Below are 57671 nucleotides of genomic sequence, written 5' to 3'. Positions count from 1 at the left end.
CCAGCGACGGGGACCACCGGCGCGTTCTCGCCGTTCTCACTTATCTGAACTCGTGACACATCGATGATCCACCGGCGATGATCTGGGTGATCCGTCCGAAGCGGAACGGAACCCCAGGCCCACGACGAAAGGACGAGCACCGGGGAGGCTCGTCCGGTGACCCGGGGGGCCGGGAAATATGGCAGGGCGTGACGCATTCGTGCGCCGGAAACGCGTCCACCATATGACCGGTCCGAGGAAGGCGACCCTTACAGAAGTAGGGTGGTGCCTGGACCGCCGGCGGGCCGGCCGGTCCCGAGCCGCCGCCCCGAGGGAGGTCCAGTTCAGTGACCAGCCAGGTCAGTAGCCCAGCCGGAAAGTCCGATGAGGCCAGTGAGGCTGTCGTAGGGGAGCAACGCGCCCCGCACATTGATCGCACGGGCGCCACCGAGAAGGAAATCCGCCGCCTGGACCGGGTGATCATCCGTTTCGCGGGTGACTCGGGTGACGGCATGCAGCTGACGGGGGACCGGTTCACGTCGGAGACGGCGTCCTTCGGGAACGACCTGTCGACGCTGCCCAACTTCCCGGCCGAGATCCGGGCACCCGCCGGCACCCTGCCGGGTGTGTCGTCGTTCCAGCTGCATTTCGCGGACCACGACATCCTGACACCGGGCGACGCGCCGAATGTGCTGGTCGCGATGAATCCGGCCGCGCTGAAGGCGAATATCGCCGACGTTCCGCGCGGGGCCGACATCATCGTGAACACGGATGAGTTCACCAAGCGCCCCATGGCGAAGGTCGGATATGCCGATTCCCCTCTCGAGGACGGATCGCTCGAGGCGTACAACGTGCATCCGGTGCCTTTGACGACCTTGACGATCGAGGCCCTGAAGGAGTTCGGACTTTCCCGTAAGGAGGCCGAGCGCTCGAAGAACATGTTCGCGCTCGGGCTGTTGTCCTGGATGTACAACCGTCCGACCGAGGGGACGGAGACATTCCTCCGGTCGAAGTTCGCCAGGAAGCCGGACATCGCCGAGGCCAATGTGGCGGCGTTCCGCGCGGGCTGGAATTTCGGTGAGACGACCGAGGATTTCGCCGTCTCCTACGAGGTGGCGCCCGCGAGCAAGGCCTTCCCCACGGGCACGTACCGCAACATCTCGGGGAACCTGGCCCTGTCGTACGGGCTGATCGCGGCGGGCCGCCAGGCGGATCTGCCGGTGTATCTGGGCTCGTACCCGATCACTCCCGCCTCCGACATCCTGCACGAGCTCAGCAAGCACAAGAACTTCGGCGTGCGGACGTTCCAGGCGGAGGACGAGATCGCCGGGATCGGGGCGGCCCTGGGGGCGGCGTTCGGTGGTGCGCTCGGTGTGACCACGACGTCCGGACCGGGTGTGGCGCTGAAGTCGGAGACGATCGGCCTGGCGGTGTCGCTGGAGCTGCCGCTGCTGATCATCGACATCCAGCGCGGCGGCCCGTCGACGGGCCTTCCGACCAAGACGGAGCAGGCCGATCTGCTCCAGGCGATGTACGGGCGCAACGGTGAGGCACCGGTCCCGGTCGTGGCGCCGAGGACCCCGGCGGACTGCTTCGACGCGGCGCTGGACGCAGCCCGGATCGCGCTGACCTACCGGACACCGGTCTTCCTGCTGTCCGACGGGTACCTCGCGAACGGATCCGAGCCGTGGCGGATCCCGGAGACCGACAGCCTCCCGGACCTGCGGACCCGGTTCGCGACGGGCCCCAACCACGAACTCGCGGACGGCACGGAGGTGTTCTGGCCGTACAAGCGGGACCCCGAGACGCTGGCCCGCCCGTGGGCGGTGCCGGGGACCCCGGGCCTGGAGCACCGCATCGGCGGGATCGAGAAGCAGGACGGCTCGGGGAACATCTCCTACGACCCGGCCAACCACGACTTCATGGTCCGCACCCGTCAGGCGAAGGTCGACGGCATCGTGGTCCCCGACCTGGAGGTCGACGACCCGGCCGGCGCGAACACCCTGGTCCTGGGCTGGGGTTCGACGTACGGGCCGATCACCGCGGCGGTACGGAGGCTCCGCGCGGCGGGCGAGACGATCGCGCAGGCCCATCTGCGCCACCTCAACCCCTTCCCCCGGAATCTCGGCGAGGTGCTGAGGCGTTACGACAGGGTCGTCGTCCCCGAGATGAACCTCGGTCAGCTCGCGCTGCTCATCCGTGCGAAGTACCTGGTCGACGCGCAGTCCTTCAACCAGGTCAACGGAATGCCCTTCAAGGCCGAGCAGCTCGCCACCGCCCTCAAGGAGGCCATTGATGCCTGACGCCAACGAGCTCCTCCAGCTGGTCCCCAAGGCCGAGGGCAAGCAGTCCATGAAGGACTTCAAGTCCGACCAGGAGGTGCGCTGGTGCCCGGGGTGCGGGGACTACGCGGTCCTCGCGGCCGTGCAGGGCTTCATGCCCGATCTGGGGCTGGCCAAGGAGAACATCACGTTCGTCTCAGGCATCGGCTGCTCGTCCCGCTTCCCGTACTACATGAACACCTACGGGATGCACTCCATCCACGGCCGCGCCCCCTCCATCGCGACGGGCCTGGCCACCTCCCGCCGGGACCTGTCCGTCTGGGTCGTCACCGGCGACGGCGACGCGCTGTCCATCGGCGGGAACCACCTGATCCACGCCCTGCGCCGCAACGTCAACCTCAAGATCCTGCTCTTCAACAACCGGATCTACGGGCTCACCAAGGGGCAGTACAGCCCCACGTCCGAGGTCGGCAAGATCACCAAGTCGACGCCGATGGGCTCGCTCGACGCCCCCTTCAACCCCGTCTCCCTCGCCCTGGGGGCCGAGGCCACCTTCGTCGCGCGCACCGTCGACTCCGACCGCAAGCACCTCACGAGCGTGCTGCGGGCCGCCGCCGACCACCCGGGCACCGCGCTGGTGGAGATCTACCAGAACTGCAACATCTTCAACGACGGTGCCTTCGAGGTCCTCAAGGACAAGGAGCGTGCCGAGGAGGCGGTCATCCGCCTCGAACACGGCAAGCAGATCCGCTTCGGAAGTGGGGGAGGCTCCAAGGGCGTCGTCCGGGACCCCGTCACGGGCGACCTGGCCGTCGTCGCGGTCACCGAGGAGAACCAGTCGCGGATCCTGGTCCACGACGCCCACAACCCCAGTCCCACGACCGCGTTCGCGCTGTCCCGGCTGGCCGACGCCGACACCCTGCACCACACCCCGATCGGTGTGCTGCGCAGCGTGGAGCGTCCGGTCTACGACGCCCTCATGTCGGACCAGCTCGATGCCGCGATCGAGCAGCACGGCAAGGGTGACCTGAGCACCCTGCTGGCCGGCGGCGACACCTGGACCGTCGTCGGCTGATCCGCCGTCACCCCTGTTCGACGAGGCCCGGAGCCGACCCGCTCCGGGCCTCGTCGTACGTCGAGCGGGCGCCCTCCACCGCGTCCAGGCTGCGCTCCGCCCACCGGGCGAGGCCCGAGACCTGCTCGGCGGCCTCCCTGCCGAGCGGGGTGAGCGAGTAGTCCACCCTCGGCGGGATCACGGGCTTGGCGTCCCGGTCCACGAAGCCGTCCCGCTCCAGCGTCTGCAGGGTCTGGGCCAGCATCTTCTCGCTGACGCCGCCCACGGTGCGGCGGAGCTCGCCGAAGCGGTGGGAGCGTTCGAGGAGCGCGGCGAGCACGAGCACCCCCCAGCGGCTGGTGACGTGTTCCAGCACCAGCCGGGAGGGACACATCGGCTGGTTGACGTCCGGGGACCGCAGGTTACTCACGCTCATACCAGTACCTTACTTCAATGTGGGTACTGTCGCCCAGAAAGTGCCCCTCGTAAAGTGAGTACCACGAGTCCGCATCCGAGGATCGGCGCACCAGCCGGCCCACCAGCCGGCCCACCAGGAGGAAACCCATGAGCATCGTTGTCACCGGAGCCACCGGCGAGCTCGGCCGTCTCGTCGTCGAGCGGCTGCTCGCCACCGTCCCCGCGGAATCGGTCGCGGCGGTCGTCCGCGACCAGGAGAAGGCCGCCCGGATCGCCGCCGAGGGAGTCGAGCTCCGCGTCGCGGACTACGACCGGCCGGAGACCCTCACGGACGCGTTCCGCGCCGGGGACCGCGTACTGCTGGTCTCCGGCAGCGAGGTAGGCCGCCGGATCCCGCAGCACACCGCCGTGATCGAGGCCGCGAAGGCCGCGGGCGTCGCCCAGCTCGCGTACACCGGAGTGCTGGGCGGGCCCGACGCGGACTTCGAGCTGGCGGCCGAGCACAAGGTGACCGAACAGCTGATCCTGGACTCCGGCCTCCCCCACACCTTCCTGCGCAACGGCTGGTACACCGAGAACTACACGGCGAACCTGGCGCCCGTCCTGGAGCACGGCGCCGTCGTCGCCAACGCGGGCGACGGGCGCGTCGCCTCCGCCACGCGCGCCGACTACGCGGCCGCGGCCGCCGCCGCGCTGACCGGCGAGGGACACCTCGGCGCGGTCTACGAGCTGAGCGGTGACGTGGCCTGGTCGCTCGCCGAGTACGCGGCGACGGTCGCCGCCGCGACCGGCAGGGAGATCACCTACAACGACGTACCCGCCGCGGTGCACCAGGAGATCCTCGTGGGAGCCGGGGTCCCCGAGCCCTTCGCCGCGATCCTCGTCGACGTGGACGAGGCCATCTCCCGCGGTCTGCTCGCCGGCACGAGCGGAGACCTGGCCCGCCTGATCGGCCGGCCGTCCACACCCCTGGCCGAGACGGTCGCCGCGGCGGTCGCCGGCGCCTGAACGGACACCGGTCCCGGCCGAACGGGTACCTCCGCCACCTGTCACGACCGTTTCCATGAGACGGCAATGACAGAGGGCTCTTCCGGCGCTACCGTCGTGCCGTCGGACGATCGCCGACACAGGAGTGCCGGGAGGGCCCGTGAAGGGGAAGAACGAGCAGCGGGCAGGCCTGCTGTACGGAATCGGCGCGTACGGGATGTGGGGCCTCGTCCCCCTCTTCTGGCCGCTGCTCGAACCATCGGGGGCGGTGGAGATCCTCGCCCACCGGATGGTCTGGTCGCTCGGCGTCGTCGGCATCGCCCTGCTGTTCCTGCGCCGGTGGGCGTGGATCGGCGAGCTGATACGGCAGCCCCGGAGGCTGGCGCTCATCACGGTCGCCGCGACCGTGATCTCCGTCAACTGGGGTCTGTACATCTGGTCCGTCAACAACGGCCACGTCGTCGAGGCGTCCCTCGGCTACTTCATCAATCCGCTGGTCACGATCGCCATGGGCGTCCTGCTGCTCGGCGAGCGGCTGCGCCCGGTCCAGTGGACCGCCGTGGCGACCGGCTTCGCGGCGGTACTGGTGCTGGCGATCGGCTACGGGCAGCCGCCGTGGATCTCCCTGGTGCTGGCGTTCAGCTTCGCGACGTACGGCCTGGTGAAGAAGAAGGTCAACATGGGCGGCCTGGAGTCCCTCGCCGCCGAGACCGCCGTGCTGTTCGTGCCCGCGCTGGGCTTCCTCGTGTGGCTCGGGGCGAGCGGCGACGCGTCGTTCCTGTCCGGGGGCGCGGGGCACGGCGCCCTCCTCGCCGCGACGGGGCTCGTCACCGCGATCCCGCTCGTCTGCTTCGGCGCAGCAGCGATCCGGGTGCCGCTCTCCGTGCTGGGGCTGCTGCAGTACCTGGCACCGGTGTTCCAGTTCGCGCTCGGCATCCTCTACTTCCACGAGGAGATGCCGCCCGAGCGCTGGGCCGGCTTCGGGCTGGTCTGGGTGGCCCTGACTCTGCTGACCTGGGACGCGCTGCGGACGGCACGGCGCACGAGGGCGGAGGCGCTACGCCTGGCCGTGCGGGCCGCGGAGGTGGCGGCGCCCATCGGAACGGCTTCCGCTTCCGCGCCGGATCCGGACACCTCAACCCTTAAATAGTTACCAGGTTGCTTTTCTTACTCGGTTGCGATTTCCTGTTCCGCAGGACGAGCGAACCGAGGAGCAGGCATGACCGACGTACTGATCGTGGGCGCGGGCCCGACCGGACTGACCCTGGCGTGCGATCTGGCCCGGCGCGGCCTCACCGTACGGATCGTGGACAGGTCGCCCGCACATCCGCGCAGCTCGCGGTCGAAGGGGCCCAACCCCCGCTCCCTGGAGGTGCTGGAGGACCTGGGCGTCGTCGAGGCGGTGCTGGCGGCAGGCTCGGCGCCGCTCCCGATGCGGAAGTACCGCGACGGGGCGGCCGTCGCGGACGCGGACCCGCACGCCGGGTCCGCGCCGACACCGGACGCCCCCTACGACCGGGGCCGGCTGATCGCGCAGTGGAGGCTGGAGGAGATCCTGCGCGACCGCCTCGCCGGGTACGGCGTGGCCGTGGAGACGGATACCGAGGTGGTGGGCCTCACCGACGGCGGCACCTCGGTGACCGTCGCCTGCGCCGACGGCTCCAGCGCCCCGGCCCGTTACGTCGTCGGCTGCGACGGCGCCCACAGCCGCGTACGGAAACTGCTCGGCATCCCGTTCGACGGCGAGACGGCCGAGGAACAGGTGATGGTCTGCGGCGATGTCGAGATCACTCCGGGCGTCCTGGACCGGGGCGTCTGGCACCAGTGGTTCGACGAGGACGGCGCGGTCATGCTCTGCCCCATCCCCGGGACCCGGGCGGGCTGGTGGTTCCAGGCGGGCCCCGAGCGGGACGCCGACGGGCGCCCCCTCGCCCCCACCCCCGACGGTTTCCGGCGGCTCTTCGCCCGGCACACCCGGCTCCCGGCCGCCCGACTCACCGAGGCCACGCTGCTCTCGACGTACCGCGTCAACGTGCGCATGGCGGACCGCTACCGGGCGGGCAGGGTCCTGCTGGCCGGGGACGCCGCCCATGTGCACGCGATCGCCGGCGGGCTGGGCATGAACACCGGCATCCAGGACGCCTTCAACCTGGGCTGGAAGCTCGCCCAGGTGGTGCGCGGGCGGGCGGGCGAGGAGCTGCTGGACACCTACGAGGAGGAGCGCCTTCCGGTCGCCGCCTGGACGCTGGACCTGACCTCGGACCGGCTGCGGGCCACCCTGGAGGCGATCAGGAGGCCGGGCGGCGGGCTGGACAGCGCGATCACACCCTCGACGAACGGGCTCGACCGCGACTACCGGTGGAGCTCACTCGCCCGCCCCGGGGGCGGCGGCGCCCTGCGCTCCGGCGACCGCGCCCCGGACGCCCCGTGCGCCGTGGCGGCGACCGGTGAGCCCACCCGCCTCTTCCGCACCTTCGCCGGGCCGCACCTCACCGTGCTGGGCTTCGGGGCCGGCACCGAGCAGGCGCTGCGGGAGGCCGCCGGGGCCCATGGCGACGCGGTGCGCGCCGTGCGCGTGTACGCCGCCGGGGCCATGGGACCGGGGACGGCCGCCGCAGGTCCGGACGCCCTGCACGACCGGGACGGGGCGGCCCGCGCGGCCTACGGCATCGGCCGGGACACCGTCGTCGTGGTCCGCCCCGACAACCATGTGGGCCTGATCTCCGACACGGAGGGGTTCGACGATGTACGGCGGTATCTGGAGGTGCTGGACAGGGCCCGGGAGCCGGATCCGATGAGTGTGGCAGGCATGGTGGACGGCACTGGCAAAGGCTGATTGAGTGCCCGGATGGGGACGATCCTGAGGGACATGCGGCACGTGCAGTGGCATGAGCTGCGCCATGCCCAGGGCTCCGCCTCGCAGATCCCCGGGATGCTGTCGCGGATCGCCTGGGGCGACAGTGAATCGGCCGAGGACGCGCTGAGCGATCTGGGGCAGTGGATCGGCGCCCTGGCCGTCTTCGACGCGACGGTCGCCGCCGTGCCGTTCCTGTGGGAACTCGCCGCCATGGACACCGTGAAGGACCGGGCCGGGGTGCTCGGACTGCTGGGGACGATCCTCGCCCACGGCCATGCGCACCACCCGGAGTGGACCAGGGGTGCCCATCTGGCGGTCCTGGCGGGCCTGCCGACGGCCGAGCGGCTGGCCGGCGACGGCGACCCGGCGGTGAGCGCGGCGGCCGGGGAGCTGCTGACGGCGCTCGGCGGGCACACCTGCGGGACCTGCCCGCCGCACTGAGACCCCGGGTCGGCCGGGCCCTGCAGCACCCCGGTCCCCCACACCTCCCGCGGTGTACGAGGAATCGGCCCCGGTTCCGGCGTGCCCGTTGCCGGGACGTTCACCGAGCCAGTACAAACGGTTCTCATGACTCTTCACTGGAAGCTCGTCATCGATGCCACCGACCCGCACGCCCAGGCCGATTTCTGGGCCGAGGCCCTCGGCTACCTCGTGGAGGACAACAGCGTCCTGATCGAGGAGCTGCTCGGCGCCGGCGTGGTGACCGAGGCCGACACGGTCGAGCCGCACGGCCGCCGTGCCTGGCGCGATCTCGCCGCGGCGCGGCATCCGGACGACCCCTACGACGAGAAGAGCGGTGCGGGGCTCGGCCGCCGGCTGCTCTTCCAGCGCGTCCCGGAGACCAAGACGGTGAAGAACCGCCTCCACATCGACGTCCACGCGGCGCCCGGCCGGCGCGAGGAGGAGGCGGACCGGCTGGTGGGTCTGGGCGCGAGCGTGCTGCGGCTCGTCGAGGAGCCCGGGGGGACCTGGCAGGTGCTTCTGGACCCGGAGGGCAACGAATTCTGCGTCCAGTGACGGGCCCGACCGTCCTCGCAGGTCAGCGGCGTACGGCGGCAGGGCGATCTCTCTAGGCTGACCCCATGTTCACGCCACCCGCCGCATACACCCTCGTCGCCACGGATCTGGACGGCACGCTGCTGCGTTCCGACGACACCGTGAGTCCTCGCTCCCGTGCAGCCCTCGCCCGCGCCGCGTCCGCCGGTGCGCGGCATCTGATCGTCACGGGCCGTCCGGTGCCCGGCATACGCGCCCTGCTGACGGACCTCGGCTACGACGGCCTCGTGGTCTGCGGCCAGGGCGCGCAGCTGTACGACGCCGGGGCGGCACGGATGCTGGGCTCGGTGACGCTGGACCGGGAGCTGGCCGACGCCGCGCTCGGCAAGATCGAGGCCGAGGTGGGGCAGGTGTTCGCCGCGGTGGACCAGGACGGCACCGACGGCCGGACCCTGACCGAGCCGGGTTACCTGATGCCGCACCCGTCCCTCCCCGCCCAGCGGGCCGGCCGCCGCCAGGACCTGTGGACGGCCCCCGTCATCAAGGTGCTGATACGCCACCCGGAGCTGACCGACGACGAACTGGCCGCGGCGGCCCGCGGCGCGGTGGGCGATCTGGCATCCGTCACGATGGCGGGCCCGGGAACGGTGGAACTGGCGCCCTACGGCGTGGACAAGGGCACCGGCGTCTCACGGGCCGCGGAGCTGCTGGACCGCGACCCGGCGGGGGCGGTGGCCTTCGGTGACATGCCCAACGATCTGCCGATGTTCCGGCTCTGCGGCCACACCGTGGCGATGGCCGACGCCCACGCCGAGCTCCGGGCCGAGGCCGACGAGATCACGCTCTCCCACGAGGAGGACGGGGTGGCCGTGGTGCTGGAGCGCCTGTTCGGCTGAAAACCGCCCCACTCGACCCGTCGCGCGCCGATGTGCTGCGTACACAAGTAAGTGTCTTCTTCAGCCGAGGCGCCCCGGGCCCGGTGCACCCCCGGCGGCCAGGGACCGCAGGACGTGGGAGACGAGGGTCGCGACCGTCACCTCGTCCTGGGCGGGCTTGCGCAGCACGTGGCGGTAGTAGACGGGGCCGTAGAGCATCTCCACCGCGAGGGGAAGGTCCGCGCCGTCGGGGATCTGCCCCTGCTCCTGGGCGCGGCGCAGCCGCTCCACGGCCGCGTCGACCCGGGGGTCGACGAGCTGCTCGCGGACGGCCCGCGCGAGGTCGTCGTCGTGGTGCATCTCCGACAGGATCCCGGCGTAGGCCGGGCCGTAGGGCGGAGTGGACATCAGCTTCACCAGACTGCCGATGTGGGTCCGCAGGTCCGCCTCGATGTCACCGGTGTCGATGAACGGTGTGACGCCGGCGAGCACGCCGGCGAACGCCTCCAGCACCACCGCGCCCTTCGAGGGCCACCACCGGTAGATCGTCTTCTTGCTCACACCGGCACGGGCGGCGATGGCCTCGACCGTGACCCGTCCGTACCCCTTCTCCGTGCACAGTTCCAGAGCTGCGTCCAGCGTCGCCCGTCGCGACTTCTCGCTGCGGCGCAGGGAACTCGGCGATGTGATCATTCGGTGAGCATAGGGGGATTCTGTCCACCGCTTGTTGACAGGTCGTCGCCAGAAGTCGAACAATGATCAGGCTGGAAACGGAACGTACCGTGTCGTGACGTTCCGCAGCAGACCGTTCGTGCCGTTCGTGCCGCGACGAGCCGATCGGGGGACGGCTCGACCGGCCGACGGTACGGGCGGACCATGCCGTGCCCCCTCAGACGCTGATGTCCTTCGTCGTGAAACGCGCCCAGGCCGCAGAGCCGAACACCGCCGCGTACAACGCCTGCAGGCCCAGGTTCCTCACCGTCTCGTCCCAGTAGACCGGGTCGCGCAGAAGGTCCGTGAAGGACATCCAGTAGTGCGGGAAGAGATACGGGTGGATCCCGTCCAGCTGCGGCATGGTGTCCAGGATCTGCACGGTGATCAGCACCCCGACCGTGGCCGCCATCGCCGCGATCCCGCTGTCGGTGAGGGTCGAGGCGAAGAGGCCCAGCGCCGCGAACCCGATGAGGGACGCCGCCACCGCGACCGCGATCAGCCCCGCCCGCAGGACCCCTTCGCCGAAGCCGATCCGGGTCCCCGAGATCGTCGTGACCTCCCCGACGGGGAAGAGCAGCAGGCCGGCCGCGAGCGCCGACGCCGCCACGACCAGGGTGGCGACCAGGCAGAACACCAGCACCGACGCGTACTTCGCGAGCAGCAGCCGGGTGCGGCCCGCCGGGGCGACCAGCAGGTAGCGCAGCGTGCCGCCGCTCGCCTCGCCGGCCACGGAGTCCCCCGCGACGACACCGACGGCCATCGGGAGGAAGACGGGCAGGGTCGCGGAGAGCGCGGCGAAGACCAGGAAGAGACCGTTGCCGGCGACCTGGGAGAGGAAGGCGGGACCGCCCCCGCCGCCCGGTCCGCCCCGCGATCCGTCGCCCGTCTCGATCCTGAGGGCGACGCCGATGAGGACGGGCACGGCGGCCAGCACCCCGAGGAGGGCCAGGGTGCGCCACCGCCGGAGCATGGTGGTCAGCTCGGAGCGGAGGATCCCCAGGGTCCACCGCGCCCGGCGCGGTACGCGTGGCGCGGGTACGGCCGTGAGCTCAGCCTGCGACATCGAATCCCTCTCCGGTGAGTGCGACGAAGGCGTCCTCCAGCGAGGCCCGCTCGACGCCGAAGGCGCGTACGCGGACGCCGGCACGCACCAGGGCGGCGTTGAGGTCCGCGAGCTCCACGTCGCCCGGGGGCGCGTCCGCGCTCACCCGGTCCCCGTCGGTCACGAGCCCCGTCGCCCCGTGTGCGGTCAGGACACGGGCGGCGTCACCGGGGTCGGGCGTGGTGACGGCGAGCCTGCCCCTGGCGTCCGCGGCGAGTGCGGCGACCGGCCCCTGGACGAGGAGCCGGCCGCGGGCCATCACCGCCGCGTGGGTGCAGACCTGCTCGATCTCGTCGAGCAGGTGGGAGGAGAGGAAGACGGTGGTGCCCTCGGCCGCCAGCTCCCGGACCAGGGTGCGGATCTCACGCATGCCCTGCGGATCGAGGCCGTTGGTCGGTTCGTCGAGCACGAGCAGTCCGCGCGGCTGGAGCAGGGCGGCGGCGAGCCCGAGGCGCTGCTTCATCCCGAGCGAGTACGCCTTGGCCTTCTTGCCGGCCGCCGCGGCCAGGCCGACGCGCTCCAGGGCGCTCTCCACCCGTGCGCGCCGGGTACGCGGATCGGCCGTCGGGTCTGCGGAGTCGAAGCGCACGAGATTGTCGCGGCCCGTCAGGAACCCGTAGAGGGCGGGCCCTTCGATGAGCGCGCCGACCTGCGGGAGCACCGTGCGGGAGGCGGCGGGCATGGGTCGCCCCAGGACGTGGGCGGTTCCGGAGGTGGCGTCGATGAGCCCCAGGAGCATCCGGATCGTGGTGGTCTTGCCGGAGCCGTTGGGCCCCAGGAAGCCGAAGACGCTGCCGGCGGGGACGGTGAGGTCGAGGCCGTCGACGGCCGGCTGGGCGCCCCGGTAGCGCTTGGTGAGCCCGCGCGTCTCGATCACGGTGCCGGGCCCCGGTCCCGTCCCCGTGGCCGCCGCGGCGGCCGCTGTCTCGGTCATGCGCACTCCCCGGTCCCGTCGCTCCCTGTCCGGCGCCCGTGTCCGGCCGCGCCGCGTACCGGGCGCCCCGCCGCACGGGCCGCCCCGCCGTACGGAGCGTACGACGGGGCGGGGCGTGCGGTGCGTCCTACTTCGCGGTGTCGGCCGCCTTCACGAGCGCGTCCTCGGTGACCGCCCCGACGTAGACCTTGCCGTCGTCCGTCATCAGCGCGTTCACCAGGCGCGTCTTGAAGACCGTGCCCGAGCCGAAGTCGCCCGTGACCTTGTCGCCGAGCGCGTCCAGGAACTGCTGTGCCTGCGCGGGCATGTCGCCGGAGCCCTGGGCGGGCATCCCCGCGCTGCCCGGGATCTCGATCTCGGCGACGGCGTTCCAGCCCTCACCGATGACGTTGAGCCCCTGGAAGCCCTCCAGTGCGCCGAGGTCCTTCCGCGCCTTGCCCTGCGCACCCTTCTTCTCCGCCTCGGCCCGCATCTCGTCGGCCTCGGTCACCTTCGCACCCTTGGGCGGGGTGAAGGTGAAGGAGGAGGCGGCGGGCTTCGCGAAGTCGACCTCGGTGAAGCCGGCGTCGACCGCGGCCTTGCCGCCGCCGCTCGGGGCCAGAGTGAACTTCAGCGGCAGCCCGGTCGAGGCGTCGACCGCGACCGTGACGGACCCGATCGTCGAACCGGACTGCTTCGGCTTGATCAGGAGCTTGTAGGCGTCGCGCCCCGCGACCTGCGCCGTGCCGTCGACGGTGACGGACGTCGTGTCGTCGGCGGCGGCGAGCGCCTCCTCGGCGAGCTGCCGGGGAGTGGCGGGCACCCCCTCCGGCGCCTTGTGCTTCCCGGCCTTGCCGCCCGCGCGCCCGTCGGACCGCGCGTGATAGACCTCGTTGCTCTCGCTGTCGTAGCCCCAGACGTCGTCCCCGTTGTGTACGAGGCTGTACTCGGAGCCCTCGCCGAGGATCGAGAGGCGCTGCCTGTCGGGGCCGTCGGCCGCGACCCGGAGCGTGTGCGTCCCGGACGCCAGCTCCATCAGCTTGGCCTCGGGGGCCGCGCCCGACTCACCCGAGCCCGAGCCCGCGCCGCCGCCCGGCGCGAAGGAGCCCGCGAGCCCGCCGAACGACGGGATGCCGAGGTCGGTGCTGACCTTCACCGTGCCGGAGAGCTGCTCCTCGTCCGACGCGGCGATCTTCTCGACGAGTTCCTGTGCGGTGATGTCCGGCAGCTCCGGGTCTCCGGAGTCCGCCAGGGCCGGGACGAGTCCGATCGTCGCCGCCGCCACCCCCGCCACCGCGAACGGGACGATGTAGCGCGCCGCCTTCCGGCGGCCCACGACAGTGCCCGTGGCCTCGCCGTTGGTCTCTGCGCTGTCGTTCGGTGCCATGTGTGCTCTACCTCCGTGGTCGGCGGCTGCCATCCCGTTGAGCGTGCCCACTCCCCGCCGCCGTTCTCACCCGATGTGGTCAGGAGTGGTTGTTCTCCATCTGACCAAATCGGGCGGGGACAAGCGTCAGCCCTCGGGTGCAACTGTGCCTACCTCTCCGGGATGACCCCGGGAGTGCACCGTCCACCGAGCCCTTAGGGGTCGGTGGACCGTACGGCTCAGCCCGCGCGGTGCACCACGGCGTCGCACAGCTCCTCGAGCGCGGCCTTCGCGTAGCACTCGGGCAGCGGCGCCAGCGTCGCCCGCGCCTCCTGGGCGTAGCGGACGGTGTCGCGGCGCGCCTGTTCGAGCGCGGGGTGGGCGCGCAGCCTGCGCAGCGCCTCGGCGAGCAGGGCGTCGTCGGCGAGGTCGCCCTCCAGCAGCGCCACGAGCTCCTTGTCCTCCGGACGGCCCTCGGCCTCCGCCCGGGCGCGCAGGAGGAGGACCGGCAGGGTGGGGATGCCCTCGCGCAGGTCGGTGCCGGGCGTCTTGCCCGACTCGTGGGAGTCGGAGGCGATGTCCAGGACGTCGTCGGCGAGCTGGAAGGCGATGCCGAGGCGTTCGCCGTACTGGGTGAGGATGTCGACGACCGACTCGTCGGCCCCCGCCATCAGGGCGCCGAACCGGCCGGAGACGGCGACCAGCGAGCCCGTCTTGCCGCTCAGCACGTCCAGGTAGTGGTCGACGGGGTCGCGTCCGTCGCGCGGGCCCGCGGTCTCCAGGATCTGGCCGGTGACCAGGCGTTCGAACGCCTCCGCCTGGATGCGGACGGCTAGCGGGCCGAGGTCGGCCAGGATGTGCGAGGCGCGGGCGAAGAGGAAGTCGCCGGTCAGGACGGCGACGGAGTTGCCCCAGCGGGTGTTGGCGCTGTCCACCCCGCGGCGTACGTCCGCCTCGTCCATCACGTCGTCGTGGTACAGCGTCGCCAGGTGCGTCAGCTCGACGACCACGGCCGAGGGCACGACGCCCGGCGCGTCGGGGTCACCGAACTGCGCCGCGAGCATCACCAGCAGCGGCCGGAAGCGCTTGCCGCCCGCGCTGACGAGGTGCTGCGCGGCCTCCGTGATGAACGGGACCTCGCTTTTGGTGGCATCCAGCAGCCCCGCCTCGACAGCGGCCAAACCGGCCTGGACATCGGCCTCAAGAGCCTGGTCCCGCACGCTCAGTCCGAACGGCCCGACGACGGTCACGAGGGGATCTCCTGTCTGCTGACGATCACACGGAATGTCGATGTGTCGCTGTCCTCACTCAACTCAGCGTATCCGGTCCCGTTTGGATCACCGTGGGCGCCTTCCCGCCACCGCCGGTATGTTCGGGATCAGCTCATACGATCAGGAGTTGTCGCTTTGTCCCACGCCACGACCGGCACCGAGCCGACCCAGCCACCGCCCGAGGACGACACCGCCTTCTTCGGCCAGCCACGGGGTCTGATGACCCTGTCCGGGCTGGAGGTCTGGGAACGTTTCTCGTTCCTCGGGATGCAGGCGATCCTGGTCCTCTTCTTCGCCGACAAGGTCTCGAACGGCGGCATGGGCATGGACCCGGGCACCGCCGCGTCCGTGTCCGCCGCGTACGGCACCCTCGTCTACCTGGTCTCCGTCGCGGGCGGCTGGCTGGCGGACCGGATCCTCGGTTCGTACCGCGCCGTCCTGTACGGCGGCATCCTCATCGCCTGCGGCCACTACTCCATGGCCGTGCCGACCGACACGATGACCTGGGTGGGACTCGGCCTGATCAGCGCGGGAACGGGCCTGCTCAAGCCCAATGTCGCCTCGATGGTCGGCAAGCTCTACGGCACCGAGGACGAGCGCCGGGACGCCGGCTTCGCCCTCTACTACATGGGCATCAACATCGGCGCCTTCGCCGGCCCGCTCGTGACCGGCTGGCTGGGCGACCACGCGAGCTGGCACTGGGGCTTCTCGGCCGCCGCGTTCGGCATGACGCTCGGCCTGATCCAGTACGTCGCGGGCCGGCGTCACCTGGCCGGGCGAAAGCACGCCGCCGAGTACGCGCTGGCCCCCGGCCCGATGCGCCGGGCCGTGCTGACGATCGTGGCCGGCGCCGTGGTGGTCGCCCTGGTGGCCACCGCCCTGACGCTGGCCGGCTGGCTCACGATGGACCGCTTCGTGGACGTGCTCACCGTCATCTCGGTGATCGCGCCCGTCGTCTACTTCGTGGTCATGTTCCGCAGCCCCCGGGTCACCGCGGAGGAACGCGGCAGGCTGCGCCCCTACGTCGTGCTCTTCCTGGCCTCCGTCGTCTTCAACTTCATCCTCTTCCAGGCGTACTCGACGATGATCCTCCTCGCCTCGACGAACGCCCGGACGGAGATCTTCGGCTTCCACTTCCCGGCGAGCTGGTACGCCTCGGCCCTGGGCGCCTTCGAGGTCGCCCTGGCGCCCGTCGTGGCCACCGTCTGGGCCCGGATGGGCCCGCGCCAGCCCCACGCGTCGAACAAGATCGCGATCGGGGTGATCCTCGGCGGGCTGTCCTTCCTCCTGATGGTCCTGCCGACCTCCGGTCACGCCGACGACACCTACACGATGGCCGCCTGGTGGATCGCCGGCTCCTACCTGCTGCTGGGGCTCGGGGACATCCTCGTGGAGACGTCCGGCATGTCCGCCACCACGAAGCTCGCGCCCAAGGCGTTCGCCAGCCAGACGATGGCGCTGTGGTTCCTGTCGCTGGCCCTGGCCAACGGCATCCAGTCCCAGATCGTGAAGCTGTACGGCGAGGTGTCCAACCCCGCCTACTTCGGTGTCAATGGCGCTATCGCGGTGGTGGCCGGTCTGGCCGTCATCGCCGCCGCTCCCTGGCTCAAGCGCACCATGCACCCCGTCCACTGAGGTGTCCCCCATGCAGATCCGCACCGAATTCCCGTACGAGACGACCCACGAGGACCTCTACATCCCGCTGGCCGACGGCACTCAGCTGTACGCCCGGATCTGGCGGCCGGTCACCGACGAGCCGGTGCCCGCGCTGCTGGAGTACCTGCCCTACCGGCTCAGCGACTGGACGGCGCCGCGCGACTGGCAGCGCCACCCCTGGTACGCGGGCCACGGCTACGCCTCCGTGCGCGTCGACGTGCGCGGGCACGGCAACAGCGAGGGCATGCCGGGGGACGAGTACGACGCGACGGAGCTCGCCGACGGCGTGGCCGTCGTGCACTGGCTCGCCGAGCAGGAGTGGTGCTCGGGACGCGTCGGCATGTTCGGCATCTCCTGGGGCGGCTTCAACTCGCTCCAGATCGCCGCGCTCGCACCGGAGCCCCTGAAGGCGATCGTGACGGTCTGCTCGGCCGACGACCGCTACGACAACGACGTCCACTACATGGGCGGCTCGGTCCTCGGCGTGGACATGCACGCCTGGGCCTCCACCATGCTGGCCTTCGTCTCGCGCCCCCCGGACCCGGCGGACGTCGGGGACGACTGGCGGGACATGTGGCTGCGGCGGCTGGAGAAGGTGGAGCCGTTCATCCACACCTGGCTGGCGCACCAGACCCGCGACGACTACTGGAAGCACGGCAGCGTCTGCGAGGACTACGGGGCGGTCAAGGCGAAGGTCCTGGCGGTGGGCGGCTGGCACGACCCGTACCGGGACACCGTCCTGCGGCTCGTCGAGCACCTGGACCCCGGGCAGGTACGCGGTCTGATCGGCCCCTGGTCGCACCAGTACCCGGACCGGGGACTCCCCCCGGGCCCCGCGATCGGCTTCCTCCAGGAGACGCTGCGCTGGTGGGACCAGCACCTCAAGGACGAGGACACCGGGGTGATGAACGAGCCCCTGCTGCGGTCCTGGATCAGCGGCTCCCACCGCCCCGCCACGGTCTACGAGACGCTGCCCGGCCGCTGGGTCGGTGACGCGAGCTGGCCTTCGGAGAACGTCGCCGCGGTCACGTACGCGCTGGGGGGCGGGGCGCAGACCGTGAATTCGCCGGAGCAGACCGGGCTGGACGCGGGCCGCTTCTTCCCGTTCGGCAACGACGCCGACCTGCCTCCCGACCAGCGGGACGAGGACGCCAAGTCGGTGTGCTTCGAGTTCCCCGTCGAGGACGCCCCGATCGAGATCCTCGGCCGCCCCCGGGTGACGCTCCTGCTCCGGATGGACGTACCGCGCGGCCAGGTGATCGCCCGGCTCTGCGACGTGGCACCGGACGGGGCCTCCACCCTGGTGACCCGCGGGGCCCTCAATCTGGCCACCCGTCACGGGCGCGACCGCGCGGAGGACTGGCCCGTCGGGGAGGCCGAATACGTGAACTTCGAGCTGAACGGCATCGGGTACACCTTCCCGCCCGGCCACCGGATCAGGGTCGCCATCTCCTCCTCCTACTGGCCGTGGATCTGGCCCCAGGCCGGTTCGGCGGGCTTCACGCTGGAGGCGGAGGGCAGCCTCGTCGAACTCCCCGTGCGCCGGCACACCGAGGACCCGTCGATCACCTTCGGCGAGCCGGAGCAGTCGGAGCCGCTGGGGGTCGTCTTCCCGGTCACGCTCGACGAGCAGCGCCCGGAGCGTCTGGTCGTCCGCGACGTCGCCAAGGGCGAATGGCGCCTGGAGGTCGATCCGCGCTACGGCGGTACCCGGGTCTACCCCGACGGGCTGGAGTTCACCGAGGACGCGCTGGAGACGTACACGATCCAGCAGGACGACCCGCTGTCGGCCAGGGCCCGTTCGGACTGGACGATCCGCCTGCACCGGCCGGAGATGTCCTGGGACGTCCGCGTCGAGACGCGTTCGGAGACGACCTCGGACGCGGACGACTTCATCACGTCCAACGAGGTCGTCTGCAAGGACGGCGAGGAGATCGTCTTCCACCGGACCTGGGAGAAGAGGATCCCGCGCACGGCGGGCTGACCTCGCGCGCGGAGCGGGGACGAGCAGGGTTATCACGTAACTTTCCGGGCAATACGCCTACTTGAGGCACTGCCGCCGACCGGCGACGCCGACGTACCGTGTTCCTCAAGCGACTGGAAAGGGGCAGCGACAGATGCCCGAGCAGAGCAGCCCGCTCGACCTGGCCGAGGGCGATCCCTTCGGTCCGCACAACCTTCCGTACGGTGTGTTCTCCACCCCCGGGCACCCCGAGGACCGAAGGGTCGGAGTCCGCATCGGCGGACATGTGCTGGACGCCGGAGCGGCGGCACACGCACTCGGCTCGCCGTACGCCAGACTCCTGGCGCAGCCGACCCTGATGCCCCTGCTGGCGGCGGGGCGCACCACCTGGCGGGACGTGCGCAGGGCACTGACGGCGTGGGTGACGGTGCCGTCCCACCGCCCGGACCTGGAGCCACTGCTGTACCCGCTCGACTCGGTGACCCTGCACCTGCCGTACGAGGTCGCGGACTACGTCGACTTCTACGCCAGCGAGCACCACGCCACCAACGTGGGGAGGATCTTCCGCCCCGACGGGGCGGCCCTCACCCCCAACTGGAAGCACCTTCCGATCGGTTACCACGGGCGGGCCGGCACGGTCGTCGTCTCCGGTACGGACGTGGTGCGCCCCTCCGGGCAGCGCAAGGCGCCGTCCGACCCGGCCCCCGTCTTCGGCCCCTCGGTGAAGCTGGACATCGAAGCCGAGGTCGGCTTCGTGGTGGGCGTCCCCTCGGAGCAGGGCTCCCCGGTGGCGCTCGGCGACTTCCGCGAGCACGTCTTCGGACTCTCCCTGCTCAACGACTGGTCGGCGCGGGACATCCAGGCCTGGGAGTACGTGCCGCTGGGCCCCTTCCTTGGCAAGTCCTTCGCCACCTCCGTGTCGGCCTGGGTGACCCCGCTGGAGGCCCTGGACGCGGCCCGCACGACCCCACCCGCCCGGGACTTCCCGCTCCTCCCCTACCTGGAGGACTCCGAGGACGAGGAACCCGGCGGCTTCGACCTCCGGATCACCGTCGAGATCAACGGCCAGGTGGTCGCCGAGCCGCCGTTCTCCTCCATGTACTGGACGGCCGCCCAGCAGATGGCGCAGATGACGGTGAACGGCGCCTCCCTGCGCACGGGCGACCTGTACGGCTCCGGCACGGTCAGCGGCGCTGAGCCCGCCCAGCGCGGCTCCCTGCTCGAACTCACGTGGAACGGCCGCGACCCGCTGGAGCTCGCCGAGGGCAAGCGGACGTTCCTGGAGGACGGCGACACGGTCACCCTGACCGCCTGGGCACCGGGACCGCACGGCACCCGGGTCGGGCTCGGTGACGTCACCGGACGGATCACGTCCTCGTCCTGACCGTCGCCGCTCCGGCACTCCTCGCGGAGCCACAGCCGCCCGCTCAGGGCCCGCGAGGAGTGGACGGCCCCGGTGGTGCAGCGAGGGTGCTGGTCAACGGCGCGTGACTCGCTCACACGTTTGGGCGGCCATGATCGGTTTTCGCCGGATACGCTGAACGCACCCGCGAGGCTTCGTCCCATGGGAGCACTGATGAGCATCGAACCCGAGGCCCCCCAGCCGCGGTGGGCGGTCCCGCCCGTGGGCGGCTGGACCGCCGATGACCTGGACACACTCCCGAATCTGCCTCCGCATACGGAGCTGATCGACGGGAGTCTGGTCTTCGTGAGTCCGCAGACGTTGTTCCATACGCGGGCGGTCGACTTCTTCAACTGGCAGTTGCAGTCACTGGCACCGCCTGAGCTGGAGGTCGTCCGGGAGTTCACCATCGACATCGACTTCCAGAACCGGCCCGAACCCGATGTCGTCGTCGTGCGCGCGGACGCGGTCGAGAGTCTTCGGCAGACACGGTTCCCCGCGAGCAGTGTGCTGCTGGCGATCGAGGTCGTGTCCGACGAGTCCGTCACCCGCGACCGGGAGACCAAGCCGGTGAAGTACGCGCGGGCGAGGGTCCCGCACTACTGGCGGGTGGAGAACCAGGACGGCCGAGCCGTCGTCTACGTCTTCGAGCTGGAACCCGCGACCGGTGCCTACACCTCCACCGGGATCTTCCACGACCGGATGAAGGTGTCCACTCCCTTCAGCGTCGATCTCGACCTGACCGCGATCGTCTCCCGCGGCCGGGCGGCAAGGCCGGAGTAGCTCCACTCACTCGTACTCGGGCGGCTCCTCGCCCCAGCCGAACTCCGGGTCGGTGTCCTGGGCAGCGGCGGGCGGGGCCTTCGGCTCCGGGGCCGCTGCCGGAGCCGTCTCCGGGACGGCGGCGGAGGCCGCCGCGTCGCCCAGCTCGGCCAGCACGTCCAGCACGCCTTCGCCGTACGTCGCGAGCTTCTTCTCGCCGAGGCCGCTGACACCGCCCAGCTCACCGAGCGAGGCGGGACGCAGGGTGGCGATCTCCCGCAGCGTCGCGTCGTGGAAGATCACGTACGCCGGGAGGCCCAGCTCCTTCGCCGTCGCCCCGCGCCAGGCACGCAGCGCCTCGAAGACCGGGACGGCCTCCGCCGGGAGGTCGGCCGCCGCCGCCGCCGACTTCGCCTTGCGCTCTCCGGAGCCGCCGGACCGGGTCGTCGGCCGCTTCGGCTCCTTGCGCAGGAGGACCTCACGCTCGCGGCCGAGGACCGAGCCGCTCTCCTCGGTCAGCACCAGCGTGCCGTACTCGCCCTCGACCGCCAGCAGCCCCTGGGCCAGGAGCTGGCGCACGACGCCCCGCCACTCCGCTTCCGCCAGCTCCTCGCCGATCCCGAAGACGGAGAGCTGGTCGTGGTCGAACTGGATGGTCTTCGCGGTCTTGCGGCCCAGCAGGATGTCGATGATCTGCCCGGCGCCGAACTTCTGGTTCCGCTCGCGCTTCAGCCGGACCACGGTCGACAGCAGCTTCTGCGAGACGACTGTGCCGTCCCATGTCTCGGGCGGGGTGAGGCACGTGTCGCAGTTCCCGCAGGTCTGCTCGCCGGGCTCCTGGCCGAAGTACGTCAGGAGCTGGGCCCGGCGGCACTGGACGGTCTCGCAGAGCGCCAGCATCGAGTCGAGGTGCGAGGCGGCGCGGCGGCGGAACGCCTCGTCGCCCTCGCCACCCTGGATCAGCTTGCGCTGCTGGACGACGTCCTGGAGGCCGTACGCCATCCAGGCCGTGGACGGTGCCCCGTCACGCCCCGCGCGGCCGGTCTCCTGGTAGTAGCCCTCGACGGACTTCGGCAGGTCGAGGTGGGCGACGAAGCGGACGTCCGGTTTGTCGATGCCCATGCCGAACGCGATGGTCGCGACGACGACCAACCCCTCCTCACGCAGGAAGCGCGACTGGTGGGCGGCGCGCGTCCCGGCGTCCAGCCCTGCGTGGTAGGGCACGGCCTCGACGCCGTTGCGGCTGAGGTACTCGGCGGTCTTCTCGGTCGAATTGCGCGAGAGGCAGTAGACGATGCCTGCGTCCCCCGGGTGCTCCTCCTTGAGGAAGGTGAGCAGCTGCTTCTTCGGGTCGGACTTCCCCACGACGCGGTACTGGATGTTGGGCCGGTCGAAGCTGGCCACGAAGTGCCGGGCCTCGGGCATGCCCAGGCGCTGGGTGATCTCGCGGTGCGTGGCGTCGGTCGCCGTGGCCGTCAGCGCGATGCGCGGGACGTCGGGCCAGCGCTCGCCCAGCACGGACAGGGCGAGGTAGTCGGGGCGGAAGTCGTGGCCCCACTGGGCGACGCAGTGCGCCTCGTCGATGGCGAACACGGAGATCTCACCACGGGCCAGCAGGGAGAGCGTCGAGTCGAGGCGCAGCCGCTCGGGAGCCAGATACAGGATGTCCAGCTCACCGGCGACGAACTGGGCCTCCATGGAGCGGCGCTCGTCGAAGTCCTGCGTGGAGTTCATGAAACCGGCGCGGACACCGAGCGCGCGCAGGGCGTCCACCTGGTCCTGCATGAGCGCGATCAGCGGGGAGATCACGATGCCGGTGCCCGGCCTGACCAGGGCGGGGATCTGGTAGCAGAGGGATTTGCCGCCGCCGGTGGGCATGAGCACGACCGCGTCGCCGCCCCCGACGACATGCTCGATCACCGCGCCCTGCTCACCGCGGAACGTCTCGTAGCCGAACACCCGGTGCAGCGTCTGCTGCGCAGCGCTCTCGCTCGTCACACTCATGGTCGCGCCCGTCCGTCCGTCTTCACCCGTCACCGGCAACCATAGGCGCCGCCTACGACAACGCCGGACGGGCTTGACTTTCCAAGGCCCGTCCGGCGTCGCAGCGCGTTCGTGTCGTTACCGTACGAAGACTCCCGCCTGGCTCGCCAGGTCGAGGAAGTACTGCGGGGCCAGACCCAGGACCAGGGTCACGGCGACCCCGACCGCGATGGTGGTCATCGTCAGCGGGGACGGGACGGCGACCGTGGGGCCGTCCGCCTTCGGCTCGCTGAAGAACATCAGGACGATGACCCGGATGTAGAAGAACGCGGCGATGGCCGAGGAGATCACACCGACGACCACGAGCCCGCTCGCACCGCCGTCCGCAGCCGCCTTGAACACGGCGAACTTCCCGGAGAAGCCCGAGGTGAGCGGGATGCCGGCGAAGGACAGCAGGAACACCGCGAAGACCGCCGCGGTCAGCGGCGAGCGCCGTCCCAGCCCGGCCCACTTCGACAGGTGGGTCGCCTCGCCGCCCGCGTCGCGCACCAGCGTGACGACGGCGAAGGCGCCGACGGTCACGAAGGAGTAGACGCCCAGGTAGAAGAGGACGGACGAGATGCCCTCCGGGCTCGCCGCGATGACACCGGCGAGGATGAAGCCCGCGTGCGCGATCGAGGAGTAGGCCAGGAGCCTCTTGATGTCGGTCTGGGTGATCGCGACGATCGCCCCGCCCAGCATCGTGACGATCGCGACACCCCACATGACGGGCCGCAGGTCCCAGGTGAGGCCGGGCAGCACCACGTACAGCAGGCGCAGCAGCGCGCCGAACGCGGCGACCTTCGTGGCCGCGGCCATGAAGCCGGTGACCGGGGTCGGCGCACCCTGGTAGACGTCCGGGGTCCACATGTGGAACGGGACGGCGCCGACCTTGAAGAGCAGGCCCATGAGGATCATCGCGCCGCCGATGAGCAGCAGTGCGTCGTTGCCCATGGTGTCGGCGAGCGCCGGGTCGATCTGCTGGACGGTGCCGTCGACGACGTTCGCGATGCCCGCGTAGGAGACGGTGCCCGCGTATCCGTAGAGCAGGGCGATCCCGAAGAGCAGGAAGGCCGAGGAGAAGGCGCCGAGCAGGAAGTACTTCACGGCGGCTTCCTGTGACATCAGCCGCTTGCGGCGGGCCACGGCGCACAGGAGGTAGAGCGGGAGCGAGAAGACCTCGAGCGCGACGAACAGCGTCAGGAGGTCGTTGGCCGCGGGGAAGACCAGCATGCCCGCCACGGAGAAGAGAGCCAGCGGGAAGACCTCGGTCGTGGTGAATCCGGCCTTGACCGCCGCCTTCTCGCCCTCGCTGCCCGGCACGGAACCGGCCTGGGCGGCGAAGGAGTCCACCCGGTTGCCGTGCGAGGCCGGGTCGAGGCGCCGCTCGGCGAACGTGAAGACGGAGACCACCGAGACGAGCAGGATGGTGCCCTGCAGGAACAGGGCGGGTCCGTCGACGGCGACGGCGCCCATCGCGGCGATGTGCGCGTTCTTCGAGGCGTAGCCGTCGGCGGCGAGCCCCACCACCGCGGCGAACGCGGCGGCGATCGCGAAGACCGTCAGCAGGACCTGGGTGGTGTAGCGGGCCCGGCGCGGGACGAAGGCCTCCACCAGGATCCCGAGGACGGCGGCGCCGACCACGATCAGGACGGGCGCCAGTTGGGCGTACTCGATGGTCGGAGCGGTGAACCTGTCGCCCGGAGCGGCCGTCGTCACCCCGCCCACCGTCGTCCACAGGCTGTGGACAGCTGTTGCGCTCACTTGGCGGCCTCCACCTCGGGCTGGGGGTCCTTCTTCTGTACGTCCTGCATGGTGTGCTGCACCGCCGGGTTGACGACGTCGGTGAGCGGCTTCGGGAAGACGCCCAGGAAGATCAGCAGGGCGATCAGCGGGACGGCCACCGCCAGCTCACGGACCTTGAGGTCGGGCATGCCCCCGATCCCCTCCCTGACCGGGCCCGTCATCGTCCGCTGGTACAGGACGAGGACGTAGAGCGCGGCGAGCACGATGCCGACGGTGGCGATGATGCCCGCCACCGGGTACGCGCTGAAGGCTCCGACCAGGACCAGGAACTCACTGACGAACGGTGCGAGCCCGGGCAGCGAGAGGGTGGCCAGACCGCCGATGAGGAACGTTCCCGCCAGGACGGGCGCCACCTTCTGCACCCCGCCGTAGTCGGCGATGAGCCGCGAGCCACGCCGGGTGATGAGGAATCCCGCGACCAGCATGAGCGCGGCCGTCGAGATTCCGTGGTTGACCATGTAGAGCGTGGCGCCCGACTGGCCCTGGCTCGTCATCGCGAAGATCCCGAGCACGATGAAGCCGAAGTGCGAGATCGACGCGTAGGCGATGAGCCGCTTGATGTCGCGCTGGCCGACCGCGAGGAGCGCGCCGTAGACGATGGAGACCAGCGCCAGGACGAGGATCACCGGCGTCGCCCACTTGCTGGCCTCCGGGAAGAGCTGGAGGCAGAAGCGCAGCATCGCGAAGGTGCCGACCTTGTCGACGACGGCGGTGATGAGGACGGCCACCGGGGTGGTCGCCTCCCCCATCGCGTTGGGGAGCCAGGTGTGCAGCGGCCAGAGCGGCGCCTTCACCGCGAAGGCGAAGAAGAACCCGAGGAAGAGCCACCGCTCGGTGGAGGTCGCCATGTCCAGCGAGCCGTTGGCCCGGGCCTCGGCGATCTCGGAGAGGGAGAAGCTCCCCGCGACGACGTAGAGCCCGATGACGGCCGCCAGCATGATGAGCCCGCCGACGAGGTTGTAGAGGAGGAACTTCACCGCGGCGTAGCTGCGCTGCGCCGCCGCGTTCTCGTCGCTGCCCGAGTGCGCCCGGTCCCCGAAGCCGCCGATGAGGAAGTACATCGGGATGAGCATGGCTTCGAAGAGGATGTAGAAGAGGAAGACGTCGGTGGCCACGAAGGACAGGATCACCATCGCCTCGACCATGAGGATCAGGGCGAAGAAGCCCTGGGTCGGGCGCCAGCGGCTGGAGTTCGTTTCCAGGGGATCGGCGTCGTGCCAGCCCGCGAGGATGACGAAGGGGATCAGCAGCGCGGTGAGCGCGAGGAGCGCCACCCCGATGCCGTCGACGCCCAGTTCGTAGCGGACGCCGAAGTCCTTGATCCAGGCGTGCGACTCGGTGAGCTGGTAGCGGTCGCCGCCCGGTTCGAAGCGGGCGAACACGATGCCGGCCAGGACGAGCGTGGCCAGCGAGACGAGCAGTGCGAGCCACTTGGCCGCGGTGCGCCGGGCCGCCGGGACGGCCGCGGTGGCGATCGCTCCGATCGCCGGGAGCGCCGCCGTCGCTGTCAGGAGGGGAAAGGACATGGGATCAGACCGCCCTCATCAGCAGGGTCGCGGCGATGAGGACCGCCGCACCGCCGAACATCGAGACCGCGTAGGAGCGGGCGTAGCCGTTCTGCAGCTTGCGCAGCCGGCCGGAGAGCCCGCCCATCGAGGCGGCCGTGCCGTTGACGACGCCGTCGACCAGGGAGTGGTCGACGTAGACCAGGGAGCGGGTGAGGTGCTCGCCTCCCCGGACCAGGACCACGTGGTTGAAGTCGTCCTGGAGCAGGTCCCGGCGGGCCGCCCTGGTGAGCAGCGAGCCGCGCGGGGCGACGGCGGGGACGGGCCTGCGCCCGTACATGGCCCAGGCGATGGCGACACCGATGACGAGCACCACCATGGTGGCGGCGGTGACGGTGGTCGCGCTGACCGGGGCGTGTCCGTGGTCGTGTCCGGTGACCGGCTCCAGCCAGTGCAGGAAGCGGTCGCCGACGGAGAAGAAGCCACCGGCGAACACCGACCCGAAGGCCAGCACGATCATGGGGATCGTCATGGACTTCGGTGACTCGTGCGGGTGCGGCTCGTGGCCTTCCGCGTCCGGTTGCCAGCGCTTCTCGCCGAAGAAGGTCATCAGCATCACGCGCGTCATGTAGAAGGCGGTGATCGCGGCGCCCAGCAGGGCCACGGAGCCGAGGATCCAGCCCTCGGTGCCGCCCTTGGCGAAGGCCGCTTCGATGATCTTGTCCTTGGAGAAGAAACCGGACAGGCCCGGGAAGCCGATGATCGCGAGGTAGCCGAGTCCGAAGGTGACGAACGTGACCGGCATGAACCTCCGCAGGCCTCCGTACCTCCGCATGTCCACCTCGTCGTTCATCCCGTGCATGACCGAACCGGCGCCGAGGAAGAGCCCGGCCTTGAAGAAGCCGTGCGTCACCAGGTGCATGATCGCGAAGACGTAGCCGATGGGGCCGAGGCCCGCGGCGAGGATCATGTAGCCGATCTGCGACATCGTCGACCCGGCGAGGGCCTTCTTGATGTCGTCCTTGGCGCAACCGACGATCGCACCGAAGATCAGCGTGACCGCGCCGACGACCACGACGACCAGCTGGGCGTCGGGGGCGGCGTTGAAGATCGCGCCGGAGCGGACGATGAGGTAGACACCGGCGGTCACCATGGTGGCGGCGTGGATGAGGGCCGAGACCGGGGTCGGGCCCTCCATCGCGTCACCGAGCCAGGACTGCAGCGGCACCTGGGCCGACTTGCCGCAGGCGGCGAGGAGCAGCATCAGACCGATCGCGGTGAGCTTGCCCTCGCTGGTGTCCCCGGTCGCCTCGAACACCGGCCCGAAGGCGAAGGTGCCGAAGGTGGTGAACATCAGCATGATCGCGATGGAGAGGCCCATGTCACCGACCCGGTTGACCAGGAAGGCCTTCTTGGCGGCGGTGGCCGCGCTGGGCTTGTGCTGCCAGAATCCGATGAGCAGGTACGACGCCAGACCGACGCCCTCCCACCCGACGTACAGCAGCAGGTAGTTGTCGGCGATGACCAGGACGAGCATCGCCGCGAGGAAGAGGTTCAGATAGCCGAAGAAGCGGCGGCGGCGCTCGTCGTGCTCCATGTAGCCGATGGAGTAGATGTGGATCAGCGTGCCCACACCGGTGATCAGCAGGACGAACGTCATCGACAACTGGTCGAGCTGGAAGGCCACATCGGCCTGGAACCCCTCGACGGGGATCCAGCTGAACAGCTTCTGGTGCAGGGCGCGGTCCTCGGCGCCCTTGCCCAGCATGTCGGTGAAGAGCACGACGCCGATGACGAACGACGCGGCGGCGAGCACCGTGCCGATCCAGTGTCCGGCCCGGTCCAGCCGGCGGCCACCGCAGAGCAGTACCGCCGCTCCGAGCAGGGGCGCCGCGACCAGCAGCGCAATCAGGTTTTCCACGATTCCGACCCCTTACAGCTTCATCAGGCTGGCGTCGTCGACCGAGGCCGAGTGGCGGGAGCGGAACAGCGACACGATGATCGCGAGCCCGATGACGACCTCCGCGGCGGCGACGACCATCGTGAAGAAGGCGATGATCTGGCCGTCGAGGTTGCCGTGCATGCGGGAGAACGCGACGAGCGTGAGGTTGCAGGCGTTGAGCATCAGCTCGATGCACATGAACACCACGATCGCGTTCCGCCTGATCAGGACGCCCGAGGCGCCGATCGTGAACAAAAGGGCCGCGAGGTAGAGGTAGTTGACCGGATTCACTTGGCGACCTCCTCCTCTTCTTCCGCGTGGTCACGGGCCGGCCCGCGGTCACGTCCGAGCCGCTCCCCGGAGCGCTGTTCCAGCGCCTTGAGGTCGGCGAGCGATTCGCTGGACACGTCCCGGATCTGGCCGCGCTGCCGCAGCGTCTGCATGACGGTGAGCTCGGACGGGGTGCCGTCCGGCAGCAGTCCCGCGATGTCCACGGCGTTGTGCCGGGCGTAGACACCGGGGGCCGGCAGCGGCGGGAGGTGGCTGCCGCGCACCCGCTCCTGGGAGAGCTCCCGCTGCGTCTTGGCGCGTTCGGTGCGCTCGCGGTGGGTGAGCAGCATCGCGCCGACGGTCGCCGTGATCAGCAGGGCGCCGGTGATCTCGAAGGCGAAGACGTACTTGGTGAAGATGAGGTTGGCGAGGCCCTCGACGTTGCCGCCGTGCTGGGCGTTGGCCGCCCCCAGGCCGTTGAAGGTGGAGAGGGACGCCTGTCCGATGCCGGCGATCAGCAGGACGCCGAAGCCGAGCCCGCACGCGGCAGCCAGCCAGCGCTGCCCCTTGAGGGTCTCCTTCAGCGAGTCCGCCGCCGTGACGCCGACGAGCATGACGACGAAGAGGAACAGCATCATGATCGCGCCGGTGTAGACGACGACCTGGACGATGCCCAGGAAGTAGGCGCCGTTGGCGAGGTAGAAGACCGCCAGCACGATCATGGTGCCGGCGAGCGACAGCGCACTGTGCACCGCCTTCTTCATCAGGACGGTGGAGAGCGCCCCGATGACGGCGACGGTGCCGAGAATCCAGAACTGGACGGCCTCGCCGGTCGACGTGGCGGTGGCCGCGGCCAGGGTGGCGGTCATGCGCCCACCCCCTTGTCCGCTTCTCCCTTGGAGACGGCGACCTGGCGCTCCGTACCGGAAGCGGCCTCGGTCACCAGGCCCCGGTAGTAGTCCTGTTCGTCCATGCCGGGGAAGATCGCGTGAGGGCTGTCGACCATGCCTTCCTCCAGGCCCGCGAGCAGCTCGTCCTTGGTGTAGATGAGGCTCTCGCGGGTGGTGTTGGCGAGCTCGAACTCGTTGGTCATGGTCAGTGCCCGGGTGGGGCACGCCTCGATGCAGAGCCCGCACAGGATGCAGCGTGCGTAGTTGATCTGGTAGACGCGGCCGTAGCGCTCCCCCGGGGAGTAGCGCTCCTCGTCCGTGTTGTCCGCGCCCTCGACGTAGATCGCGTCCGCCGGACACGCCCAGGCGCAGAGCTCGCAGCCGACGCACTTCTCCAGCCCGTCCGGGTGACGGTTGAGCTGGTGCCGGCCGTGGAAGCGCGGCGCCGTCACCTTCTGCGTCTCCGGGTACTGCTCGGTGAGCCGCTTCTTGAACATGGCCTTGAAGGTCACGCCGAAGCCGGCCACAGGATTCTGGAACTTCTCCCCCGAGGGTTCCGATGACTCAGACACCGTCGGCCTCCCTTCCGTCACTCGCACTTCCGTCGCTCACCAGGTCGTCACTCCGAGTGTCCGGCCCGCCACTGACAACGAGCTCCCGCTCACGCCTCGGCGTGCGGCGCGGCACCGGCGGCAGTGTCTGGCCGGGCAGCGGTGGCACCGGGTACCCGCCCGCCATCGGGTCGAACGCCGGCTCCGGTCCGGCCGCCTCCTCGGCTGCCTTGGTCTTCCGGTCGCGGAAGATGTCGGCGACGAAGGAGATCAGCAGGACCGCGATCACGGCTCCGGCGACGTACAGCAGGATCTTCGAGTAGTCGTAGCCCTCGTTGTTCATCGCCCTGACGGTCGCGACCAGCATCAGCCAGACGACGGAGACCGGGATCAGGACCTTCCAGCCGAGCTTCATCAGCTGGTCGTAACGGACGCGGGGCAGGGTGCCGCGCAGCCAGATGAAGAAGAAGAGGAGCAGCTGGACCTTGACGACGAACCAGAGCATCGGCCACCAGCCGTGGTTCGCGCCCTCCCAGAAGGTGCTGACCGGGTACGGAGCCCGCCAGCCGCCGAGGAAGAGGGTCACGGAGACCGCGGAGACGGTGACCATGTTGACGTACTCGGCCAGCATGAACATCGCGAACTTGATGGAGGAGTACTCGGTGTTGAAGCCGCCGACCAGGTCACCCTCGGACTCGGGCATGTCGAACGGGGCGCGGTTGGTCTCCCCGACCATCGTGATGATGTAGATGATGAAGGAGACCGGCAGCAGGAGGACGAACCAGCGGTCCTCCTGTGCCGCCACGATCTCCGAGGTCGACATCGACCCCGAGTAGAGGAACACCGAGGCGAACGCGGCGCCCATCGCGATCTCGTAGCTGATCATCTGTGCGCAGGAGCGCAGACCGCCGAGCAGCGGGTACGTCGATCCGGAGGACCAGCCGGCCAGCACGATGCCGTAGATGCCGACCGAGGCGACCGCGAGGATGTACAGCATCGCGATCGGCAGGTCGGTCAGCTGCATCGTCGTGCGGTGGCCGAAGATCGAGACCTCGTTGCCGGAGGGGCCGAACGGGATCACCGCGACCGCCATGAACGCCGGTGCGGCGGCCACGATCGGGGCCAGGATGTAGACGACCTTGTCGGCGCGCTTGACGACGACGTCTTCCTTCAACATCAGCTTCATGCCGTCGGCGAGCGACTGGAGCATGCCCCAGGGGCCGTGCCGGTTGGGGCCGATGCGCAGCTGCATCCACGCGACGACCTTGCGCTCCCACACGATGGAGAACAGCACGGTCAGCATGAGGAACGCGAAGCAGAACACCGCCTTGACGACGACGAGCCACCAGGGGTCCGTGCCGAACATGGAGAGGTCCTCGGCCGCGAGGACGGTCCCCCGCGGTGCCGTGGCGAGTTGGGCGAGGCCGGTCACTCTCCTACCTCCGTTGTCACGACGTGGGAGCCCGGGGCGGCCGGACCGATCCGGACCAGTCCGCCCGGCTGGGCGCCGGTGTCGGCGGGGACGCCCCGGCCGACGGAGTCGAGCGGCACCCATACGACCCGGTCCGGCATCTCGGTGACCGCCAGCGGGAGTTCGGTGGTGCCGGCGGGGCCGGTGACGGCCAGCAGGTCGCCGTCCTTCACCCCGGACTCGGCGGCGGTGACCGGTGAGAGCCGGGCGACGGCCGCGTGCCGGGTACCGGCCAGCGCCTCGTCGCCCTCCTGGAGCCTGCCCCGGTCGAGCAGCATCCGGTGGCCCGCGAGGACCGCCTCGCCGTCGCCGGGCCTGGGCACCGGGCTGGACGTCACCCGCGGGTCGTCGGCGTGGCCGCCCGCCCAGCCGCCGAGGCGGTCGAGCTCACGGCGGGCCGCCCGCAGATCGGGCAGCGCCAGGTGGACGTCGAGGACGTCGGCCAGCATGTGCAGCACCCGCGCGTCGGTCGGGCAGAGCGTCCTCGGCAGCTGCTCGGGCTTCAGCGCGGCCTCGAACATCCGCGCTCTGCCCTCCCAGTTGAGGAAGGTGCCGGGCTTCTCCGCCACCGCGGCGACGGGGAGGACCACGTCGGCGCGGTCGGTGACCGCTCCGGGCCGCAGCTCCAGCGAGACCAGGAAGCCGACCTCGTCCAGCGCGCGCAGCGCAGCCGCGGGGTCGGGCAGGTCCTCGGGGTCGACACCCGCGACCAGCAGCGCGGCAAGCTCGCCGGTGGCGGCGGCCGCCACGATCTGACCGGTGTCGCGTCCGAAGCGGGCGGGGAGTTCGGCGACGCCCCACAGGGACGCCACCTCCTCCCTGGCGCGGGGGTCCGTCGCGGGCCGGCCGCCGGGCAGCAGCGACGGGAGCGCGCCCGCCTCCAGTGCGCCGCGCTCGCCTGCCCTGCGCGGGATCCACACCAGGGCGGCGCCGGTCGCGGCGGCGGTGCGCAGGGCGGCCGTCAGTCCGCCGGGCACCGCGGCGAGCCGCTCACCCACCACGATCACGGCGCCTTCGCCGCGCAGCGCCTGGGCCGCGACGGCTCCGTCGCCCTCCAGGCCGACCTCGCCCGCGAGGGCGTCCAGCCATTCGGTCTCGGTGCCGGGTGCGGCGGGGAGCAGCGTGCCGCCCGCCTTCTCCAGGCCCCGGCTGGCGTGCGAGGCGAGTGCGAACGTCCGCTGCCCGTGCTTGCGGTGGGCCTTGCGCAGCCGCAGGAAGACGCCGGGCGCCTCCTCCTCGGACTCGAAGCCGGCGAGCAGGACGGCCGGTGCCTTCTCCAGCGTGGTGTACGTGACCCCGCTGCCGTCCAGGTCCCGTCCGCGCCCCGCCACCCGCGCGGCGAGGAAGTCGGCCTCCTCGGCGCTGTGGACCCGGGCGCGGAAGTCGATGTCGTTGGTGTCGAGGGCGACCCGCGCGAACTTGCTGTACGCGTAGGCGTCCTCGACGGTCAGCCGGCCTCCGGTCAGGACACCGGTCCTGCCCCGTGCGGCCGAGAGACCCGCCGCCGCGGCTTCCAGCGCCTCGGGCCAGCTCGCCGGCTCCAGCACGCCCTCCGCGTTGCGGACGAGCGGCGTGGTGAGCCGGTCGCGCTGCTGGGCGTAGCGGAAGCCGAAGCGGCCCTTGTCGCAGAGCCACTCCTCGTTGACCTCGGGGTCGTTGGCGGCGAGCCGCCGCATGACCTTGCCGCGCCGGTGGTCGGTCCGGGTGGCGCAGCCGCCGGCGCAGTGCTCGCACACCGAGGGCGTCGACACCAGGTCGAAGGGCCGGGAGCGGAAGCGGTACGCCGCCGAGGTGAGCGCCCCGACCGGGCAGATCTGGATGGTGTTCCCGGAGAAGTACGACTCGAAGGGGTCGCCCTCCCCGGTGCCGACCTGCTGGAGCGCGCCGCGCTCGATCAGCTCGATCATCGGGTCGCCCGCCACCTGGTTGGAGAACCGGGTGCACCGCGCGCAGAGCACGCACCGCTCACGGTCCAGCAGCACCTGGGTGGAGATGGGGACGGGTTTCTCGAAGGTGCGCTTCTTCCCGTCGAAGCGGGAGTCGGCGCCGCCGTGCGACATCGCCTGGTTCTGCAGGGGGCACTCGCCGCCCTTGTCGCAGACCGGGCAGTCCAGCGGGTGGTTGATGAGCAGGAGCTCCATCACCCCCTTCTGGGCCTTCTCCGCGACGGGCGAGGTGATCTGCGACTTCACGACCATGCCGTCGGTGCAGGTGATCGTGCAGGAGGCCATCGGCTTGCGCTGGCCCTCGACCTCGACGATGCACTGCCGGCAGGCGCCGGCCGGGTCGAGGAGCGGGTGGTCGCAGAAGCGCGGGATCTCGATGCCGAGGAGTTCGGCGGCGCGGATGACGAGGGTGCCCTTGGGCACGCTGATCTCGATGCCGTCGATCGTGAGCGTGACGAGGTCCTCGGGCGGAACGGCCGCCTCGCCGCCCCCGGAGGGCGCACTCGTGGTGACTGTCATGCGTTCACCCCCCGGTGAGCGTTCTTGTCGTCCTTGTCGTCGGCCCAGAGGGTCGACCTGGCGGGGTCGAAGGGGCAGCCCCGGTCGGTGATGTGCTGCTCGTACTCCGCGCGGAAGTACTTCAGCGAGGAGAAGATCGGCGAGGCGGCGCCGTCGCCGAGGGCGCAGAACGACTTGCCGTTGATGTTGTCGGCGATGTCGTTGAGCTTGTCGAGGTCGGCCATCTGTCCCTTGCCGGCCTCGATGTCACGGAGCAACTGGACCAGCCAGTACGTCCCTTCGCGGCAGGGAGTGCACTTGCCGCAGGACTCGTGGGCGTAGAACTCGGTCCAGCGGGTGACCGCCCGGACCACGCAGGTGGTCTCGTCGAAGCACTGCAGCGCCTTGGTGCCGAGCATGGATCCGGCGGCGCCGACTCCCTCGTAGTCCAGCGGGACGTCGAGGTGCTCGTCGGTGAACATCGGGGTGGAGGAGCCGCCTGGGGTCCAGAACTTCAGGCGGTGCCCTTCCCGGATGCCGCCGCTCATGTCGAGCAGCTGGCGCAGGGTGATGCCGAGCGGGGCCTCGTACTGGCCGGGGCTGGTGACGTGTCCGCTGAGTGAGTACAGCGTGAAGCCCGGGGACTTCTCGCTGCCCATCGACCTGAACCAGTCCTTGCCCCGGTTCAGGATCGCGGGAACCGAGGCGATGGACTCCACGTTGTTCACGACGGTGGGACAGGCGTACAGACCGGCGACCGCGGGGAAGGGGGGCCGTAGCCGGGGCTGGCCGCGCCGTCCTTCGAGCGAGTCGAGCAGCGCCGTCTCCTCACCGCAGATGTAGGCACCCGCGCCCGCGTGCACCGTGAGTTCCAGGTCGAGCCCGGAACCCAGGACGTCCTTCCCGAGGTAGCCCGCCTCGTACGCCTCGCGCACGGCCTCGTGGAGCCGCCGCAGTACGGGGACGACCTCGCCGCGCAGATAGATGAAGGCGTGCGAGGAGCGGATCGCGTAACAGGCGATCACGATGCCCTCGATGAGGCTGTGCGGGTTGGCGAAGAGGAGCGGGATGTCCTTGCAGGTCCCGGGCTCCGACTCGTCCGCGTTGACGACGAGGTAGTGCGGCTTGCCGTCGCCCTGCGGGATGAACTGCCACTTCATCCCGGTGGGGAAGCCCGCGCCGCCGCGTCCGCGCAGACCGGAGTCCTTGACGTACGCGATGAGGTCGTCGGGCGCCATGGCCAGGGCCTTGCGCAGCCCCTCGTAACCGTCGTGGCGGCGGTAGGTGTCCAGCGTCCAGGACTCCGGATCGTCCCAGAAGGAGGAGAGGACCGGGGACAGGAGCTTCTCGGGACTGGTCCCGTTCTTGTCGATCTCGGCGGCCACGGTCATCACTTCCCCTCCTCGGCCGCGGGTCCGGCCGGGTTGTCCGGGTCGGAGTCGGAGGTCTGCTGCGGCGCGTCATGGGAACTGAGGTGCTCGGCGCCCTTCTGCGGCTGGGCGCTCGGCGCCTCCCCCCGCTGTCCGACCACGCGCGCGTGCGGCGCGGCCTCGCCCTTGGCGAGCTTCAGCCCGACCAGGGAGGCGGCCCCCGCTCCGCCGCTCGCCTCGACGGCGCCGGGGCGCGTGTCGGGGAAGCCGGCCAGGATCCGGGACGTCTCCTTGTACGTGCAGAGCGGTGCGCCCCGGGTGGGCTCCACGGTGCGGCCGGCGAGCAGGTCGTCGACGAGCCGGGTCGCGCTCTCGGGCGTCTGGTTGTCGAAGAACTCCCAGTTGACCATCACGACGGGTGCGAAGTCGCAGGCCGCGTTGCACTCGATGTGTTCCAGGGTGACCTTGCCGTCGTCGGTCGTCTCGTCGTTGCCGACGCCCAGGTGCTCCTTGAGCCGGTCGAAGATGGCGTCGCCGCCCATGACCGCGCACAGGGTGTTGGTGCAGACCCCGACCTGGTAGTCCCCGCTGGGCCGGCGCCGGTACATCGAGTAGAAGGTGGCGACCGCGGTGACCTCGGCGGTGGTGAGGCCGAGCCGGTCCGCGCAGAACGCCATGCCCGTACGGGAGACGAACCCCTCCTCGGCCTGCACGAGGTGCAGCAGCGGCAACAGCGCGGAGCGGCTTCCGGGGTAGCGGGCGATCACCTCCTTCGCGTCCGCTTCGAGCCGGCCGAGCACGTCGGCCGGGTAGGCGGGGGCGGGGAGCTGCGGCATCCCCAGGCTGACTTCTTGGTTGGACGCGGTCACCGGTCGACGCCTCCCATCACGGGGTCGATGGACGCGACGGCGACGATGACGTCGGCGACCTGGCCGCCCTCGCACATCGCCGCCATGGCCTGCAGGTTGGTGAAGGACGGGTCGCGGAAGTGGACCCGGAAGGGCCGGGTGCCGCCGTCGGAGACGACGTGCACGCCGAGTTCGCCCTTGGGTGACTCCAGGGCGGTGTACGCCTGCCCGACCGGGACCCGGAAGCCCTCGGTCACCAGCTTGAAGTGGTGGATCAGGGCCTCCATGGAGGTGCCCATGATCTTCTTGATGTGGTCGAGCGAGTTGCCGAGGCCGTCGGGTCCCAGCGCGAGCTGCGCGGGCCAGGCGATCTTCTTGTCGGCGACCATGACCGGTCCGGGCTCCAGCCGGTCCAGGCACTGCTCGACGATCCTGAGCGACTGCCGCATCTCCTCCAGGCGGATGAGGAAGCGGCCGTAGGCGTCGCAGGTGTCCGCGGTGGGCACGTCGAACTCGTAGGTCTCGTATCCGCAGTACGGATCGGACTTGCGCAGGTCGTGCGGGAGTCCGGCGGACCTGAGGATCGGACCGGTGGCACCGAGCGCCATGCAGCCGGTCAGGTCGAGATACCCGACGTCCTGCATGCGGGCCTTGAAGATGGGGTTGCCGGTCGCGAGCTTGTCGTACTCCGGCAGGTTCTTCTTCATGGTCTTCACGAACTCGCGGAGCCGGTCGACCGCGCCCATCGGAAGGTCCTGGGCGAGGCCGCCGGGACGGATGAACGCGTGGTTCATCCGCAGCCCGGTGATGAGCTCGAAGATGTCGAGTACGAGCTCACGGTCCCGGAAGCCGTAGATCATGATCGTCGTGGCGCCGAGCTCCATGCCCCCGGTGGCGATGCACACCAGGTGCGAGGAGATCCGGTTGAGCTCCATCAGCAGCACGCGCAGGACGGTGGCCCGGTCGGGGATCTGGTCCTCGATGCCCAGGAGCTTCTCGACCCCGAGGCAGTAGGCCGCCTCGTTGAAGAACGGGGTCAGGTAGTCCATGCGGGTGACGAAGGTGGTGCCCTGGGTCCAGTTCCGGAATTCGAGGTTCTTCTCGATGCCGGTGTGGAGGTAGCCGATGCCGCAGCGGGCCTCGGTGACGGTCTCGCCGTCGATCTCCAGGATCAGCCGCAGCACGCCGTGCGTGGACGGGTGCTGGGGACCCATGTTGACGATGATGCGCTCGTCGTCCGACTTGGCGGCGGACTCGACGACCTCGTCCCAGTCGCCGCCGGTGACTGTATATACAGTCCCCTCGGTCGTGGCGCGGGGCGTTGCACGGGGAGTAGTCATCAGCTGTACGACCTCCGCTGGTCCGGAGCCGGGATCTGGGCGCCCTTGTACTCGACGGCGATGCCGCCGAGCGGGTAGTCCTTGCGCTGCGGGAAGCCCTGCCAGTCGTCCGGCATCATGATCCGCGTCAGGGCCGGGTGCCCGTCGAAGATCAGCCCGAAGAAGTCGTAGGTCTCGCGCTCGTGCCAGTCGTTGGCCGGGTAGACCCCGACGAGCGACGGGATGTGCGGGTCGCTGTCGGGGGCGGAGACCTCCAGGCGGATCAGCCGCCCGTGGGTGAGCGAGCGCAGGTGGTAGACCGCGTGCAGCTCGCGCCCCTTGTCCCCCAGGTAGTGGACACCGCTGACGCCCGTGCAGAGCTCGAAGCGCAGGGCCGGGTCGTCACGCAGGGTGCGGGCGACCTGGACCAGGTGCTCGCGCGCGATGTGGAAGGTGAGTTCGTTCCGGTCGACGACCGTCTTCTCGACGGCGTTGCCGGGGAGCAGGTCCTGTTCCTCCAGGGCGCCCTCCAGCTCGTCGGCCACTTCGTCGAACCAGCCGCCGTAGGGCCGTGAGGTGGCTCCCGGCAGGGACACCGTGCGGACGAGTCCGCCGTAGCCGGAGGTGTCGCCGCCGTTGTCGGCGCCGAACATGCCCTTCCGTACGCCGATGACCTCGCCGGAGTCGTCGCGCGGGGTGGGTACCGCCGCGCCGTTCTGCTCGTCGCTCATCGCAGCAGCCCCTTCATCTCGATCAGGGGGAGTGCCTTGAGCGCCGCCTCCTCCGCCTCGCGGGCGGCCTCCTCCGCGTTGACCCCGAGCTTGGAGCCCTGGATCTTCTGGTGGAGCTTGAGGATGGCGTCGATCAGCATCTCGGGACGCGGCGGGCATCCCGGCAGATAGATGTCGACCGGGACAATATGATCAACACCCTGAACAATGGCGTAATTATTGAACATTCCACCCGATGACGCACAAACTCCCATGGAGATGACCCACTTGGGGCCCGGCATCTGGTCGTAGACCTGCCGGAGGACGGGTGCCATCTTCTGGCTGACCCGCCCCGCGACGATCATCAGATCCGCCTGCCGCGGCGATCCGCGGAAGACCTCCATCCCGAAACGGGCCAGGTCGTACCGCCCGGCGCCGGTCGTCATCATCTCGATGGCGCAGCAGGCGAGGCCGAAGGTGGCGGGGAAGACGGAGGACTTCCGCACCCATCCCGCGGCCTGCTCGACAGTGGTCAGCACAAAGCCGCTCGGCAGCTTCTCTTCGAGTCCCATGGTGTGCCCCTCAGCCCCTCAGTCCCATTCCAGGCCGCCCCGGCGCCACACATACGCGTAGGCGACGAAGACGGTGAGCACGAAGAGCAGCATCTCCACGAGCCCGAAGATCCCCAGGGCGTCGAAGGTGACCGCCCAGGGATAGAGGAAGACGATCTCGATGTCGAAGACGATGAACAGCATCGCCGTCAGGTAGTACTTGATCGGGAAACGGCCGCCTCCGGCCGGCGTTGGGGTGGGCTCGATGCCGCACTCGTACGCTTCGAGCTTTGCTCGGTTGTAGCGCTTCGGGCCGATAAGCGTGGCCATGACCACGGAGAAGATCGCAAACCCTGCCCCGAGGGCGCCGAGCACGAGGATGGGCGCGTAGGCATTCACGCTCCTCGCTCCTTCCAGTCGTCCTTGACCGTTGGACCGCATCGGGCGACCGGCTCGCCACCTCATCAAGATCGTGCACATGTGAGGCAGTTCACAAGCCCGACTGCCCCGCATCCTATGCCTGCGGTCCTGTGATCTGCGACACGGGGTACGCCAACACCTTTGTGATCTCCGCCACCTGACGAACGATCATGAAGTCGGATGAGCGGTGATCTTCACACGCGAAGCGGCCGAGCGGTTACGAGAGGTGACATCTTGCGGCGTTACCGCTGGTCAAAGGCGCATGGCCCTATCAATGGACGGCCCGTACAAGCAAATTGGCAATGGGCGCCACACGGGTGATATAGGAACCGGCCACATCTCGCCCCCACTCGGAAGAGGGGCTTCCGGTACCGATGTGGACAATGTGCACGCATTCACTAACTTCCGGACGCGAACCCAGGGGGCGGGAGCGCCGACCGCGGCGCGCGGCGGCCCCTCCTCGGACCCGCCACGGCCGGAGGGTCGCGGACCACCCGAAGGGCACCCATGGAAACGGACATGACTGACCATTGGGTCACTACCCGGCGCCCGGGCGGCCGGACCCGCCCCGAACGCGCCGCGCGTCCGCGCGGTTGCCTCTCACGGAACACTCATGCTGTGACCTGCACCACTCCACGCACGCTCCAAGAAAAGCGGGCTTGGCCAACCGTGTGGACGGATGGTAAGCGACGGGCAATTCGGGCGTATTGATAGAACCCCGTGATCACAGCCATGTACACAGGTGCCCGTTTTGCCCGTTAGGGCGTCAATAAGGGCCCGCAATAAGCGGATTCACAGATTCCGAACGTAACTGTGTCGCAACACACGTTTCTTGATGGGACCCCTGGGGCCCTGATAGCGCTAGTACCCATGTCCCACACCGCTCACATACCCAGCCACCGGAAGCCCCGCCAGCGTGCCTCGAAGACGGCCCTGCGGGCAGGAGTTGCCGGTGGCGTCCTCAGCACCATCGCGGTCGCGGGTGCCGCCGGTCCGGCTCAAGCCGAGCCGGTGACCCAGACCATCGAGATGCCCACCATCACGGCCGGGCTCTCCACCTCCGTCGCGGCGTCCGCGCAGGCGACCCAGGCGGTCGCTCTCGACCTCGAGACGCAGGCCGTCGAAGACGCCGCAGCCGCCAAGGCGGCCAAGACCGCCAAGACCGCCAAGGCCGAGGCGGTCCGCAAGGCCGAGGCCAAGAAGAAGGCCGAGGCAGCCGCCGAGGCGGAGGCCAAGGCCAAGGCGGAGGCCGCCGAGCGCGCGTCCCGCTCCTCCGAGCGCACCACGCTCTCCGCCTCCTCCGGCTCGTCCTCCTCCCCCTCCTCGTCGAGCGCCACCGGGTCCGCCGCGTCCGTCATCGCGTTCGCGCAGTCCCAGGTCGGCGACGCGTACGTCTCCGGCGGCACCGGCCCGAACTCGTGGGACTGCTCGGGCCTGGTCCAGGCTGCCTACGGCTCGGTGGGCATCGGCCTCCCGCGCGTCTCGCAGGACCAGTCGACGGCCGGCACCCAGGTCTCCCTGGACAACCTGCAGCCCGGCGACATCCTGTACTGGGGCGGTGCGGGCAGCGCGTACCACGTCGGGATCTACGTGGGCGGCGGCCAGTTCGTCGGCGCGCAGAACTCCAGCACCGGCGTCGTGCAGAAGTCCCTGGACTACGACCCGCCGTCGGGCGCCGTCCGCGTTCTCTGATTCACAAGCGTCCCGGGCCGCTCCCGGACGTGGCTGGACACCGCAGAGGGCCGTCCCTCCCCCGCCCGGGAGCGACGGCCCTCCGCCATGTCCGGGAACCCGCGTCGGCGATCCGGTGGGGAGACCGGGCGGGGGTCGTACGGCGCGGGCGTCGGCGCCACAGGTCGTACGGCGCGGGCGTCGGGCGGGCGGGTCAGCGCGCCGTGGTCCGTACGTCCGGCTCCGCGGTGGCCCCGGCCGGCCGGCGCTGTCCCGGCACGTGTCCCCGTGCCCCGGCGGCCCGCTCCCCGCGCAGCAGCAGGACGCCCGCCACGCAGGCGAGAGCCGCCAGCACGAAGCCGTACGGCGGGGTCGATCCCGAGGGCTGTGTCTCGTAGACGAGCGCGGCCGACAGCACGGTCACCGCGCCCAGGGCCCGGCCGCCGTCCGCGGTCGCCGCGATCACCGCGGTCGCCCACAGCAGATACCAGGGCTGGACCATCGGCGAGAGGGCGACGAGGATCAGGAGCGCGGGCCCCAGGGCGCGCACGGGTTCCGTACGCCCGGTCGCCGCCAGCCACGCGAGGCGGGCGATCAGGACCAGGGCCACCAGCAGACCGAGGTTCTGCACGGCGGACTTGACCGGATCCGGGTCCGTCCCGGCCAGCAGCCGCAGGAGCTCGCCCAGTCCCAGCCCGAGGTCGCTGGTGAGGGACAGCGCGGTGTGGATGCGCCCCGCGACGCTCTGGGTCCCCAGCCAGCCGAAACCGGTGCCCCCGGCGAAGGTCGCGGCCACCGCGACCGCCCCGGCGACCAGGCCGGGCGCCAGCAGCCCCTTCGCCACCCTCCGCACGAGGGGACCGCCCGCCGCGCGGCCCACCACGACGCCGACGAACAGCAGCGCCACCGCCGCGGGCGACTTGACCATCACGGCGAGGCCGATGAGCGCCGAGCCGGTGATCCATCTGCCCCGCAGGGCGAGGACCACGCCCGCCAGCATGAGGCCGGTCATCAGCCCGTCGTTGTGGACACCGCCGACCACGTGGACGAGCAGCAGCGGGTTCAGCGCGCCCAGCCACAGCGCGGCGCTCTCGCTGCGGCCGTGCTCCCGGGCGAGGTTCCGCAGGGCCCAGACGATCAGCACCAGGGCGCCCAGGGCGATGAGGCGCATCCCGAGCACGGCGGGCACGATCGCGCCGCCGGTCGCCCAGGCGACGCCCCGCGCGAGGACGAGGAAGAACGGGCCGTAGGGGGCCGGGGTGTCGGTCCAGTGCCCGCCGACGCTCGCGGCGGCGTCGCCGCCGGGCCCGCCGGGGTCGAGGACGGAGGGCCCCACGCTGTAGACGTCGTGCCCTTCGAGGACCATCGCGCCCTGCGCGATGTAGCTGTAGACGTCCGCGCTGTGGAGCGGGGGTGCGAGGACGAGCGGCGCGGTCCACCACCCGAGGGTGGTCAGGGTGTCGCGTACGGAGGCTCCCGCCCGCCCGTACAGCCACCAGGCGACGAGGAGCACGGTCAGTCCGCCGTACGCGAGCGCGTACCCCGCGGCCCGCACGGCGGGGCCGTGCGGCACCCACAGCCCCCACGGATCGTGTGCGGGGAGCGTCCCGACGGCCCAGCCGCCCAGCGCGACGCCCAGTGATCCGGCAGCGCCGAGCCACCGGCAGCCGCGGGTGGTCCATGCCCTCGATGCCCCCATGGCCCGCAACCTATCGCAGGGCGGGCCGGCGGGGCGGGGCCCGGGGTCACCCGTGGCCCCCGGTACTCACGCCTTCGGGGCGACCTTCGACAGGCCGTTGATGATGCGGTCCATCGCGTCTCCGCCCGTCGGGTCGGTGAGGTTGGCGAGCATCTTCAGCGTGAACTTCATCAGCAGGGGGTGGGTCAGACCGCGCTGCGTCGCGATCTTCATGACGTGCGGGTTCCCGATCATCTTCACGAAGGCGCGGCCCAGCGTGTAGTAGCCGCCGTAGGTGTCCTTGAGGATCTTCGGGTAGTGGTGCAGGGCCAGTTCCCGCTGGGCGGGGGTGGCGCGGGCGTGCGCCTGGACGATGACGTCCGCGGCGATCTGGCCCGACTCCATGGCGTACGCGATGCCTTCGCCGTTGAACGGGTTGACGAGCCCGCCCGCGTCACCGACGAGCAGCAGGCCCTTGGTGTAGTGGGGCTGGCGGTTGAAGGCCATCGGGAGAGCGGCGCCGCGGATCGGCATCGTCATGTTCTCGGGGGTGTAGCCCCAGTCCTCCGGCATCGAGGCGCACCAGGCCTTGAGCACCTCGCGCCAGTCGAGCTCGCGGAAGGCCTTCGAGGAGTTGAGGATGCCGAGCCCGACGTTGGACGTGCCGTCGCCCATGCCGAAGATCCAGCCGTAGCCGGGCAGCAGGCGGTCCTCCGCGCCCCGGCGGTCCCAGAGCTCCAGCCAGGACTCCAGGTAGTCGTCGTCGTGGCGGGGCGAGGTGAAGTACGTACGGACCGCGACGCCCATCGGGCGGTCCTCGCGGCGGTGCAGCCCCATGTTGAGGGAGAGCCGGGTGGAGTTGCCGTCGGCGGCGACGACCAGCGGGGCGTGGAAGGTGACCGGGGTCTTCTCCTCGCCGAGCTTGGCGTGGACGCCGGTGATGCGCCCGGTGCGCTCGTCCTTGACCGGCTCCCCGACGTTGCAGCGCTCGTGGAGCCGCGCTCCGGCCTTCTGGGCCTGGCGGGCCAGCTGCTCGTCGAAGTCGTCGCGCTTGCGGACCAGTCCGTAGTCCGGGTACGAGGCGAGGTCCGGCCAGTCGAGCTGGAGGCGGACGCCGCCGCCGATGATGCGCAGGCCCTTGTTGCGCAGCCAGCCGGCCTCTTCGGAGATGTCGATGCCCATGGAGACGAGCTGCTTCGTGGCGCGGGGGGTGAGACCGTCGCCGCAGACCTTCTCGCGCGGGAAGGCCGTCTTCTCCAGGAGGAGCACGTCGAGTCCGGCCTTGGCGAGGTGGTACGCGGTCGTGGAGCCGGCTGGGCCCGCTCCGACGACGATCACGTCCGCGCTGTGTTCGGAGAGGGGCTCGGTCACGGTCGGATCTCCCGAAGACTCGAATTCGCGTGCCGCGCGGCACAGGTCGCGTGCAGTCTATGGGTGCCTGCTGATCAACCTCCCGAAGGGCTCCCCGATGCCGCACGCGCCTGACCCCACTCCGTCCGTACGACTGCGTGTCCCGACCGACGAGGACACCCTGGCCTGGCACCGGGTGTTCGCCGACCCGGAGGTGATGGAGTTCCTCGGCGGCCGCCCCGCGGAGTACTCCGTGTACGAGGAGTTGACCGCCCGCCAGCGACGGCACGACGCGGAGCTCGGGCACTGCCTGTGGACGGTCCTCGACGACTCCGGTCAGGTGCTCGGCTTCACGGGTGCCCAGCCGTGGCCGCACGAGTCGTTCGGCCCGGTGGGCGAGATCGAGATCGGCTGGCGGCTGGGCCGGGCCGCCTGGGGGCACGGCTACGCGACGGCCGCCGCACGCACGACGCTGGAGCGGACGGAGGCGCTCGGGGTGAGGGAGGTCGTGGCGATGATCAACTCACGCAACGCCCGCTCGATGGCGGTCGCCCGGCGTCTCGGGATGCGACAGGCCGAGTCGTACACCTCACCGGTGTCGGGGCAGGAGGCGTACTGCTTCCGGCTGGAGCTCTGAGACCGCGCCGGGTCAGACCCGTACACCCCGGTGCAGCGCCACCACTCCGCCGGTGAGATTGCGCCAGGCCACGTCCGACCAGCCGGCCTTCTGCAGCAGCGTCGCGAGGCCGGCCTGGTCGGGCCAGGCGCGGATCGACTCGGCGAGGTAGACGTAGGCGTCCGGGTTGGACGAGACGGCCCGCGCGACCGGCGGGAGCGCGCGCATCAGGTACTCGGTGTAGACCGTGCGGAAGGGGGCCCAGGTCGGCTGGGAGAACTCGCAGATCACGACCCGGCCGCCCGGCTTGGTGACCCGGTACAGCTCGGCGAGGGCGGCGCCGGTGTCCTGGATGTTGCGCAGTCCGAAGGAGATCGTGACCGCGTCGAAGGTCTCGTCCTTGAACGGGAGCCTCGTGCCGTCGCCCGCGGTGAACGGCATCCACGGGTGACGCGCCTTGCCGACCCGGAGCATCCCGATGGAGAAGTCGCAGGGCACCACGTAGGCGCCGGCCCGGGCGAACGGCTGCGAGGAGGTGGCCGTGCCGGCCGCGAGGTCGAGGATCTTCTGCGCGGGGCGGGCGTCGACGGCCCGGGCCACTTCCCTGCGCCACTGACGCGCCTGTCCGAGCGACAGCACGTCGTTGGTGAGGTCGTAGTTCGCCGCCACGTCGTCGAACATCGAGGCGACTTCGTGCGGCTGCTTGTCCAGGGATGCTCGGGTCACCCTCCCATTCAAGCAGCCCCGCCCCAGGTCGCTCGCGGCGGCGTGGAACGATCGCCTTCGAATTCGGGAACAGCACGGTGCTGATCGACGTCTCTCCGGATGGGGGGAAGGGGTTTCCGCACCGGTGACCACCCAGCAACTCCTGGACGGCGTCAGGGGGAGCGGGCTGCTGGACGTCGGGCGGTACGCGGACGAGCACCCGGTACTCCAGAAGCAGGTCAGCGTGCAGGGCGGATGATCCCCCGCACGGACGTTCCGAGACGACGGGCACTCACCGGACCGATGTACAGCGACGACGACACCTACCGAATACGGAGCGGCGCCCACCGGCGGGGGGCCGGGACGCCCGCGCCTGGGGCGGGGCCCTCCCGTGCTGACGCCCGGAGACGACGGTCCCTCGCCCGCCGAAGACGGATGCGAAGACGGCGTGCCGTCTTCGCCGGGGCCGTGTTCACGATGGTGGCCGGGGCGGCCTGCCTCTACGCCGCCGCGACGTGGCAGGACGACGGCACCGCGGTCGCGGCGGACCTGGAGCCCGACCGGACCGCTTCGCCGCCCCCTGCCTCGCCCGAGGCGTCGGCTTCGCCGATGGTGTCGGTGAGCCCCTCGGCGCCCGAGTCCCCCGAGGACTCACCCAGCGCCGAGGAGTCCGTGGATCCTGACTCCGTGCCGTCCTCGGGCCCCGGCACCTTCACGGTGGCGCACGAGGCCGTCTCCTCCGGCGGTGGAGGCAGCCGCTACCGCGTCGAGGTGGAGGACGGCATCGGGGTGGACCCGGACAGCGCCGCCGAGGACATCGCGGAGATACTCTCCGACCCACGGGGCTGGAGCAAGGGCGAGGGCCGCACCTTCCGCCAGGTCGCGGACGGCAGCGCCGGGCTGGTGATCCGGATCGGGACGCCGAAGACCACGGACCGGCTCTGCGGACAGTACGACCTGGACACCCGAGGTGAGGTCAACTGCCGCGGCGGCAAGAACGTCATGGTCAACCTGCGGCGCTGGCAGCTGGGTTCGCCGACGTTCGACGGGTCCGCGTCCGAGTACCGGGCCCTGATCATCAATCACGAGGTCGGCCACTGGCTGGGACACGGCCACGAGACGTGCCCCGGCGCGGGGAAGCCCGCGCCCGCGATGATGCAGCAGATCAAGGGGCTGAAGGGCTGCGTGTCCAACGCCTGGCCGTACGACGGCGACGGCCGCTACCTGGGCGGGCCCTCCGTGGCGTGAGAGGCGCCCGGCGTCCTCAGCGCCGCCGGTGCACCAGCCGCCCGCCGAGGACCGTGGCCACGCAGGTCACGGCGCCCGCCGCACACAGCTCCGCCTCGTCCGCCACGTCGAAGACCGCGAGGTCGGCGCGGCCTCCGACGACGAGCGGGCCGTGCGCGGATCCCGCCAGGTCGCGGCCCCGGGCGAAGGGGTCCAGGTCCGGTTCGCCGGCCGGGGCCCCGGCCGGCGGGAGAACCGTCAGACCCGCGCGGCCCACGGCGGTGCGGACCGCGGGCTCGCCGAGGACGCCCGCGACATGGGTGGTGCCGTGGCGCAGCATTCGCTGCACCCCGCGGCGCACGCTGCCGGCCCGGCGGGGCTCATCCATCCGCGCGGCCAGCCGATCGAAGTCGGCGCCGGTCAGGGGCTGTTCGCCGAGCTCGCCGGCCTCGCGCGGATCGGGGTGGTAGCAGCGGGTCAGCAGCGGGAGGCCGTCCCACTGGCGGAGGCCCGGGGTGAGGACTCCCGGCCACTGCCTGACCCGGGCGGCCGGATGCCCGGCCACGACGGCTTCGTACGGCCCCAGGGCCACGATCCGGTCGCCGTCCACGGCGACGGCACCGCCGCGGACGGCCGCCGCACCGACCGGAAGGACCAGCGGCGCGGCGTGAACGGTCAGCACGGAAGCCTCAGTTGGCGTCGAGGAGCTTGAGCTCCGGGTGGGCCGTGCCGCCCACGATCGCCGTCGAGGAGATGTGGGAGACGACGCGCTCGTCGACCGGGTCGTTCGCCGGGTCGTCGTGGACGACCAGGTGCTCGTAGGTCGTGGCGCGCTGGGCCGGGACGCGGCCCGCCTTGCGGATCAGGTCGATGATCTCGAGCCGGTTCGAACGGTGCTTGGCACCGGCCGAGGAGACGACGTTCTCCTCCAGCATGATCGAGCCGAGGTCGTCCGCACCGTAGTGCAGGGACAGCTGGCCGACCTCCTTGCCGGTGGTCAGCCAGGAGCCCTGGATGTGGGCGACGTTGTCGAGGAAGAGCCGGGCGATGGCGATCATCCGCAGGTACTCGAAGAGCGTGGCCTGCGTCTGTCCCTTCAGCTTGTTGTTCTCCGGCTGGTAGGTGTACGGGATGAAGGCGCGGAAGCCGCCGGTGCGGTCCTGGACGTCGCGGATCAACCGCAGGTGCTCGATACGCTCGGCGTTGGTCTCGCCGGTGCCCATCAGCATGGTGGAGGTGGACTCGACGCCGAGGCCGTGGGCGATCTCCATGATCTCCAGCCAGCGCTCGCCGGACTCCTTGAGCGGGGCGATCGCCGTACGCGGCCGGGCGGGCAGCAGTTCGGCTCCCGCGCCGGCGAAGGAGTCGAGGCCGGCGGCGTGGATCCGCTCGATCGCCTCCTTCGCACCGACGCCCGAGATGCGGGCCATGTGCTCGATCTCGGAAGCCCCGAGCGAGTGGATGACCAGCTGCGGAAACGCCTTCTTGATCGCGGAGAAGTGCTCCTCGTAGTACTCGACGCCGTAGTCCGGGTGGTGTCCGCCCTGGAACATGATCTGGGTGCCGCCCAGCTCGACGGTCTCCGCGCAGCGGCGCAGGATGTCGTCGAGGTCGCGGGACCAGCCCTTGCCGGTGTCCTTGGGCGGCGCGTAGAACGCGCAGAACTTGCACGCCGTGACACAGACGTTGGTGTAGTTGATGTTGCGCTCGATGATGTACGTCGCGATGTGCTCGGTACCGGCGTAGCGGCGGCGGCGCACGGCGTCGGCCGCGGCCCCCAGGGCGTGCAGCGGTGCCGACCGGTAGAGGTCGAGCGCCTCCTCCGGAGTGATCCGCCCGCCTTCGGCGGCGCGGTCGAGGACGGGCTGAAGGTCGGCCTTCTCGGTCACCGGGCTGTCACCTTTCGGCGGTTTTTCTACGGATCCACGGACCGATCCAGCCTACGCCAGCGCTTGCCGGGGTCAGCCGCCGGACCGGGTGAGGGTGCCCTTCGGCGTGCCCGCGGCCTCTTCGTGGGACTCGTAGAGGAGGGTCCGGTCCGAGGTGAGGGTGAAGTCGATGTCGGCCTCACCGCCGGTGCACATCGCTCCGGTGCGGGCGTCGGGGTCGGCACGCTCCCGGATCTTCAGCCCGGTGGCCGTGCCGGAGAGGAGGGTGCCGACGCCCTTGCAGACGACGGTGGTTCCCAGCGCGTCGAAGCGGTACGAGAGCCGGACGACCTCCTCCCCCTTCTTCCCCTCGACGAAGACGGCGGTGACCGAGCCGTGCGGCGCGCCGCTGCGTTCGGTCGCCGAGCCCTTCCACGTACCGGCGAAGGCCTTGGGCAGCGCGCCCACCGGCTCGGAGGCCGAGGAGCCGGGGGACGACGGGGACCGGGCGGTGTCGGGCGGGGACTGCGACCGGCTCGCCGACGGGGGCTGGGCGGCGTCGCTGCCCCGGTCGTCGTCACCGCGCGTGAACAGGTCCCCCAGCGTCGCGGCGCCGACCGTCACGACGGCGAGCGCGCCGGCGACGGCCAGCGCGACGGTGCAGCTGACCCGTCGCCCCTTCCGGCGGCCGGGCTGCGGGCCGGAGTCCATGGTGAGGGCGATGCGGGCCCCGGGACCCCGCTCGCCCGACGCGCCTGCGGTGCCCGGCGGCCCGTCGGGCGGGGGCGGCAGAGGGGGGCCGAAGGCGCCGAGGGCCGCGCTCCCCAGCGAGGCGTCGCTGAAGGGCACCGGGCCCGACCGGACGGGTCCGTCCTGCGGCTCCAGGTCCAGCAGGGCCACCGCCGACCTGCTGACCTCACGCACCAGGGGTCCCGGCAGCCAGCCCGGGGCCACGAGCGCGGCCGCCCCGCCGGGGGCGAGCCTGCGGGCGAGCTCGGCAGGAGCGGGCCGGTCCGCGGGGTCCTTGGCGAGGCATCCGGCCACCAGCTCTCGCAGTTCGCCCTCCAGTTCCCCGAGTTCGGGTTCCTCGTGGACCACCTTGTAGAGGAGCACGGCGGAGGAGTCGCCGAGGAAGGGCGCGGCACCGGTCGCCGCGTAGGCGAGGACCGCGCCGAGCGAGAAGACGTCGGCCGCGCCGGAGAGGTCCAGGCCCCGGATCTGTTCCGGGGCCATGTAGCCGGGCGAGCCGACGGAGACGCCCGTCGAGGTGAGGGAGACGGTGGCGCCGAGCGCACGGGCGATACCGAAGTCGATCAGCCGGGGGCCTTCGAGGGCGAGCAGGACGTTGGACGGCTTCACGTCCCGGTGGATGAGGCCGTGCGCGTGGACGGCGTCGAGTGCCTCGCCGAGTCCCGCGCCCAGGGTCCGTACCGCGTACTCGGGCAGCGGACCGTGGCGGGTGACCGCGTCGGAGAGCGGCGGTCCGGCCACGTAACCGGTGGCCACCCAGGGCACGGCCGCATCGGGGTCGGCGTCCAGGACCGGGGCCGTCCACTGCTCGCCGAGGCGCCGCGCGGCGTCCACCTCGCGGCGGAACCGCGCGCGGAACTGCTCGTCGAGGGCGAAGTGGGGGTGCACGACCTTGACCGCGACGGTACGTCCGCCGGCGCTGCGCCCCAGGTAGACCCGGCCCATCCCGCCGGCCCCGAGCCTGCCGAGCAGCCGGTAGGCGCCGATGGTCTGCGGTTCGCCGGCTTCCAGCGGCTGCATACGCTCTCCCCCTGTGGACCCCGGAACTCGGACCGCAGCCTAGGGGGCGCGGCTCGCGGGGTCACGGAGACCCCTTCCTCCGATATCGCCCCTATGGGCACGAAGCAGGGATTTCGCCACTCGGAAAGGCGCGAATACGCCGTTCGTCCGCACCGCCCGGGCTTCACCGGGGAGAAACCGGAAGGGCTTGTGGAAGCCATCCGCTATTCCTCCCCGCACGGGTGCGGAGGTACTCCTTCCGGAACTCCGGAACATTCGCGCCCTTTCCCGGGAACGGAATGCCGTGGCCGCGCATCAGGGGCAATGGACACCCCGGCGCCAAGGCCCGGGAAGGCGCGGGATTCCCCCCGCGCCATTCCCGCGCGCCGTCGTGTCAGCCGCCGAGCAGTTCGACCTTGACGTCCGCCGGGAAGCCGGTCGTCGGGCCGGTGCGGCGGGCGAACTCACGCACCCCCGCCAGCTGGTCCGGGCCGAAGCGGAAGTCGAGGGTGGTGAAGTAGCGCTCCAGCACCTCGGCGTCGAAGGCCTCCCAGCGCGCCGCCTGCTCGGCCACCTTGGTGACCTCCTCCAGAGAGACGTCGCGGGAGGCCAGGAACGCCTCGTGAACCTTCTCCACGTAGTCGGGGTGCGAGGCCAGATAGTCCTTGCGCGCCGCCCAGACCGCGAAGACGAACGGCAGCCCCGTCCACTCCTTCCACATCTCGCCCAGGTCGTGGACCTGGAGCCCGAGCCTGGGGGCGTCGTGCAGGTTGGCCCGCAGGGCGGCGTCACCGATGAGGACGGCCGCGTCGGCCTCCTGCATCATCAGGCCGAGGTCCGGCGGGCAGGTGTAGTAGTCGGGTGCGACGCCGTACCGCTCGGAGAGCAGCAGCTGGGCCAGGCGTACGGAGGTGCGCGAGGTCGACCCGAGGGCCACCCGGGCCCCGTCCAGCTGCTCCAGGGGCAGCTGGGACACGATCACGCACGACATGACGGGGCCGTCGCAGCCGACCGCGATGTCGGGGAGGGCGACCAGGTCGTCGGCGTTGCGCAGGAACTCGACCAGGGTGACCGGGCCGATGTCCAGGTCACCCCTGACCAGCTGCTCGCTGAGTCTTTCCGGGGTGTCCTTCGAGAGCTCCAGGTCGAGCAGGGTTCCGGTCCGTGCCAGGCCCCAGTAGAGGGGGAGGCAGTTCAGGAACTGGATGTGGCCGACGCGCGGCCTGCTGCGACGGTCGTCGCCTTCTACGGGAGAGACGGTTGAATTGTCCACATCGCGAGGCTAGACCTGCCTCCGGCGACCCGCTTCATCGGGGCGCCCCGATGGTGCTCGGGAGCCTTGTACGTCAGCTCTCCGACGGCCCGATCAAACATCCGGGTGAAGTGATCTTTCCCTCTACCGCTCCCCGCACACTGCGTGCTAGGCTCGCCCGCAAGTTGCAGTTTGGTTTCCCTTGCAGTACAGAGCCTGCGGAGCATGTAACCCGCAGGCTTTTGTAGTTTTCAGACTTGTTTGCAGGTTCTGGAGCAGGGCAACCCTTTGGCCCAAGGAGGGCTTTATGGCTACCGGAACCGTCAAGTGGTTCAACGCTGAAAAGGGCTTCGGCTTCATCGCCCAGGACGGCGGCGGCCCGGATGTCTTCGTCCACTACTCCGCGATCAACGCGTCCGGGTTCCGCTCCCTCGAGGAGAACCAGGTCGTGAACTTCGACGTCACTCAGGGTCCCAAGGGTCCGCAGGCTGAGAACGTCACCCCGGCCTAGTTGCCCGGGTCGGCCGATCGCGGCCGAGTGAGCAGTACCCAAGGAGCCCCGCTCCCCCGCTTCGGCGGAGGAACGGGGCTCCTGCCTTAGTCCCCGGGCTCCAGGTCCGCCGGCTCGGCCTCGTCATTGTTCAGGCCCTGTGCAGAGCGACACCCGATGCTGACGAGCCCGCCCATAACAAGGCAGACTGTTGAGCCCGATACCACCGGTGCGGTGCGGCGGGGTCGGCAGGACCGGCGGGGCAAGCAGGACAGGGGGCATCATGGACCGCGACAACGGACCCGGCGTGCGCGTTCCGGAGCAACGCGCTGCTCGGGAACGGGAGGCCGGAGCCCCACTGCGCTTCACCGTCCTCGGCCCGGTGCGCGCCTGGCGCGGCGGTGAGCCCCTGCCGTCCGGCTCCCCGCAGCAACGGGCCCTGCTGGCCGCCCTGCTGCTGCGCGACGGCCGCACGGCCACCGCCGCCGAACTCATCGACGCCCTCTGGGGCGACGACCCCCCGTCGCAGGCGCTGGCCACCGTACGGACGTACGCCTCGCGGCTGCGCAAGACCCTGGGCCAGGACACGCTGGTCAGCGAGTCCGGGGGCTACGCCCTCCGGATCCCGCGTGCGGCACTGGACCTGACCCTCGCTCAGGACCTGGCCTCCGAGGCGGAGAAGGCCCGAGGCGGCGGGGACCGCTGCCAGGCCCGCACCCTGATCAACAAGCTGCTCGGCCTGTGGGACGGCGAGGCACTCGCCTCCCTCCCCGGGCCCTACGCGGAGAACCAGCGCACCAGCCTGGAGGAATGGCGGCTCCAGCTCACCGAGACCCGCCTCGATCTGGACCTGGAGGTCGGCTGCCACGCGGAGGCGGTCTCCGAACTCACCGCCCTCACCGCGGCGCAGCCCCTGCGTGAGCGGCTGCGCGAGCTGCTGATGGTCGCCCTGTACCGCAGCGGACGTCAGGCCGAGGCCCTCGCGGTGTACGCCGACACCCGCCGCCTGCTCTCGGAGGAACTGGGCGTCGACCCGCGCCCCGAACTCGCCCAGCTCCAGCAGCGGATCCTCCGGGCCGACGAGGAACTGGCCCGCCCCGCCGACGAGCCGGCCCCGGCGTCCGCCCCGGTCCGCCCGGCCCAGCTCCCGGCCACCGTGCCGGACTTCACGGGCCGCTCCGCCTTCGTACGGGAACTCGGCGACCGGCTCGCCGCCGCCGAGGGCTCCGTCATGGCGGTCTCCGCACTGGCCGGCATCGGCGGCGTGGGCAAGACGACCCTCGCCGTGCACGTGGCCCACCAGGCGCGCCCGCACTTCCCCGACGGCCAGCTGTACGTCGACCTCCAGGGGGCGGGCAACCGGGCGGCGGAGCCCGAGACCGTCCTCGGGGCGTTCCTGCGCGCCCTGGGCACCGCGGACTCCGCGATCCCGGACTCCCTGGACGAGCGGGCCGCGCTCTACCGCTCCACCCTCGACGGCCGCCGCATCCTGGTCCTGCTCGACAACGCCCATGACGCGGCCCAGATCCGGCCCCTGCTCCCCGGCACGGCGGGCTGCGCGGCGCTGGTCACCAGCCGTGTCCGCATGGTCGACCTGGCCGGCGCGCACCTGGTGGACCTGGACGTGATGTCCCCGGAGGAGGCCCTCCAGCTCTTCACCCGCATCGTCGGCGAGGAACGCGTCCGTTCCGAGCGCGAGGCGGCCCTGGACGTGGTGGCGGCGTGCGGGTTCCTGCCGCTGGCCATCCGGATCGCGGCCTCCCGGCTGGCCTCCCGCCGCACCTGGACGGTCTCCGTGCTGGCGGCGAAGCTCGCGGACGAGCGGCGCCGCCTCGACGAACTCCAGGCCGGCGACCTCGCGGTGAAGGCCACCTTCGAGCTCGGCTACGGCCAGCTGGAGCCGGCCCAGGCCCGTGCGTTCCGTCTCCTGGGCCTCGCGGACGGCCCGGACCTCTCCCTCGCCGCGGCGGCGGCCCTGCTGAACCTGGAACTCCACGTGGCGGAGGACCTCCTGGAGACCCTGGTCGACACCAGCCTCCTGGAGTCGGCGGCCCCGGGCCGCTACCGCTACCACGACCTGGTGCGGCTCTACGCACGTGCGTGCGCCGAGCGGGACGAACAGCCGCCGGTGGAGCGGGAGCTGGCGCTGTCACGGCTGCTTGACTTCTACCTGGCCACGGCGGCGGGAGTGTACGCGCTGGAGCGGCCCGGGGACCGGCTGGTGGACCACCTCGAACCGACGGAGCACGCAGGGCTGTCCTTCGCGGACAGGCACTCCGCCCTGGACTGGCTGTACGCCGAGGCGACCAACCTGCTCGCGTGCGTACGTCAGTCGGTGCGGTCCGCCGGCACCCTGGCCCGTGCCGTGGACCTCCTCTACGCCGCCCTCGACCTGGGTGAGTCGGGTGCCAACTCGAAGCAGTACGAGGCGGTGGCGATGACCGTCAGGGAAGCCTCCAGGGCATGCGGAGACCCGCGGGCGGAGGGACGTGCCGTCATGTCCCTCGCCAACGTGCACCAGTTGGCCGGCAGGTTCGACCACGCGGACCGGGAGGCACAGGAAGCCTTGCGGCTCGCCGGTACCGTCGACGACCGGCTGCCGGCGTGCTGGGCATCCAACGCGCGCGGCATCATCGCGCTGTACCAGAACCGTCACGAGGACGGTGAGACCTTCCTGAACCAGGCGATCGAGGCATTCCGCAGCGACGAGAACCGCCCTGGCGAGGCCAGCGCCCTGTGCAATCTGTCGCGCATCCACCTCGCCACGGGGCGTACGAGCAGTGCCATCACTCTGGCGACCGCGGGCATAGGGATCTACGACTCCCTCGGCCACGCTCTACGCGGCGCCAACGGTCGCTACGCCCTGGGCATGGCGCTCACCCAGAGTGGGAAGCCGGCAGCGGCCACGGAGCAGTTGAACGAAGCCCTCGCCATCTTCCGCGACAGCCGGCAGCGGCTGTGGGAGGGCATGGCGCTGTTCCGGCTCGCCGAGGTGGATCTCGCTTCCGGCCGTCCTGCCCACGCCGCCCAGTTCGCCGAGCTGGCGCTCACGGTCCTCCGTGGCATCGGTGGCGAATGGCGCCGGGGGAACGTGCTGACCGTCCTGGGCCGGGCCCTCGCCGGAATCGGGCAGACCGGCCGCGCCCAGGTCTGCTGGGCGGAGGCCCTCGCGATCTACGAGGAGCTCGGCTCCCCGGAAGCGGAACAGCTCCGGTCCCTGCTGTCACCTGCGGCGGCCGCCTGAGGAGCGGGCCGTTCATCGTTCGTTTATCACGGCCCTGCATGCTCATGCCTGTCGATCCGTCGCGTCGGGGGGCAGACGGGGCGACAGCGGCCGTGCCACTCAGGTGAACGGCCCCGAGAGGCCCGTCCGGCAGTCCACGGGGGAACAGCCGGGCGGGCCTCGCAAGACCCATCGTGCAGTGCAGAGAGGGAGTTGAACATCATGGCCGACGCCAGCAAGCAGGACCCGATCTTCAAGCCGGCCGACCAGCACGCCACGGGCGAGCCGGAGACGCCGGTCACCGCGCAGGACCAGCACGCGACGGGCGAAGAGATCACGACGCTCGACCAGCACGCCACGTCCGAGCCGCTCAAGCCGGCCAAGTAGACCTTCACTCTGCGGGGGACGGGGGAGCGGCCGCGGCGGCGCGGAGGGGGAGCCGCCGCGGCCGCCGCATGTCCGCGCACGACGAGCAAGGGCCCGAGCCTCACGGCTCGGGCCCTTGCTCGCGTTCGCCGCGGTCGCAGCGTGCTGTCAGTAGCCCTGCTCGGCCGTGACCACACAGCGCTTCACGCGGGAGACCAGGCGTGGGCTGTCCATCTTCACCGCCACGGTCTCGGTCTCGCCGTACGTGAGGTCGACCGTCGCCTCGCCCGTGTCGACCGTCAGGCCCTTGGCGTCCTGGAACGTCACGTCGACCTCGTACGTCTGCTCGACGGACGCCGTCGAACGGATCTGGACCGTCGAGGAGGTCACCGCCTTGCGCTTGCCCTTCTTGGGCTGGGCGCAGCGGATGACCCGGACGACGGGGGCGCCCGAAGCGGTGGGACCGGGCGTGGCCGACTCGTACGTGGAGCCGCCGGAGGAGCTCGACGAGCTGTCGTAGTCGTCATCGTCGTAGCGGTGGTAGCTGCCGTTGCTCTTCTTCGAGTTGGAGCAGCCGCCACCGGAACTGCTGCTCTTGCTGCGGCTCTTCCCGCTCTTGCCGCCGTGGCTGGACGTGGAGAATCCGGTGAGCGCGAGCACCACCACGACCAGTACGGCCGCGAACCTCATCTGTCGCCGCATCATCGATGCAGCCCCCCTAGCTGTAGTCGGCTCCTTCGGCCGCCGCGCGGCCGCGCGACACCGTAACGCACACCATTCCCGGCCCACCCCCGTGGCCCCGTCATGGCCCTGTCACGGTCTGGTCATGGTCTCGGATGGCAGGGAAGATCGGCCGGGCGTAGCGTCGAGCGCGGGGAGCGGTGCGCACAGCCGTGCCGCCGAGGCCCGGGAGGCTGACGATGATCCGCAATGTCATCGGCTCCGTCGTCGCACTCGTGGGAGCCGCGGCGGCCGTCCAGAGCCCTTTCCGCACCTGGTACCAGGACCGCCTCGGGCGGGACTACCGCATCCAGGACCTGTTCGACGGCATCACCGGCGTCCCGTCGTCCGTGATGGCCTCGATCCTGCTGCCGTTCCTCTTCGCCGCGCTGGTGACCCTCGTGGGGGTCGTGCTCCGCTCACGCTGGGTGGTGGCCCTCGCGGGACTGATCGTGCTGGGCTTCACCGTGCTCTGGATGGTCCGGCAGGGCCAGGCGGCGAGCGGCCTGACGGTCGACAGCGACGGGTCGGGGCTCGGCTGGGGCGTCGCCCAGGCGCTGGCCGGCGGCATCCTGCTCCTGCTGGGCGCCCTGCTGATGTCGGGGCGCCGGCGGCCCGCCCGGACGGGGCCCGCCGCCGAGCCGTATCCCGTACCGCCGGACGACCACCCGGACACCTGGCCGCCGACGCAGGAGCCGGGGCCGGCCGCGCAGACGTCCCCCGGGCCGGAGCCGGAGGCGGATCCGTACACCGGGCCGGGCCGGCACCGGGCGGCCCCGCCCGACGAGGACACCGCCCAGTACCCCGTCCAGGGGGAGCACCCCTGGCCCGGCGAGGACCCGGACCGGAACCGGTATCACCCGCCTCACCCGTGACACCTCAGGTCCGGGCCCTGCTCCCCGTCCCCGTGCCCTTCAGCGCGTCCAGGGCATAGACGCAGCGGTCCTTGCTGCAGGCGTAGACGACGCCCGCCTGCGCCACCGGGGAGCCGGTGATCTCGCCGCCCGTGGCCAGCTTCCAGCGGAGCTGGCCGCCTGCCGCGTCCAGGGTGTAGAGCACGTGGTCCGCCGAACCGAAGTGGACCCGGCCGTCCGCGACCACCGGTGCGCCGACGACCTCGCCGCCCGCCGCGAACCGCCACTTCGGCGTCCCGGTCACCGCGTCCAGCGTGTACAGCGCGCTGCCGCTGCCGACGTGCACGTTGCCCGCCGTGACCAGCACGGGCTCGACGGACTGCCGGGCCTCCGTCGCGATCCGCCACCGGTCCTTGCCGGTGGAGGCGTCCAGCGCGTAGACGGTCCCCAGGTAGTCCGCGAGGTACACCCCGCCGCCGGTGACCGCGGGCCCCGGGGCGAAGGCGGGCGGGGAGAGGAAGACGGCGGGTGACTCGAAGTGCCAGCGCACCCGGCCGGAGACGGCGTCCACGGCCAGCACCCGGGTGCCCGCCGCGACGTAGACGAAGCCGTCGGACGCGGCGGTCAGCCGGACGGGCACCCCGCCGCAGGAGGCTGCGTCGCCGACGGGGTAGGACCACCGCTCGGCGCCGGTACGCGCGTCGACGGCCCGCAGCCGGGCCTCCTGCCACAGGTACACCGTGCCGTCGTGGATGACGGGCCCGGACTCCGCCGTCTCGAAGTCCGTCTGGACGCCCGAGGTCTCCCACAGCTTCTCGCCGCTGGACGCCTCCCACGCCTGTACGCCGCCGCCGCGCGTCCCGGTCAGGACGGTGCCCCGGTCGGCCTTGAGGGAGTACACCCACGCGTCGGTGGAGAGCCGCCACCGCTCGGCGCCGGTCGCCGCGTCCAGTGCGTACAGGGACGGGCCGTCCGAGGCGTGGATCCGGCCTCCGTCGACGGCCATGGACCAGGCCACGTCACGGGTCTTGAACTGCCGGCGCCCGTTGCCGACGTCCAGGGCGTGGACCTCGAAGGACGTCACGTACAGCAGATCGTCCACCACGACGGGCGTGCCCCACACGTCGTTCGACATGCGGAAGCGCCACGGCCGCCAGCGCTCCGGCGCGGCGGGCGCGGTGCCGGGG

General features: G+C 71.0%; 50 protein-coding genes (1 of these 50 running past the window's edge). 20 read left to right on the top strand and 30 right to left on the bottom strand.

Features of this window, described 5'->3' with window-relative positions; translation table 11 throughout:
- The 3 genes from B9S57_RS30550 to B9S57_RS30540 form a co-directional block, all read left to right on the top strand.
- Positions 1–56, top strand: the final stretch of a protein-coding gene (locus B9S57_RS30550; RefSeq protein WP_103760409.1) for a response regulator transcription factor. 604 nt of this gene lie to the left of the window's left edge; the window shows 56 of its 660 coding nt (coding positions 605–660); its start codon lies off the left edge, out of view; the stop codon is at positions 54–56.
- A gap of 270 nt (positions 57–326) precedes the next feature.
- The gene (locus B9S57_RS30545) at positions 327–2282 is read left to right on the top strand and encodes a 2-oxoacid:acceptor oxidoreductase subunit alpha (RefSeq protein ID WP_103760408.1); all 1956 of its coding nucleotides are present in this window, start codon (positions 327–329) and stop codon (positions 2280–2282) included.
- Positions 2275–3336, top strand: a complete 1062-nt coding sequence (locus tag B9S57_RS30540; protein ID WP_103760407.1) for a 2-oxoacid:ferredoxin oxidoreductase subunit beta — start codon at positions 2275–2277, stop codon at positions 3334–3336. The genes B9S57_RS30545 and B9S57_RS30540 overlap by 8 nt, the downstream gene beginning before the upstream one ends.
- A gap of 7 nt (positions 3337–3343) precedes the next feature.
- Here B9S57_RS30540 and B9S57_RS30535 read toward each other — a convergent pair whose 3' ends face one another.
- Positions 3344–3751 carry a helix-turn-helix domain-containing protein gene (locus B9S57_RS30535; RefSeq protein WP_103760406.1) on the bottom strand — a complete coding sequence of 136 codons (408 nt, stop codon included), beginning with the start codon at positions 3749–3751 and terminating at the stop codon, positions 3344–3346.
- A gap of 128 nt (positions 3752–3879) precedes the next feature.
- Here B9S57_RS30535 and B9S57_RS30530 point away from each other — a divergent pair, with 128 nt between their 5' ends.
- The 6 genes from B9S57_RS30530 (at position 3880) to B9S57_RS30505 (ending at position 9468) form a co-directional block, all read left to right on the top strand.
- Positions 3880–4740: an SDR family oxidoreductase gene (locus B9S57_RS30530; RefSeq protein ID WP_103760405.1), complete on the top strand. Its 861-nt coding sequence runs from the start codon at positions 3880–3882 to the stop codon at positions 4738–4740.
- A 139-nt stretch (positions 4741–4879) separates the two neighbouring features.
- On the top strand, positions 4880–5869 hold the full coding sequence (gene rarD / locus B9S57_RS30525) for an EamA family transporter RarD (protein ID WP_103760404.1): 990 nt from the start codon (positions 4880–4882) through the stop codon (positions 5867–5869).
- 69 nt (positions 5870–5938) lie between these two features.
- Positions 5939–7555 carry an FAD-dependent oxidoreductase gene (locus B9S57_RS30520; protein WP_103760403.1) on the top strand — a complete coding sequence of 539 codons (1617 nt, stop codon included), beginning with the start codon at positions 5939–5941 and terminating at the stop codon, positions 7553–7555.
- Positions 7556–7567: 12 nt separating this feature from the next.
- Positions 7568–8017, top strand: coding sequence for a hypothetical protein (locus B9S57_RS30515; RefSeq protein ID WP_103760402.1), 450 nt, complete (start codon positions 7568–7570; stop codon positions 8015–8017).
- A gap of 126 nt (positions 8018–8143) precedes the next feature.
- Complete coding sequence (locus B9S57_RS30510; RefSeq protein WP_103760401.1) at positions 8144–8593, top strand: VOC family protein; 450 nt, start codon at positions 8144–8146, stop codon at positions 8591–8593.
- A 65-nt stretch (positions 8594–8658) separates the two neighbouring features.
- Complete coding sequence (locus B9S57_RS30505) at positions 8659–9468, top strand: HAD-IIB family hydrolase (protein ID WP_103760400.1); 810 nt, start codon at positions 8659–8661, stop codon at positions 9466–9468.
- A 60-nt stretch (positions 9469–9528) separates the two neighbouring features.
- On the opposite strand, the gene B9S57_RS30500 is transcribed toward B9S57_RS30505, so the two are convergent.
- The 5 genes from B9S57_RS30500 to B9S57_RS30480 all read right to left on the bottom strand — a co-directional run bounded on the left by B9S57_RS30500 (position 9529) and on the right by B9S57_RS30480 (position 14792).
- A complete protein-coding gene (locus B9S57_RS30500; RefSeq protein WP_103760399.1) occupies positions 9529–10140 on the bottom strand; it encodes a TetR/AcrR family transcriptional regulator in 612 nt (203 codons plus the stop codon).
- 196 nt (positions 10141–10336) lie between these two features.
- Entirely contained in the window at positions 10337–11224 is an 888-nt protein-coding gene (locus tag B9S57_RS30495) for an ABC transporter permease (protein ID WP_103760398.1), read from the bottom strand.
- The gene (locus B9S57_RS30490) at positions 11211–12197 is read right to left on the bottom strand and encodes an ABC transporter ATP-binding protein (protein ID WP_103760397.1); all 987 of its coding nucleotides are present in this window, start codon (positions 12195–12197) and stop codon (positions 11211–11213) included. Before B9S57_RS30490 ends, B9S57_RS30495 begins: the two co-directional genes overlap by 14 nt.
- Positions 12198–12324: 127 nt before the next feature.
- Entirely contained in the window at positions 12325–13563 is a 1239-nt protein-coding gene (locus tag B9S57_RS30485) for a DUF2092 domain-containing protein (protein ID WP_103760396.1), read from the bottom strand.
- A 218-nt stretch (positions 13564–13781) separates the two neighbouring features.
- Entirely contained in the window at positions 13782–14792 is a 1011-nt protein-coding gene (locus tag B9S57_RS30480) for a polyprenyl synthetase family protein (protein WP_103760395.1), read from the bottom strand.
- A 156-nt stretch (positions 14793–14948) separates the two neighbouring features.
- On the opposite strand from B9S57_RS30480, the gene B9S57_RS30475 reads away from it, so the two are divergent.
- From B9S57_RS30475 to B9S57_RS30460, 4 genes are all read left to right on the top strand, one after another.
- Positions 14949–16448, top strand: a complete 1500-nt coding sequence (locus B9S57_RS30475; protein ID WP_103760394.1) for a peptide MFS transporter — start codon at positions 14949–14951, stop codon at positions 16446–16448.
- Between the two features lie 10 nt (positions 16449–16458).
- On the top strand, positions 16459–18453 hold the full coding sequence (locus B9S57_RS30470) for a CocE/NonD family hydrolase (RefSeq protein WP_103760393.1): 1995 nt from the start codon (positions 16459–16461) through the stop codon (positions 18451–18453).
- A gap of 133 nt (positions 18454–18586) precedes the next feature.
- On the top strand, positions 18587–19816 hold the full coding sequence (gene fahA / locus B9S57_RS30465) for a fumarylacetoacetase (RefSeq protein WP_103760392.1): 1230 nt from the start codon (positions 18587–18589) through the stop codon (positions 19814–19816).
- A 192-nt stretch (positions 19817–20008) separates the two neighbouring features.
- Positions 20009–20617 carry a Uma2 family endonuclease gene (locus B9S57_RS30460; protein ID WP_103760414.1) on the top strand — a complete coding sequence of 203 codons (609 nt, stop codon included), beginning with the start codon at positions 20009–20011 and terminating at the stop codon, positions 20615–20617.
- A 6-nt stretch (positions 20618–20623) separates the two neighbouring features.
- On the opposite strand, the gene recQ is transcribed toward B9S57_RS30460, so the two are convergent.
- The 15 genes from recQ to B9S57_RS30385 form a co-directional block, all read right to left on the bottom strand.
- Positions 20624–22600 (bottom strand): DNA helicase RecQ, encoded by a 1977-nt coding sequence (gene recQ / locus B9S57_RS30455; protein ID WP_103760391.1) that lies wholly within the window; start codon positions 22598–22600, stop codon positions 20624–20626.
- A gap of 117 nt (positions 22601–22717) precedes the next feature.
- The gene (nuoN, locus tag B9S57_RS30450; protein WP_181011540.1) at positions 22718–24382 is read right to left on the bottom strand and encodes an NADH-quinone oxidoreductase subunit NuoN; all 1665 of its coding nucleotides are present in this window, start codon (positions 24380–24382) and stop codon (positions 22718–22720) included.
- Positions 24379–25950 carry an NADH-quinone oxidoreductase subunit M gene (locus B9S57_RS30445; RefSeq protein WP_103760389.1) on the bottom strand — a complete coding sequence of 524 codons (1572 nt, stop codon included), beginning with the start codon at positions 25948–25950 and terminating at the stop codon, positions 24379–24381. The genes nuoN and B9S57_RS30445 overlap by 4 nt, the downstream gene beginning before the upstream one ends.
- A gap of 4 nt (positions 25951–25954) precedes the next feature.
- Positions 25955–27850 carry an NADH-quinone oxidoreductase subunit L gene (gene nuoL / locus B9S57_RS30440; protein ID WP_103760388.1) on the bottom strand — a complete coding sequence of 632 codons (1896 nt, stop codon included), beginning with the start codon at positions 27848–27850 and terminating at the stop codon, positions 25955–25957.
- Between the two features lie 12 nt (positions 27851–27862).
- Entirely contained in the window at positions 27863–28162 is a 300-nt protein-coding gene (gene nuoK / locus B9S57_RS30435; RefSeq protein ID WP_099173920.1) for an NADH-quinone oxidoreductase subunit NuoK, read from the bottom strand.
- Positions 28159–29010, bottom strand: coding sequence for an NADH-quinone oxidoreductase subunit J (locus tag B9S57_RS30430; RefSeq protein WP_103760387.1), 852 nt, complete (start codon positions 29008–29010; stop codon positions 28159–28161). Before B9S57_RS30430 ends, nuoK begins: the two co-directional genes overlap by 4 nt.
- A complete protein-coding gene (gene nuoI / locus B9S57_RS30425; protein ID WP_103760386.1) occupies positions 29007–29603 on the bottom strand; it encodes an NADH-quinone oxidoreductase subunit NuoI in 597 nt (198 codons plus the stop codon). Before nuoI ends, B9S57_RS30430 begins: the two co-directional genes overlap by 4 nt.
- Positions 29596–31014: an NADH-quinone oxidoreductase subunit NuoH gene (gene nuoH, locus B9S57_RS30420; RefSeq protein ID WP_103760385.1), complete on the bottom strand. Its 1419-nt coding sequence runs from the start codon at positions 31012–31014 to the stop codon at positions 29596–29598. The genes nuoI and nuoH overlap by 8 nt, the downstream gene beginning before the upstream one ends.
- Entirely contained in the window at positions 31011–33518 is a 2508-nt protein-coding gene (locus tag B9S57_RS30415; protein WP_103760384.1) for an NADH-quinone oxidoreductase subunit G, read from the bottom strand. Before B9S57_RS30415 ends, nuoH begins: the two co-directional genes overlap by 4 nt.
- Entirely contained in the window at positions 33515–34891 is a 1377-nt protein-coding gene (gene nuoF, locus B9S57_RS30410) for an NADH-quinone oxidoreductase subunit NuoF (protein WP_181011539.1), read from the bottom strand. The genes B9S57_RS30415 and nuoF overlap by 4 nt, the downstream gene beginning before the upstream one ends.
- Positions 34888–35703, bottom strand: coding sequence for an NADH-quinone oxidoreductase subunit NuoE (gene nuoE / locus B9S57_RS30405; protein ID WP_103760382.1), 816 nt, complete (start codon positions 35701–35703; stop codon positions 34888–34890). The genes nuoF and nuoE overlap by 4 nt, the downstream gene beginning before the upstream one ends.
- Before the next feature lie 29 nt (positions 35704–35732).
- Positions 35733–37055: an NADH-quinone oxidoreductase subunit D gene (locus tag B9S57_RS30400; protein ID WP_103760381.1), complete on the bottom strand. Its 1323-nt coding sequence runs from the start codon at positions 37053–37055 to the stop codon at positions 35733–35735.
- On the bottom strand, positions 37055–37765 hold the full coding sequence (locus B9S57_RS30395; protein WP_103760380.1) for an NADH-quinone oxidoreductase subunit C: 711 nt from the start codon (positions 37763–37765) through the stop codon (positions 37055–37057). The genes B9S57_RS30400 and B9S57_RS30395 overlap by 1 nt, the downstream gene beginning before the upstream one ends.
- Positions 37762–38316, bottom strand: coding sequence for an NADH-quinone oxidoreductase subunit B family protein (locus tag B9S57_RS30390; RefSeq protein WP_103760379.1), 555 nt, complete (start codon positions 38314–38316; stop codon positions 37762–37764). The genes B9S57_RS30395 and B9S57_RS30390 overlap by 4 nt, the downstream gene beginning before the upstream one ends.
- 18 nt (positions 38317–38334) lie before the next feature.
- A complete protein-coding gene (locus B9S57_RS30385) occupies positions 38335–38694 on the bottom strand; it encodes an NADH-quinone oxidoreductase subunit A (RefSeq protein ID WP_003992243.1) in 360 nt (119 codons plus the stop codon).
- 891 nt (positions 38695–39585) lie between these two features.
- On the opposite strand from B9S57_RS30385, the gene B9S57_RS30380 reads away from it, so the two are divergent.
- Positions 39586–40407, top strand: a complete 822-nt coding sequence (locus B9S57_RS30380) for a C40 family peptidase (protein ID WP_103760378.1) — start codon at positions 39586–39588, stop codon at positions 40405–40407.
- A gap of 193 nt (positions 40408–40600) precedes the next feature.
- Here the strand turns inward: B9S57_RS30380 and mptB are convergent, their stop codons facing one another.
- Positions 40601–42085 (bottom strand): polyprenol phosphomannose-dependent alpha 1,6 mannosyltransferase MptB, encoded by a 1485-nt coding sequence (mptB, locus tag B9S57_RS30375; RefSeq protein WP_103760377.1) that lies wholly within the window; start codon positions 42083–42085, stop codon positions 40601–40603.
- Positions 42086–42151: 66 nt separating this feature from the next.
- The gene (locus tag B9S57_RS30370; protein ID WP_103760376.1) at positions 42152–43435 is read right to left on the bottom strand and encodes a geranylgeranyl reductase family protein; all 1284 of its coding nucleotides are present in this window, start codon (positions 43433–43435) and stop codon (positions 42152–42154) included.
- A gap of 97 nt (positions 43436–43532) precedes the next feature.
- Between B9S57_RS30370 and B9S57_RS30365 the strand changes: the two genes are divergently transcribed.
- A complete protein-coding gene (locus tag B9S57_RS30365; RefSeq protein ID WP_103760375.1) occupies positions 43533–44051 on the top strand; it encodes a GNAT family N-acetyltransferase in 519 nt (172 codons plus the stop codon).
- A 12-nt stretch (positions 44052–44063) separates the two neighbouring features.
- Here the strand turns inward: B9S57_RS30365 and B9S57_RS30360 are convergent, their stop codons facing one another.
- Entirely contained in the window at positions 44064–44756 is a 693-nt protein-coding gene (locus tag B9S57_RS30360) for a demethylmenaquinone methyltransferase (protein WP_103760374.1), read from the bottom strand.
- A 282-nt stretch (positions 44757–45038) separates the two neighbouring features.
- Between B9S57_RS30360 and B9S57_RS30355 the strand changes: the two genes are divergently transcribed.
- On the top strand, positions 45039–45983 hold the full coding sequence (locus tag B9S57_RS30355) for a DUF3152 domain-containing protein (RefSeq protein WP_103760373.1): 945 nt from the start codon (positions 45039–45041) through the stop codon (positions 45981–45983).
- Positions 45984–45999: 16 nt separating this feature from the next.
- Here B9S57_RS30355 and B9S57_RS30350 read toward each other — a convergent pair whose 3' ends face one another.
- From B9S57_RS30350 to B9S57_RS30335, 4 genes are all read right to left on the bottom strand, one after another.
- Entirely contained in the window at positions 46000–46644 is a 645-nt protein-coding gene (locus tag B9S57_RS30350; protein ID WP_103760372.1) for a hypothetical protein, read from the bottom strand.
- Positions 46645–46651: 7 nt separating this feature from the next.
- On the bottom strand, positions 46652–47851 hold the full coding sequence (mqnC, locus tag B9S57_RS30345) for a cyclic dehypoxanthinyl futalosine synthase (RefSeq protein WP_103760371.1): 1200 nt from the start codon (positions 47849–47851) through the stop codon (positions 46652–46654).
- Between the two features lie 72 nt (positions 47852–47923).
- On the bottom strand, positions 47924–49600 hold the full coding sequence (locus B9S57_RS30340) for a serine/threonine-protein kinase (protein WP_103760370.1): 1677 nt from the start codon (positions 49598–49600) through the stop codon (positions 47924–47926).
- 373 nt (positions 49601–49973) lie between these two features.
- Positions 49974–50852, bottom strand: coding sequence for a menaquinone biosynthetic enzyme MqnA/MqnD family protein (locus B9S57_RS30335; RefSeq protein WP_103760369.1), 879 nt, complete (start codon positions 50850–50852; stop codon positions 49974–49976).
- 286 nt (positions 50853–51138) lie between these two features.
- On the opposite strand from B9S57_RS30335, the gene B9S57_RS30330 reads away from it, so the two are divergent.
- From B9S57_RS30330 to B9S57_RS34780, 3 genes are all read left to right on the top strand, one after another.
- Positions 51139–51342 carry a cold-shock protein gene (locus B9S57_RS30330; protein ID WP_003967102.1) on the top strand — a complete coding sequence of 68 codons (204 nt, stop codon included), beginning with the start codon at positions 51139–51141 and terminating at the stop codon, positions 51340–51342.
- Between the two features lie 262 nt (positions 51343–51604).
- Complete coding sequence (locus tag B9S57_RS30325; protein WP_103760368.1) at positions 51605–54565, top strand: BTAD domain-containing putative transcriptional regulator; 2961 nt, start codon at positions 51605–51607, stop codon at positions 54563–54565.
- A 201-nt stretch (positions 54566–54766) separates the two neighbouring features.
- Positions 54767–54931, top strand: a complete 165-nt coding sequence (locus B9S57_RS34780; protein ID WP_181011538.1) for a hypothetical protein — start codon at positions 54767–54769, stop codon at positions 54929–54931.
- 147 nt (positions 54932–55078) lie between these two features.
- On the opposite strand, the gene B9S57_RS30320 is transcribed toward B9S57_RS34780, so the two are convergent.
- On the bottom strand, positions 55079–55615 hold the full coding sequence (locus B9S57_RS30320) for a hypothetical protein (protein ID WP_103760367.1): 537 nt from the start codon (positions 55613–55615) through the stop codon (positions 55079–55081).
- Between the two features lie 215 nt (positions 55616–55830).
- On the opposite strand from B9S57_RS30320, the gene B9S57_RS30315 reads away from it, so the two are divergent.
- Positions 55831–56505, top strand: coding sequence for a hypothetical protein (locus B9S57_RS30315; RefSeq protein WP_103760366.1), 675 nt, complete (start codon positions 55831–55833; stop codon positions 56503–56505).
- 4 nt (positions 56506–56509) lie between these two features.
- On the opposite strand, the gene B9S57_RS30310 is transcribed toward B9S57_RS30315, so the two are convergent.
- The coding region (locus B9S57_RS30310; protein WP_181011537.1) for a PQQ-binding-like beta-propeller repeat protein at positions 56510–57671 on the bottom strand (1162 nt) is incomplete at its 5' end.

Source organism: Streptomyces sp. SM10 (genome assembly GCF_002910915.1).
GTDB lineage: Bacteria > Actinomycetota > Actinomycetes > Streptomycetales > Streptomycetaceae > Streptomyces.
This window is presented reverse-complemented; position numbering and strand designations above follow the sequence as displayed.

Bases quoted from the DNA above. Each gene is read 5' to 3' on its own strand.
- B9S57_RS30500 (WP_103760399.1), bottom strand. From the start codon at position 10,140: ATGATCACATCGCCGAGTTCCCTGCGCCGCAGCGAGAAGTCGCGACGG.
- B9S57_RS30530 (WP_103760405.1), top strand. From the start codon at position 3,880: ATGAGCATCGTTGTCACCGGAGCCACCGGCGAGCTCGGCCGTCTCGTC.
- B9S57_RS30445 (WP_103760389.1), bottom strand. From the start codon at position 25,950: ATGTCCTTTCCCCTCCTGACAGCGACGGCGGCGCTCCCGGCGATCGGA.
- B9S57_RS30515 (WP_103760402.1), top strand. From the start codon at position 7,568: ATGGGGACGATCCTGAGGGACATGCGGCACGTGCAGTGGCATGAGCTG.
- B9S57_RS30520 (WP_103760403.1), top strand. From the start codon at position 5,939: ATGACCGACGTACTGATCGTGGGCGCGGGCCCGACCGGACTGACCCTG.
- B9S57_RS34780 (WP_181011538.1), top strand. From the start codon at position 54,767: ATGGCCGACGCCAGCAAGCAGGACCCGATCTTCAAGCCGGCCGACCAG.
- B9S57_RS30340 (WP_103760370.1), bottom strand. From the start codon at position 49,600: ATGCAGCCGCTGGAAGCCGGCGAACCGCAGACCATCGGCGCCTACCGG.
- B9S57_RS30510 (WP_103760401.1), top strand. From the start codon at position 8,144: ATGACTCTTCACTGGAAGCTCGTCATCGATGCCACCGACCCGCACGCC.
- fahA (WP_103760392.1), top strand. From the start codon at position 18,587: ATGCCCGAGCAGAGCAGCCCGCTCGACCTGGCCGAGGGCGATCCCTTC.
- B9S57_RS30330 (WP_003967102.1), top strand. From the start codon at position 51,139: ATGGCTACCGGAACCGTCAAGTGGTTCAACGCTGAAAAGGGCTTCGGC.
- B9S57_RS30400 (WP_103760381.1), bottom strand. From the start codon at position 37,055: ATGACTACTCCCCGTGCAACGCCCCGCGCCACGACCGAGGGGACTGTA.
- B9S57_RS30315 (WP_103760366.1), top strand. From the start codon at position 55,831: ATGATCCGCAATGTCATCGGCTCCGTCGTCGCACTCGTGGGAGCCGCG.
- B9S57_RS30355 (WP_103760373.1), top strand. From the start codon at position 45,039: ATGTACAGCGACGACGACACCTACCGAATACGGAGCGGCGCCCACCGG.
- B9S57_RS30535 (WP_103760406.1), bottom strand. From the start codon at position 3,751: ATGAGCGTGAGTAACCTGCGGTCCCCGGACGTCAACCAGCCGATGTGT.
- B9S57_RS30395 (WP_103760380.1), bottom strand. From the start codon at position 37,765: ATGAGCGACGAGCAGAACGGCGCGGCGGTACCCACCCCGCGCGACGAC.
- B9S57_RS30325 (WP_103760368.1), top strand. From the start codon at position 51,605: ATGGACCGCGACAACGGACCCGGCGTGCGCGTTCCGGAGCAACGCGCT.
- B9S57_RS30495 (WP_103760398.1), bottom strand. From the start codon at position 11,224: ATGTCGCAGGCTGAGCTCACGGCCGTACCCGCGCCACGCGTACCGCGC.
- mptB (WP_103760377.1), bottom strand. From the start codon at position 42,085: ATGGGGGCATCGAGGGCATGGACCACCCGCGGCTGCCGGTGGCTCGGC.
- B9S57_RS30320 (WP_103760367.1), bottom strand. From the start codon at position 55,615: ATGATGCGGCGACAGATGAGGTTCGCGGCCGTACTGGTCGTGGTGGTG.
- B9S57_RS30460 (WP_103760414.1), top strand. From the start codon at position 20,009: ATGAGCATCGAACCCGAGGCCCCCCAGCCGCGGTGGGCGGTCCCGCCC.
- B9S57_RS30390 (WP_103760379.1), bottom strand. From the start codon at position 38,316: ATGGGACTCGAAGAGAAGCTGCCGAGCGGCTTTGTGCTGACCACTGTC.
- B9S57_RS30365 (WP_103760375.1), top strand. From the start codon at position 43,533: ATGCCGCACGCGCCTGACCCCACTCCGTCCGTACGACTGCGTGTCCCG.
- B9S57_RS30380 (WP_103760378.1), top strand. From the start codon at position 39,586: ATGTCCCACACCGCTCACATACCCAGCCACCGGAAGCCCCGCCAGCGT.
- B9S57_RS30485 (WP_103760396.1), bottom strand. From the start codon at position 13,563: ATGGCACCGAACGACAGCGCAGAGACCAACGGCGAGGCCACGGGCACT.
- B9S57_RS30505 (WP_103760400.1), top strand. From the start codon at position 8,659: ATGTTCACGCCACCCGCCGCATACACCCTCGTCGCCACGGATCTGGAC.
- B9S57_RS30430 (WP_103760387.1), bottom strand. From the start codon at position 29,010: ATGACCGCCACCCTGGCCGCGGCCACCGCCACGTCGACCGGCGAGGCC.
- nuoE (WP_103760382.1), bottom strand. From the start codon at position 35,703: ATGCCGCAGCTCCCCGCCCCCGCCTACCCGGCCGACGTGCTCGGCCGG.
- B9S57_RS30415 (WP_103760384.1), bottom strand. From the start codon at position 33,518: ATGACAGTCACCACGAGTGCGCCCTCCGGGGGCGGCGAGGCGGCCGTT.
- B9S57_RS30490 (WP_103760397.1), bottom strand. From the start codon at position 12,197: ATGACCGAGACAGCGGCCGCCGCGGCGGCCACGGGGACGGGACCGGGG.
- B9S57_RS30540 (WP_103760407.1), top strand. From the start codon at position 2,275: ATGCCTGACGCCAACGAGCTCCTCCAGCTGGTCCCCAAGGCCGAGGGC.
- B9S57_RS30470 (WP_103760393.1), top strand. From the start codon at position 16,459: ATGCAGATCCGCACCGAATTCCCGTACGAGACGACCCACGAGGACCTC.
- recQ (WP_103760391.1), bottom strand. From the start codon at position 22,600: ATGAGTGTGACGAGCGAGAGCGCTGCGCAGCAGACGCTGCACCGGGTG.